General features: G+C 64.6%; 52 protein-coding genes (1 of these 52 cut by a window edge). 26 read left to right on the top strand and 26 right to left on the bottom strand.

Features of this window, described 5'->3' with window-relative positions:
* The 8 genes from ACE3Q6_RS13870 to ACE3Q6_RS13835 form a co-directional block, all read right to left on the bottom strand.
* Nucleotides 1–571, bottom strand: the 5' portion of a protein-coding gene (locus tag ACE3Q6_RS13870; protein ID WP_374433396.1) for a PD-(D/E)XK motif protein. 416 nt of this gene lie to the left of the window's left edge; only the first 571 of its 987 coding nucleotides appear in the window; its start codon is at nt 569–571; its stop codon lies beyond the left edge, outside the window.
* A 19-nt stretch (nt 572–590) separates the two neighbouring features.
* Complete coding sequence (locus ACE3Q6_RS13865; RefSeq protein WP_374433354.1) at nt 591–3,191, bottom strand: Z1 domain-containing protein; 2,601 nt, start codon at nt 3,189–3,191, stop codon at nt 591–593.
* Nucleotides 3,192–3,337: 146 nt separating this feature from the next.
* Complete coding sequence (locus ACE3Q6_RS13860; protein ID WP_374433352.1) at nt 3,338–3,718, bottom strand: hypothetical protein; 381 nt, start codon at nt 3,716–3,718, stop codon at nt 3,338–3,340.
* Nucleotides 3,715–5,034, bottom strand: a complete 1,320-nt coding sequence (locus tag ACE3Q6_RS13855; RefSeq protein ID WP_374433349.1) for a recombinase family protein — start codon at nt 5,032–5,034, stop codon at nt 3,715–3,717. The genes ACE3Q6_RS13860 and ACE3Q6_RS13855 overlap by 4 nt, the downstream gene beginning before the upstream one ends.
* The gene (locus ACE3Q6_RS13850) at nt 5,031–5,486 is read right to left on the bottom strand and encodes a DUF2924 domain-containing protein (protein WP_374433346.1); all 456 of its coding nucleotides are present in this window, start codon (nt 5,484–5,486) and stop codon (nt 5,031–5,033) included. The genes ACE3Q6_RS13855 and ACE3Q6_RS13850 overlap by 4 nt, the downstream gene beginning before the upstream one ends.
* Before the next feature lie 187 nt (nt 5,487–5,673).
* The gene (locus ACE3Q6_RS13845) at nt 5,674–8,238 is read right to left on the bottom strand and encodes a phage/plasmid primase, P4 family (RefSeq protein WP_374433344.1); all 2,565 of its coding nucleotides are present in this window, start codon (nt 8,236–8,238) and stop codon (nt 5,674–5,676) included.
* Nucleotides 8,239–8,467: 229 nt separating this feature from the next.
* Nucleotides 8,468–10,330 (bottom strand): hypothetical protein, encoded by a 1,863-nt coding sequence (locus ACE3Q6_RS13840; protein WP_374433342.1) that lies wholly within the window; start codon nt 10,328–10,330, stop codon nt 8,468–8,470.
* Complete coding sequence (locus tag ACE3Q6_RS13835) at nt 10,323–11,105, bottom strand: hypothetical protein (RefSeq protein WP_374433339.1); 783 nt, start codon at nt 11,103–11,105, stop codon at nt 10,323–10,325. Before ACE3Q6_RS13835 ends, ACE3Q6_RS13840 begins: the two co-directional genes overlap by 8 nt.
* 482 nt (nt 11,106–11,587) lie before the next feature.
* On the opposite strand from ACE3Q6_RS13835, the gene ACE3Q6_RS13830 reads away from it, so the two are divergent.
* Genes ACE3Q6_RS13830 through ACE3Q6_RS13815 form a run of 4 tightly spaced genes read left to right on the top strand, consistent with a single transcriptional unit; the run spans nt 11,588 to nt 14,067 of the window.
* Entirely contained in the window at nt 11,588–12,832 is a 1,245-nt protein-coding gene (locus tag ACE3Q6_RS13830; protein ID WP_374433337.1) for a site-specific DNA-methyltransferase, read from the top strand.
* Nucleotides 12,829–13,278: a hypothetical protein gene (locus ACE3Q6_RS13825; RefSeq protein ID WP_374433335.1), complete on the top strand. Its 450-nt coding sequence runs from the start codon at nt 12,829–12,831 to the stop codon at nt 13,276–13,278. The genes ACE3Q6_RS13830 and ACE3Q6_RS13825 overlap by 4 nt, the downstream gene beginning before the upstream one ends.
* On the top strand, nt 13,256–13,483 hold the full coding sequence (locus ACE3Q6_RS13820) for a hypothetical protein (protein ID WP_374433333.1): 228 nt from the start codon (nt 13,256–13,258) through the stop codon (nt 13,481–13,483). The genes ACE3Q6_RS13825 and ACE3Q6_RS13820 overlap by 23 nt, the downstream gene beginning before the upstream one ends.
* Nucleotides 13,480–14,067, top strand: a complete 588-nt coding sequence (locus ACE3Q6_RS13815) for a phage terminase small subunit P27 family (protein ID WP_374433330.1) — start codon at nt 13,480–13,482, stop codon at nt 14,065–14,067. The genes ACE3Q6_RS13820 and ACE3Q6_RS13815 overlap by 4 nt, the downstream gene beginning before the upstream one ends.
* A 57-nt stretch (nt 14,068–14,124) precedes the next feature.
* On the opposite strand, the gene ACE3Q6_RS13810 is transcribed toward ACE3Q6_RS13815, so the two are convergent.
* Together ACE3Q6_RS13810 and ACE3Q6_RS13805 are read right to left on the bottom strand one after the other, a co-directional pair.
* The gene (locus ACE3Q6_RS13810; RefSeq protein ID WP_374433328.1) at nt 14,125–14,433 is read right to left on the bottom strand and encodes a DUF3489 domain-containing protein; all 309 of its coding nucleotides are present in this window, start codon (nt 14,431–14,433) and stop codon (nt 14,125–14,127) included.
* A gap of 109 nt (nt 14,434–14,542) precedes the next feature.
* Nucleotides 14,543–14,758 carry a hypothetical protein gene (locus ACE3Q6_RS13805; protein ID WP_374433326.1) on the bottom strand — a complete coding sequence of 72 codons (216 nt, stop codon included), beginning with the start codon at nt 14,756–14,758 and terminating at the stop codon, nt 14,543–14,545.
* A gap of 192 nt (nt 14,759–14,950) precedes the next feature.
* Here ACE3Q6_RS13805 and ACE3Q6_RS13800 point away from each other — a divergent pair, with 192 nt between their 5' ends.
* Nucleotides 14,951–15,652, top strand: coding sequence for a recombinase family protein (locus ACE3Q6_RS13800; protein ID WP_374433324.1), 702 nt, complete (start codon nt 14,951–14,953; stop codon nt 15,650–15,652).
* Nucleotides 15,653–15,662: 10 nt separating this feature from the next.
* On the opposite strand, the gene ACE3Q6_RS13795 is transcribed toward ACE3Q6_RS13800, so the two are convergent.
* Complete coding sequence (locus ACE3Q6_RS13795) at nt 15,663–17,009, bottom strand: sensor histidine kinase (protein WP_374433322.1); 1,347 nt, start codon at nt 17,007–17,009, stop codon at nt 15,663–15,665.
* Nucleotides 17,010–17,247: 238 nt separating this feature from the next.
* On the opposite strand from ACE3Q6_RS13795, the gene ACE3Q6_RS13790 reads away from it, so the two are divergent.
* Entirely contained in the window at nt 17,248–18,351 is a 1,104-nt protein-coding gene (locus ACE3Q6_RS13790) for a hypothetical protein (protein ID WP_374433319.1), read from the top strand.
* On the opposite strand, the gene ACE3Q6_RS13785 is transcribed toward ACE3Q6_RS13790, so the two are convergent.
* Both ACE3Q6_RS13785 and ACE3Q6_RS13780 read right to left on the bottom strand, forming a co-directional pair.
* Complete coding sequence (locus tag ACE3Q6_RS13785; protein ID WP_374433317.1) at nt 18,332–20,248, bottom strand: glycosyltransferase; 1,917 nt, start codon at nt 20,246–20,248, stop codon at nt 18,332–18,334. The genes ACE3Q6_RS13790 and ACE3Q6_RS13785 overlap by 20 nt on opposite strands.
* A gap of 71 nt (nt 20,249–20,319) precedes the next feature.
* Nucleotides 20,320–21,489, bottom strand: a complete 1,170-nt coding sequence (locus ACE3Q6_RS13780) for an HlyD family efflux transporter periplasmic adaptor subunit (RefSeq protein ID WP_374433315.1) — start codon at nt 21,487–21,489, stop codon at nt 20,320–20,322.
* Nucleotides 21,490–22,224: 735 nt separating this feature from the next.
* Here ACE3Q6_RS13780 and ACE3Q6_RS13775 point away from each other — a divergent pair.
* A complete protein-coding gene (locus ACE3Q6_RS13775; protein ID WP_374433394.1) occupies nt 22,225–22,821 on the top strand; it encodes a BLUF domain-containing protein in 597 nt (198 codons plus the stop codon).
* Nucleotides 22,822–23,257: 436 nt separating this feature from the next.
* Nucleotides 23,258–23,665, top strand: coding sequence for a hypothetical protein (locus ACE3Q6_RS13770; protein WP_374433313.1), 408 nt, complete (start codon nt 23,258–23,260; stop codon nt 23,663–23,665).
* Between the two features lie 2,193 nt (nt 23,666–25,858).
* Here ACE3Q6_RS13770 and ACE3Q6_RS13765 read toward each other — a convergent pair.
* From ACE3Q6_RS13765 to ACE3Q6_RS13750, 4 genes are read right to left on the bottom strand one after another with little or no spacing between them, the layout of a single operon-like run.
* The gene (locus ACE3Q6_RS13765; RefSeq protein ID WP_374433311.1) at nt 25,859–27,310 is read right to left on the bottom strand and encodes a glycerol kinase; all 1,452 of its coding nucleotides are present in this window, start codon (nt 27,308–27,310) and stop codon (nt 25,859–25,861) included.
* A 3-nt stretch (nt 27,311–27,313) separates the two neighbouring features.
* Nucleotides 27,314–28,270 (bottom strand): transketolase family protein, encoded by a 957-nt coding sequence (locus ACE3Q6_RS13760; RefSeq protein ID WP_374433308.1) that lies wholly within the window; start codon nt 28,268–28,270, stop codon nt 27,314–27,316.
* On the bottom strand, nt 28,270–29,085 hold the full coding sequence (locus tag ACE3Q6_RS13755; RefSeq protein WP_374433306.1) for a transketolase: 816 nt from the start codon (nt 29,083–29,085) through the stop codon (nt 28,270–28,272). The genes ACE3Q6_RS13760 and ACE3Q6_RS13755 overlap by 1 nt, the downstream gene beginning before the upstream one ends.
* A 1-nt stretch (nt 29,086) precedes the next feature.
* Nucleotides 29,087–30,553, bottom strand: coding sequence for an L-fucose/L-arabinose isomerase family protein (locus ACE3Q6_RS13750; RefSeq protein WP_374433304.1), 1,467 nt, complete (start codon nt 30,551–30,553; stop codon nt 29,087–29,089).
* A gap of 267 nt (nt 30,554–30,820) precedes the next feature.
* Between ACE3Q6_RS13750 and ACE3Q6_RS13745 the strand changes: the two genes are divergently transcribed.
* From ACE3Q6_RS13745 to ACE3Q6_RS13725, 5 genes are all read left to right on the top strand, one after another.
* Complete coding sequence (locus tag ACE3Q6_RS13745) at nt 30,821–31,768, top strand: D-ribose ABC transporter substrate-binding protein (RefSeq protein ID WP_374433302.1); 948 nt, start codon at nt 30,821–30,823, stop codon at nt 31,766–31,768.
* Between the two features lie 66 nt (nt 31,769–31,834).
* A complete protein-coding gene (locus ACE3Q6_RS13740) occupies nt 31,835–32,479 on the top strand; it encodes a DUF2291 family protein (RefSeq protein ID WP_374433300.1) in 645 nt (214 codons plus the stop codon).
* Complete coding sequence (locus tag ACE3Q6_RS13735) at nt 32,476–33,999, top strand: sugar ABC transporter ATP-binding protein (protein ID WP_374433298.1); 1,524 nt, start codon at nt 32,476–32,478, stop codon at nt 33,997–33,999. The genes ACE3Q6_RS13740 and ACE3Q6_RS13735 overlap by 4 nt, the downstream gene beginning before the upstream one ends.
* Nucleotides 33,996–35,045 carry an ABC transporter permease gene (locus ACE3Q6_RS13730; protein WP_374433295.1) on the top strand — a complete coding sequence of 350 codons (1,050 nt, stop codon included), beginning with the start codon at nt 33,996–33,998 and terminating at the stop codon, nt 35,043–35,045. Before ACE3Q6_RS13735 ends, ACE3Q6_RS13730 begins: the two co-directional genes overlap by 4 nt.
* 66 nt (nt 35,046–35,111) lie before the next feature.
* On the top strand, nt 35,112–35,921 hold the full coding sequence (locus ACE3Q6_RS13725) for a DeoR/GlpR family DNA-binding transcription regulator (RefSeq protein ID WP_374433292.1): 810 nt from the start codon (nt 35,112–35,114) through the stop codon (nt 35,919–35,921).
* 24 nt (nt 35,922–35,945) lie between these two features.
* On the opposite strand, the gene ACE3Q6_RS13720 is transcribed toward ACE3Q6_RS13725, so the two are convergent.
* From ACE3Q6_RS13720 to msuE, 5 genes are all read right to left on the bottom strand, one after another.
* Nucleotides 35,946–36,716, bottom strand: coding sequence for an ABC transporter ATP-binding protein (locus tag ACE3Q6_RS13720; protein ID WP_374433290.1), 771 nt, complete (start codon nt 36,714–36,716; stop codon nt 35,946–35,948).
* A gap of 7 nt (nt 36,717–36,723) precedes the next feature.
* Nucleotides 36,724–37,695 (bottom strand): ABC transporter substrate-binding protein, encoded by a 972-nt coding sequence (locus ACE3Q6_RS13715; RefSeq protein WP_374433288.1) that lies wholly within the window; start codon nt 37,693–37,695, stop codon nt 36,724–36,726.
* Between the two features lie 28 nt (nt 37,696–37,723).
* The gene (locus ACE3Q6_RS13710) at nt 37,724–38,563 is read right to left on the bottom strand and encodes an ABC transporter permease (protein ID WP_374433285.1); all 840 of its coding nucleotides are present in this window, start codon (nt 38,561–38,563) and stop codon (nt 37,724–37,726) included.
* Between the two features lie 3 nt (nt 38,564–38,566).
* Nucleotides 38,567–39,928 carry an LLM class flavin-dependent oxidoreductase gene (locus ACE3Q6_RS13705; RefSeq protein ID WP_374433282.1) on the bottom strand — a complete coding sequence of 454 codons (1,362 nt, stop codon included), beginning with the start codon at nt 39,926–39,928 and terminating at the stop codon, nt 38,567–38,569.
* An 80-nt stretch (nt 39,929–40,008) separates the two neighbouring features.
* On the bottom strand, nt 40,009–40,572 hold the full coding sequence (gene msuE / locus ACE3Q6_RS13700) for an FMN reductase (protein WP_374433279.1): 564 nt from the start codon (nt 40,570–40,572) through the stop codon (nt 40,009–40,011).
* A gap of 249 nt (nt 40,573–40,821) precedes the next feature.
* Between msuE and ACE3Q6_RS13695 the strand changes: the two genes are divergently transcribed.
* From ACE3Q6_RS13695 to ACE3Q6_RS13655, 9 genes are all read left to right on the top strand, one after another.
* Entirely contained in the window at nt 40,822–41,064 is a 243-nt protein-coding gene (locus ACE3Q6_RS13695; protein ID WP_374433275.1) for a DUF2934 domain-containing protein, read from the top strand.
* A gap of 110 nt (nt 41,065–41,174) precedes the next feature.
* Entirely contained in the window at nt 41,175–41,699 is a 525-nt protein-coding gene (locus ACE3Q6_RS13690; RefSeq protein ID WP_374433273.1) for a DUF4142 domain-containing protein, read from the top strand.
* Nucleotides 41,700–41,753: 54 nt separating this feature from the next.
* On the top strand, nt 41,754–42,029 hold the full coding sequence (locus ACE3Q6_RS13685) for a hypothetical protein (protein WP_374433271.1): 276 nt from the start codon (nt 41,754–41,756) through the stop codon (nt 42,027–42,029).
* Between the two features lie 147 nt (nt 42,030–42,176).
* Nucleotides 42,177–43,265, top strand: coding sequence for a LacI family DNA-binding transcriptional regulator (locus ACE3Q6_RS13680; RefSeq protein ID WP_374433269.1), 1,089 nt, complete (start codon nt 42,177–42,179; stop codon nt 43,263–43,265).
* Nucleotides 43,262–44,512: an extracellular solute-binding protein gene (locus tag ACE3Q6_RS13675; protein ID WP_374433266.1), complete on the top strand. Its 1,251-nt coding sequence runs from the start codon at nt 43,262–43,264 to the stop codon at nt 44,510–44,512. The genes ACE3Q6_RS13680 and ACE3Q6_RS13675 overlap by 4 nt, the downstream gene beginning before the upstream one ends.
* A 102-nt stretch (nt 44,513–44,614) precedes the next feature.
* Nucleotides 44,615–45,688, top strand: a complete 1,074-nt coding sequence (locus ACE3Q6_RS13670) for a carbohydrate ABC transporter permease (RefSeq protein WP_374433264.1) — start codon at nt 44,615–44,617, stop codon at nt 45,686–45,688.
* Nucleotides 45,688–46,566 (top strand): carbohydrate ABC transporter permease, encoded by an 879-nt coding sequence (locus ACE3Q6_RS13665; RefSeq protein WP_374433261.1) that lies wholly within the window; start codon nt 45,688–45,690, stop codon nt 46,564–46,566. Before ACE3Q6_RS13670 ends, ACE3Q6_RS13665 begins: the two co-directional genes overlap by 1 nt.
* A gap of 11 nt (nt 46,567–46,577) precedes the next feature.
* Nucleotides 46,578–47,573 carry a levansucrase gene (locus tag ACE3Q6_RS13660; protein WP_374433259.1) on the top strand — a complete coding sequence of 332 codons (996 nt, stop codon included), beginning with the start codon at nt 46,578–46,580 and terminating at the stop codon, nt 47,571–47,573.
* Between the two features lie 3 nt (nt 47,574–47,576).
* Nucleotides 47,577–48,668, top strand: coding sequence for an ABC transporter ATP-binding protein (locus tag ACE3Q6_RS13655; RefSeq protein WP_374433257.1), 1,092 nt, complete (start codon nt 47,577–47,579; stop codon nt 48,666–48,668).
* Between the two features lie 67 nt (nt 48,669–48,735).
* Here the strand turns inward: ACE3Q6_RS13655 and ACE3Q6_RS13650 are convergent, their stop codons facing one another.
* From ACE3Q6_RS13650 to cobU, 4 genes are all read right to left on the bottom strand, one after another.
* The gene (locus ACE3Q6_RS13650) at nt 48,736–50,253 is read right to left on the bottom strand and encodes a YifB family Mg chelatase-like AAA ATPase (protein ID WP_374433255.1); all 1,518 of its coding nucleotides are present in this window, start codon (nt 50,251–50,253) and stop codon (nt 48,736–48,738) included.
* A gap of 206 nt (nt 50,254–50,459) precedes the next feature.
* On the bottom strand, nt 50,460–51,332 hold the full coding sequence (locus ACE3Q6_RS13645; protein WP_374433253.1) for a glutathione S-transferase: 873 nt from the start codon (nt 51,330–51,332) through the stop codon (nt 50,460–50,462).
* A 72-nt stretch (nt 51,333–51,404) separates the two neighbouring features.
* Complete coding sequence (locus tag ACE3Q6_RS13640) at nt 51,405–51,968, bottom strand: histidine phosphatase family protein (protein ID WP_374433251.1); 564 nt, start codon at nt 51,966–51,968, stop codon at nt 51,405–51,407.
* Nucleotides 51,969–52,014: 46 nt separating this feature from the next.
* Complete coding sequence (cobU, locus tag ACE3Q6_RS13635) at nt 52,015–52,545, bottom strand: bifunctional adenosylcobinamide kinase/adenosylcobinamide-phosphate guanylyltransferase (protein ID WP_374433249.1); 531 nt, start codon at nt 52,543–52,545, stop codon at nt 52,015–52,017.
* Nucleotides 52,546–52,611: 66 nt separating this feature from the next.
* Between cobU and ACE3Q6_RS13630 the strand changes: the two genes are divergently transcribed.
* The 4 genes from ACE3Q6_RS13630 to ACE3Q6_RS13615 form a co-directional block, all read left to right on the top strand.
* On the top strand, nt 52,612–53,490 hold the full coding sequence (locus ACE3Q6_RS13630) for an RNA polymerase factor sigma-32 (RefSeq protein WP_374433247.1): 879 nt from the start codon (nt 52,612–52,614) through the stop codon (nt 53,488–53,490).
* Between the two features lie 239 nt (nt 53,491–53,729).
* Complete coding sequence (gene coaBC / locus ACE3Q6_RS13625; RefSeq protein WP_374433244.1) at nt 53,730–54,923, top strand: bifunctional phosphopantothenoylcysteine decarboxylase/phosphopantothenate--cysteine ligase CoaBC; 1,194 nt, start codon at nt 53,730–53,732, stop codon at nt 54,921–54,923.
* A gap of 56 nt (nt 54,924–54,979) precedes the next feature.
* On the top strand, nt 54,980–55,450 hold the full coding sequence (gene dut, locus ACE3Q6_RS13620; RefSeq protein WP_374433243.1) for a dUTP diphosphatase: 471 nt from the start codon (nt 54,980–54,982) through the stop codon (nt 55,448–55,450).
* Nucleotides 55,447–55,876 (top strand): ThiF family adenylyltransferase (locus ACE3Q6_RS13615; protein WP_374433241.1); only part of this gene is annotated, 430 nt, incomplete at its 3' end. The genes dut and ACE3Q6_RS13615, both read left to right, overlap by 4 nt.

Here is a 55,876-nt window from a genome sequence, read left to right as displayed (position 1 = left end):
CACCTACGCCAAGTGATGCCTTGACCTCAAGCGAGATGTCCCGAGTTCGGAAGTCGTGACGGTCACCTGCCGGACCCCGCCAGCTGCGCCACGCCGATGGCGATATTTCTAGGAGCCGGTTCAACACCACCAGCTCTGCAACTAGGCCGACAACGCGCGACCTGTCCACGTCCTTCTCCGCTGATGGCACCAACAGGGCACGGAAGTCGCCGATTGCGCCCGCGACTGCCTCGACTCCGTCCTTGCGATCCGCGAGTCGGCGGACAATATCATCCACAACCTCACCGAACACGGACTCGAGATCCGGCGACTTGCAGACGACATCGAGAAAACGAATTGCGCGCTGTTGATGCATGAGGGTTGTAACGCCGATCTGCAGGGATCCGCCTATCTCCAAGACACCAACCTTCTCGCCTGCCGCAAGAGGCACCAGCAATCGCGCCTCTCCGCCAGCGCCGACGGCCAGTCGGACTGAGCCTGACTGCGTTACAGCGGCGAGTGGCATCGAAGGGATTCCGAGACCGTCCCCGTCGATGCGTCCCGTACGAAGGATGTTCCAGCGCCCTTGCACCGGAATCTCGTGGACCGGTCTAGACACCTGCCGCCTCCGCCTGTGCGGATTCCTCCTCCTCGATCGCAGCAAGCTCTTCTGCCGACAGCAGCTGAAGATCGACCGACACGAAATTCCCGCCCTCCGTGACCGATCCGGGGAAGATGATGCCGATACCGAGCACGTCATGCACGGCATCAAGCGGCACTCTTGCCTTGCTCCCAGTTTCCGCCTGCGAGTCCTTCGCGATCGGGTAGAGAAGGAGCAACGGAATCTGTCCGACGGCCTCGAGCCTTGCCTCCTTCAGTTCATCCCAGCTACCGTTGCCTCTGACTTCGTCGCCGCAGTCGAACAGCACGTCGCGCCTGGACATCAGGGCCTTGATGTCGGCCATCCCCATCGCGTCCTTCAGCCTCGCGCGATTGACCGTATTGACCACGCCGATCGTGCCGAGGGGAGTATCCGACTTGTGCCCGCGGCTCGATTCAACGATGCCGACGTTCCAGGTAGAAAGGCGCTGGTCTGTCCCGTCGATAAACGGCAGCAGCATCGCCGGCAACAGATCGGAATGTGAGGACTCGACGACATAGGACTCGAGGAACCGGCGGATGGACGATTTCGGGACGTTTCGCCAAAGCTTGCGTTCTTCGGCGTCCGGATCACGCAGGCCTAGAGCCTCTATTCGGCTGACGAGTTCGCTGCCAGCGCCCCAGTTCTTCTCAAGAATGCCTGTGTCTTTGTGGGCGAAGCGGAAGGTCTGGCGATGTGTTCCCCAGTAGCTGACCGCACAGCGCCGGGCCGCCCGCATCTTGTTCGCCGCCGTGATCGCCATACCCGGAATTGCCCTGATCCGAACTGCAAGGTCCATCGGCGTCAGGTCACGCAATCGATACTGCTCGATATCATCCCTGATTTCTTGCTCGACTGCAGCGAGCGCCCTGAACCGCAGCTTCAGGTCGCGCGGCATCCAGATTCTCGGAAGATCCTCGTAGCCGTGGCGGTATCCGAACCAGCGCCCCATCTGTAGAAGGGTGTCATACTGGTTTGCGGTTCGCAGAAAATAACTGACCATGAGGCCTTCAAGGGTCAGGCCGCGTGCAAGGATGGAGCCGCCGACCACGATGTAGGTCTTGGGCTTGCCGGAGTAGTCGATTCTGTCGTCGCTCGCGCCGTTCTCGACCGGGAACTCGATACATTCGAGTACCTGTGGCAGGTAGTGAAAAATTTCTTCGATGGTTACCGGCGCTGCGTCCGTTAGATCGTCCGGCAACTTACCCTGTTCCCCGAGCCACGCCCGCTCGAGCCGCGATCCGATTTCGGATGCAGGATCGACAAGATCCTTCCGATGCACATCGACCCATCCCTGGATGAGCGCAGCCACCCGCTCGTGCGCGCGAACGTAGGCTGACGTGTGTACCAGCATCGTCATGTGCTGGCCCGCATGTCCGCGGACCCGCCGTGCGGCACAGCAGGCGAGGAAGTAGAGGATTGCAGCCTCGAGGCTCGGCGTCATCGCAGGCTGGAAAGCATCGCGTTCCCGCCTGCTTCGCGGCTGCAGCCCTGCCTCGTCCTCCTCGGGCACGTCACGGATCATGTCGAGCCCTTCCTCGTCGGGCTGTATGTCCTCTGGATCGACTGGCGTCTTCCCGAAGAGACGCTCGGTGCCGAAATACTTGTCCGACTTCGGGAGGGCCGTAATGAAATCGCGCGGATAGAGGTCGTCAAGGTCTTGTCCATCGACCCGGTAGGGGTTGATCAGCACGTTTGCGAACGGCGTGGCGGTGTAGCCCACATAAGTGGCAGCAGGCAAAAGGGTGAGAAGCTCCCTGATGCGCTGGTTGATCGCAGTCATGTCGAGTTCGCCCCGGGCCGAGTTCACGCTCGCCTGGTCGCATTCGTCGTCGATGACGAGGACCCGGAGTTGCTGCAGGACAGCCGGAAACGTCTCCCTGATCGCCTTCCGCAGTTCACCAAGGGGTGAGACGTTCTTCTTGATGACGCCAAGCTGGGCCTTGTCGGAATGGGAGAGAAACCCGCCCTGAGCCGGAGCCCGGAAATCCCTATCCACCTCGTTCGAAGTGAGAACTTGCCAATTCAGGGGATTGCGCCGCACAAGGTCTGAATACAGCCTGAGCTGGGTTTGATGGCGCAGCTTGTTGGTCAGTCCGGCAAGAACGATCACGGTGTCGTAGCCTGTATCAAGGGCCTTTGCGATGACTGCCGTCATGTTGGCCGTCTTGCCCGACTGCACATGGCCGACGACCAGTCCTCGGCAGGAGAACTGGCTCCTCGCAGGATCCCGCGGGTTCTCGAGGAGGGAGACGACCTCGTTAGAGGCGTCATCGATGCCGTGCACGTCTTCTTCGTGCCACTTCTTGTCATTGAGAAGGAAGCCCTTCACTGCAGGCCAGTGGAGATCCGTTGACCTCGGGCCAAAATACCATTTGGGCCGCTTCCTGATCACCGAATGGCTGTGAAGTATTTCTATCTGCTCGAACTCGCGCGCAACGATGCCTGCGGCCTCGTTGATTTCAGCGGCGCGCTGGAGGGCAAGACCCGGAAGTAGACTATCCAAGTGGGCTCGGACGGCCGCAACCGCGTGTTCGAAACTGCCGTGCTGAGGAAGTGCCTGACGGATCAACTGGATTAAACTGTCAACCTGCGGTCTCGGCACAATGCCCTCCCAATCACCACGCGAGCAATCTCTCGAAAAACTGGTTCAAGCCCAAGCAATCACGTGATGATTTTGGGATCAAGAGGAGGATTGGAATGCAAGTTCCGAAAAGGTCAGAAAATCTGACGCTGTAGGTCCCACTCCTCCGGGAACCCTTCCATCAGCCGCCCCAGCGTCACGGCGGGCACCTGTCTGCTGTCGAGGATAGCCTCGACGATGACCGGGGCGATCAGCGTCAAGCGCAGAACGCGGGTGAGGTAGGAAGGTGCGATCCCCTCCTCCGCGGCGAGTTCAGCGATGGTGGAGAAGCGGCCGGAGTCGATGATCTTTTTCCAGCGGAACGCCCGCGCCAGTGCCTTGACCAGCGTGTTGTCTGTTCGCCGTTGCTGAGCGGCGCCCTCCGGCAATTGCATCTCCTTCCGCCCACCACGCTTCACGACACGGAACGGGACATGCAGCTCCACCGTCTCCGGGACTGGCTTGGAGCGCGTCACGCGGCTTCTCCAACGCGCTTGGCCTGCAGCTCACCGACGAGACCACCGAGGCCATCCACGCGCAGCTTGATGCTTAGCCCGTCGGTGCCGATGTCGACCCGTTCAACTAGCAGCGTCACGATGCGCACCTGCTCGGCGGGGAAGAGTTCGTCCCACAGTGGATCCAGCTGCTGCAGGGCGGTGCGGGCGTCGGCCTCGGTGATGCCGGCATCCTTTAGTTGCGCTGCCCGCCACGTCCCCGCGATGATCTCGGGCTGACGGAACACCGCACGCAGCTGGTCGATGACCGCCGCCTCGATCTCGCCCGCTGGCACACGGCCGACCGGACACGCCCCGGCGCCGTGCTTCAGCACCGACTGGCTGACATAGTAGCGGTACAACCGTCCGCCCTTGCGGGTGTGCGTTGGCGAGAACGCCGCACCATCGGGGCCAAAGACGAGGCCCTTGAGAAGTGCAGGCGTCTGTGCCCTCGTGCGAGTTCCCCTTGCACGAGGGCTCTCCTTCAGGATCAGGTGCACCTTGTCCCAGAGTGCGCGGTCGATGATCGCGTCGTGCTCACCTGGGTAGCACTCGCCCTTGTGGACCGCCTCACCGATGTAGGCGCGGTTCGACAGCATCCGGTAGAGATACTTCTTGTCGATCCGGTTACCGCGGGAAGTGCGGATGCCACGCTGGCCGACTTCGCGGGCCAGCACCGTGCAGGAGCCAATCTCGATGAAGCGGGTGAAGATCCAGCGCACATGCTCGGCGGCACCCTCATCGACCACCAGCTTCCGGTTCTCGACGCGATAGCCATAGGGCGGCACCCCGCCCATCCACATGCCCTTGCGCCGAGAGGCGGCGACCTTGTCGCGGATGCGCTCGGCCGTCACCTCCCGCTCGAACTGGGCGAAGGACAGCAGGATGTTCAGCGTCAGTCGTCCCATGGAAGTGGTCGTGTTGAACGACTGCGTGACCGAAACGAAGGTCACGCCGTTCCGGTCGAACACCTCGACCAGCTTGGCAAAGTCCGCCAACGAGCGGCTGAGGCGGTCGATCTTGTAGACCACCACCACATCGACCAGCCCATCCTCGATCTCGGCTATCAACCGCTTCAGGCCCGGGCGTTCCAGCGTGCCGCCCGACACACCGCCATCATCGTATTGATCCCGAACGAGCACCCAGCCTTCCGAGCGCTGGCTGGCGATGTAGGCCTCGCAGGCTTCCCTCTGCGCATGGAGCGAGTTGAACTCCTGATCCAGCCCTTCCTCCGAGGACTTTCGGGTGTAAACGGCGCAGCGGAGCTTGCGGACGAGAGGCTTGCTCTGCGCGTTCATGACCGCCCCCGATGGTTCTTCAGCCCGAAGAAGGTCCAGCCGTTCCAGCGGGTGCCGGTGATCGCGCGCGCGATGGCGGACAGCGACTTGTAGGGTCGCCCCTGCCATTCGAAGCCGTCCTTCGCCACCGTGACCACCTGCTCGACGCCCTGCCACTCGCGCAGGAGCCGCGTGCCAGTGATCGGGCGATCGCGATCAAGCCGGATGCTGCGCTTCTTCTTGTCGCCGCCGTCGAGTTCTTCGCCCAACTGCTCGAGCCGCCGGATGGTCTCAGGCTTCAACCCGCCGTAGGTCAGTTCCTGGATCCGGTAGGCGAGCCGAGACTCCAGGTAGCGCCGGTTGAAGGGCGGTGGCTCCCTGTCGAAGAGGTCGCGCCACTGCTGCTTCAGGTCAACCGTCGGGGCGATCTTTAGGGCGGCGAGGCGCGCCGGGATGGGATCGTGATTGGTCATGCGGGTCTCCGTTCATCACAGGTTGCATGACCGCTCTGGGCGGGCGGGAAGTGTAGCGAACTTTCTCCGGTGCGGTCGGATAGTTCGCTTGACTGGCGGGCGAGGAGCCGGACCAGGCCAAGGGCCAGGATACGGCAGAGTTCGGCACGGCGTTCCTGCGGCGACATCAGGCGCGCGGGATAGGGGTTCATGGCGAGACCTCCCCCGTCTGCGGCCCACGGACAAGGGCGAGACCAGCCCAACCGCGGCCACGATTGACCCGCGTATCCTGGAACCCCCGAGCCCGCAGCGCCTCGCCCAGGGACTTGGATGTCCCGTAGCAGAACCCCTGCTGGTCCGCCCACAACTTCCAGGATTGGAAGAGGTTTGCGGACAGCTCCCGGAATTGCGGTCCAACGGAGCAGCATTCGGCGATCCACTGCCCGACGAGGTCTTCTGCTGCGAAGTAGTCCTCTGCTGCCTCTAACACGCACACGGGAGGAGCGAGGCCCGTCGTCAACCAGGCCGCACAACCCTCGACCATCCAACTTAGGATGCCATCGGCCTCCGCCTGCAAGGCCTCTGCCAGCTTCGAGTCACGCAGTTCCGGCGGGATCGTCACGGTGAAGGGGACAAGGTGCAGTCGGCGGCGCATCGCCTCGCCGACGTTGGAGACGGTGGGCCGATGGTTCCCGGCAACGAGCAGCTTAAACTGCGGCCGGAACTCGAAGTGATCCTGGTGCATGAAGTTCGCGCGGATGCTCTCGCCACCGGTGACTGTCTTGATGCGCGCCTCGGCCCAGGCCTGTCCGCCTTCGGTCTCAGGAACCAGAACGAGCCTCGCTGCGCGCAACCCCGCAAGTTCTGTCAGGTGGCGGCTGGACCGAGAGGCCGCGAAGGTGTCAAGTGTCGCTGTGGCCGCATAGCTTCCGAGCACGTGCGCTAGTGTGCCTAGGAACACGGACTTGCCGTTGGCCCCTTCGCCATGCAGGAACACGAACACCTGCTCTGATGTCCGCCCCGTGAGGCAATAGCCGGCGAGGCGTTGGAGGTAGCCAACGAGCTCCCTGTCGCCGCCGGTCACCTCGTCGAGGAAGGCAAGCCAGCGCGGGCAGCCCGATCCGACCGATGCCGAGGTGATCTGCGTCATCATCAGCGACGGGTCGTGCGGCCGCTCCTCCCCGGTCTCGAGGTCGAGAATGCCGCTACGGGTGTTGAGGAGCATCGGATGCGCATCCCAGGCGATGTGCGTGGTCGCGACCCTGGGATCAGAGGCGGCAAGTTTCAGGGAGGCCGTCAGCGTTTTCTCGCTGGCAATCCTGCGCGCCTCGTGGGGCTTCGCCTCACCGGCCACGGCCCGGCAGATCAGCCGCATGCGCTGACGCACGAGCTGGGTGTCATCGCGGCGCCAGACCCCGCCGTCCCAGTGGAACCAGGCTCGCCAGACTGGAACGTGCCGCCAGACTTCCCCCTCGGCCATGACGAAGGTGTCTGCGAGGGCGTCGTCGCTCTGTTCGGGGACGACAGACGGTTCGCCATCAGGCGGCTCCCCAGCCGTCGATGACACTCGCGCCGGGAGCGGACCCTTCTCCACGATGTCCTTTCGGAGTAGCGCCTCGAACTCACGCCGCAGAGCTTCTTCGTCCCAGGGCGGCTGGATCATCGCGGTATTGTAGTTGGAGAGACCTTCGAACGCGCCTTCGAGCGAGACATGTCCCTGCCTCGCCAGCCAGATCCAGTGGCCCGCCGTTTTGGAGATCGCTTCGAACCGCGTGATGCCGTCCTTGCCCTCTGAACGCGTTGGTCGCGTCATGAGGTCGGACGCCGAGGGGCCGACCGATGCACTGCGCCCGGTGTCGATCCGAAGCGGCAGGCACGACATCGCAGGCATCGCGGCGATGGCGTCGGCCAGGTCTGTCAGCTCGTATTCGGCGGCAGAATGCGCTTTCAGGCGGACCGAGGACCGAATGCCGGCCTTGCCATGGATCGTGCCTGCCACGCGAACGGGTTGGTGGAGGCTGCCGAAGGACATATCCCCGCCAGTCTTTGATGCGATCTCCGCGCGGAGTGCCGCCACGTAACTAAGCTGCTCTGTCTCGGCGGCCTCGCTCAGTCGCCAATAGAGATGAAGCTTGTCGTGACCCTCGTCGGTGATGCCGCCGGAGACGACCTCCATGGACGGTGTACCAAGATGCCGGACCAGATGATCCCTCTTGGCAGCTATGTCCCCTTCGTCGAGATCGACGAGCAGGACGCCGGTCTGGACGATATCCTCGGCTCGTGCCGATCCCGCCTTTGCCACTGTGCCGGGCACGACGTAGACGGCCCGCTGCGCCTCGGCCGCCCCGGGCGCGGTGGTGACAAGCCGTTCGACGACGTCCGCAACCGGAACGAAGGGTGTGCTGGGATTCTGGGATGGCGTGCCCTTCTCGGCCAAGAACCGGATCGGGACAAGACCATCGAGATAGCCGAAGACGACACCGCACCAGATGCGGATGGCATCGGGGTCGATTGCAGGCATGTCGGGTTTGTGCGCGCGGGTGTTCATCAGCGTGCCCCCCCCGTCGCGCCGCATCCGGCTCTCGAAATCGAGGATGTCGCCGATACGATAGAAGGGTGTCCCGCCGATGCGGATCCAGGCTGGACCGCAGCGATTCCTGCGCCAGCGTTGAAGCGTGCGGGGGGACTTGTTCCAGCGGCTCGAAAGCCACCTTTCGCAAACAAGGCCGAAGGGGTTTTCGGGGTCGTGGTCGTCCTTCAGATTGTGTGACATTGCATCTGCCCCATGACTGCTCGTGTTTCGGATCAGTGGGGAAAAAATACAATTTGTCAGATGGTTAGGCACGTGTCGTGGCGTGACGCAAGGTGTCGTGATGCGTGACAAACTGGTGTCCGGAACAATTGGAATAGCGTGTTGTCAAGCGCCGATGCGTGACGTAGCCGCCCCAATGCGTGACATGTGGAATCTGCAATGGGTTCCAGACAGGCCAAGACGTCGGGAATCAGTCCCGTCGATCGGTGAGCTTGATCAGCGGATCGAGCCGATAACCTTGGCGTTGCTTGCTTTGCACGAGCAGCGGCGCAGGCGGCGCGAAGCCAAACAAGGCCAGATAGCTTGCAGCAAGCTCGGCTCGGCAGCGTTCGACATTCTTCCTGACGGTTTCCTTTGTCCAATTCAGTGCCCGAAGATCGTTGACATAGCGATGGCCCTCTGGCCGCAAACCATGGCTACGGTCCTCATCGAAGGTCGGCTTCAGCGCATGAGGAACTCTGGCCGACTGACCGACAAGGTGCATGAGACCCCTCACGGAGACCACGTGCCGGTCACCCTCCGTGTAGAACGCGACTACAAGTGGATCGTCGGGGTTGATTTGCAGATCCTCTTCCGGGATGTCCTTCGGCATGGAACTCGGGCGTTCATCGATCCGTGGATCGCGCGGTATGGTCCGTTCATTCGCCAGAGCGCTCGATCCCAGATGCAACATGAGGAGCGAAGACGCCGGGAGCCTGAGCTCCGCGAGGGCGAGTGCGTTGTTCTCGACCGCCTCCTTCAACACCCTCAGGACGGACTCGGAATGGCGTTGGTGAAGCGACAAGATCCTTTCGAGGCCCAACGCGCTTGGCAGCTCGGGATGGCCCTGCAGGATGCGCGAAAGCTCCAGCCCGAATTTCGCGAAGAACGAACTCTTGTCCAAGCTTTGCAAGTGCAGGGCATGGCGCGTCCACTCGACTGCCATCTTGACCGTGCCGTCGTCGGTGCGCTCGCCAAGTAGCACGTCGGTCTTGTATTGGTCGGGTGGGTCGTCAGCGCCCAGACCTGCCGCCAAAATTCCGAAGCGCCTATCGAGGCATTGAGAGCATTTGCCGCAGTGGGGGTGGAGCTTGGTCTGGTCCCTGACGCTCGTGCAACTAACGGCCGAACTGATCTGCGACTTCCCACCGAACTGCGCTATCCGTTGAATCACTTCCGTCTTCGTAAGCCACTCGTAAGGGTTGGAAAGCTTTGCCGCGCCAGGCAGGACCAGTTCGAACAGTCGGTTCAGCTTAGCCAGGACGAGTGGATGCGTCGTGCGCGTGGCCATCGTTCCGATGATCTGCGGCGAGATGGGTAAATTGTGACTGACGATGCCGTTCTCGTAGAAATTTACACGGGAGGCGCCAAAGGACCGCGCGACGGCCAGTCCAAGGGCGGCAAACAGGAACGAGCGCGACCGTTGCGTTGTTTCCGAGGCCTCTGGCCCATCTCGCCGCGCAATGACCTTGATGTGCTGAAAGCGCTTTGCGTGCTGCTTTCTGAGGTATGCCGCCAAATGGTCCTGCCGCGGCACCACTTTCTGAGCCGATCGGTGCGAGACGAGCAGGACGTTGTGTCCGCTTGTCGAGAGCGCCTCGAGGGCGCCTGCGAAGGAGTCGAGCCCGCCGGAGAAGAGGATCACCTCTTCGGCCCGGAACGCCGCACCCTTCGGATCCAGATCCAACAGTCCCTGCGCTGGACCGTGCCCGTTTGTCTTGTCGAACCGAAACTCGTACCTGTCTTCGGTCAGAAACCCCATGGCGTCTTCAAGAGCGCTAACGACTTCGCTCCGGGACCATAGGTCGGGTGAGAAGACTTGGACCGTGATCCTGAAATTGCGGCGCCAACTGACACCCATTTGCGGGCGCGTCCCGCCACCGCGACGGACAGTGCTATCGGCGAAGAAGACCGCGGAGGCGATGTGCAGCAGATCTTCAACAACCGGATCGAGCGGGGCGAGGGCCGACGCTGTTATTCGTTCCGTGGCCAGCCGAAAATTCGGGTTTGGCCCATCGATGCGAAGGTTGATCAGATTTCCCTGATCGGGTTCCTCGATGAGGGCATCAGACATCGTCCACCCATCGCACTCGCAGCCCTTCGGTGATCTTCCTGAGGGCAACCGCGCCGAAGATCTGCGCTTCATGAGCGCCAAATCGCCCCGCCTCGTGCAATGTCTTACCGTACCAGCCACCCGCGAATTCCTGGATGATACGGGTCGCCTCCGAGGTGTACTGCCGCAGGGCAACGTCGAACTCGGTCCTCCGCGAAACAGACTCGAACCTGCGGTCGGGGCCTACCTGTAGAGAGAGCGTCCGATCCAGCCAGTAGGACAGTGATGCCGCCACCAGATTCCCAAAGTACGCCCTGGAGAACGCGGCGATGCCCTTCGAATAGGACAGCCGCCGTATAACTGCTTGGACGTCCTCGGGCGTCGCTTCGAACAGGCCTGGAAGATCGGCAGAAATGCTTTCGTTTAGCGTTTGTGCGAAGCTGCGCGCAGCCAACTCGCCAAGATCGGTTGATCGGATGCTCTCGCGGGCGACTTCATCGAGACGCGCCATGCTAGCTGCGACGATCTCGAACAAACCGGGCGAAGCGCCGACCTGTAGATCCAAGTTGCGCAGCCCATCCCCGAAATCTGAAGCCCGCGCAGCCAGTGGAATGGACAAGAGAAGGCGAACCGCCTCGACAAAGACCGGATCGTTTGCTGCGGACAGAAGATCGTTCTCGGCCGCTCGCGCACTTGCCGCCACAATCTGGCGGTCAGGCGATCCTTCAATGATGGCGCCAACGACCTCGCGCCACTTCTTCGTTTTCGGCAGGACGCCGAGGTGGATGTGACCCATGGGCGTTCGACCTCCCTTTCGAAGACCCGCGCTTACTTCAACTATTGCGTGTGCAACCTGTCAACGGCGACGAGGACCGGACCGTAGTGCTTCGTGACGGATGTGACAGATGTGACAGATGAATCCGATTTTTCTCTCACGCACACGCGCGAAGGGATTAATGGATCTCTTCCGTCACATCTGTCACATCCCTCACGGAGCCCGTCGGTTAGTCGAGCGTGTCGGTACCTGACAGTTCCCGACGTGCGGTCGGCGCCTCGTTCCCGGTCCGGCATGCAGAGTTCAGATTGACGCCTAGTCGATGTTGGCGGGCGCGTCTGATTGGGATATCACCTGTCTTCGTTTCACCATCGACGTGCGCTGTCGTTCCTTGTCGCAGAATGTCGAATAGTGTCATTTTGCCAATGGCTTAGCCTACATGGTATTATGCCCGCATCAGCCCAGAGACACCGCTTGTTGCGGACCGGGGGGTGGAGGCGCAGATGGACGGCACGCTGGCAATCGACTACCGCCCGATCGGCGATCTGATCCCCTATGCGAGGAATGCCCGGACGCATTCGGAAGCGCAGGTTGCGCTGATCGCAGGATCGATCCGGGAGTACGGCTTCACCAACCCTGTCCTGGTGGACGGCGAGAACGGCATCATCGCCGGGCATGGCCGGGTGATGGCAGCCCGGAAACTGGGGCTCTCGCAGGTGCCGGTGATTGAACTCGCGCATCTCACCGAAGCGCAGAAGCGGGCCTACATCCTCGCGGACAACAAGCTCGCCGAGCAGGCGGGGTGGGACAAGGCGCTCCTTGCACTGGAGTTGGGCGATCTGCAGGACATGGCGGTCGACCTGACCAGCCTCGGTTTCGATGCCGCCGAACTGGATGCGCTCCTGCGCTCCGGCGAGGCGGATGAGCGTGAAGACGACATTCCGCCGGTACCGGTTGTGCCGGTATCTCAGCCCGGCGACGTCTGGGTTCTGGGCAGCCACCGGCTGATCTGTGGTGATGCGACGAACGCAGCGACGGTGGCAAAGGTGCTGCACGGGGTGCGACCGCATCTCCTCGTGAGCGATCCGCCCTATGGCGTGGAGTATGACCCGGCCTGGCGCAATCAGGTGGGTGCCGCCAAGACCCGGCGCGTGGGCAAGGTCCTGAACGACCACCGCGCGGACTGGCGGGAAGCCTGGGCGCTCTTTCCTGGCGACGTGGCCTATGTCTGGCACGGGGCGCTGCATGCGACCACGGTGGCCGAGAGCCTCTTCGCCTGCGGCTTCGCGATCCGGAGCCAGATCATCTGGGCCAAGGAGCGGCTGGTGCTCTCCCGGGGAGACTACCATTGGCAGCATGAGCCCTGCTGGTATGCCGTTCGCGAGAAGGCCACCGGGCACTGGTCGGGCGATCGCAAGCAGACGACGCTCTGGAGCATCCCGAGCCGCGACCAGGACGCCGCCACGGTTCACGGCACGCAGAAGCCCGTGGAGTGCATGCGGAGACCGATGCTGAACAACTCCAGCCCCGGTCAAGCCGTCTACGAGCCCTTCTCGGGATCAGGTTCCTCGATCATCGCGGCAGAGACATGCGGGCGGCACTGCCATGCGGTGGAACTGGACCCGGCCTACGTGGACGTGGCCGTGGGGCGCTGGCAGGCGTTCACGGGACGTGAGGCGGTATTGGAGGCAACCGGCGAAACGTTTGCAACGGTAAGGGCCGCTCGAGTTCCGGAGGCAGCGGCATGACCGGCCGACCGCTCACCACCCTCACCGAAGCGCAGCGGGCGGAAGTCGAGACGCTGGCAGCCGTTTTGAACGCCGAGCAGATCGCTGACTTCCTCGGCATTGGCCGCACGACCTTCTTCGCCATCCTTAACCGCGACGAGGACCTATCGGAACGCTACAAAAGGGGGAAGGCGCGTGCGATCGGGGCCGTTGCCCAGAGCCTCGTCACGAAGGCTCGCGCTGGAAACGTCACGGCGATGATCTTCTTCCTGAAGACACAGGGCGGCTGGCGCGAAAGCGTCGATCTCGCCGTGAAGCAGGACCCCATCGACGAGATCGACCTCAGCCAGTTGAGCGACGAGGAACTGAACGCCCTCGCGGAATACGGGAAGATGCTGGAAAACGCGAAGAAGTCCATTCTCGACGCCAGGAAGGAGAAGGCCAATGGCCGGTGGTCAGTCGCGTAGCGCGTCCTTCTTAGAGACACTGACCAGCACGCTCCTCGGCTTCGTGCTTTCGGTGGCGGTGCAACGCGCCCTCTTTCCCGCGATGGGCCACGACTTCGGCTATGCTGAGAACCTGGTCGTGGCTTCGGTGTTCACCGCCGTCTCGATCCTGCGCGGCTACACCGTGCGGAGGGTGTTCAATGCGCTCAGGGATCAACTGCCGTGAGCGGACCACCGAAAAAGCCGACGGCCTGGCGCCGGGCGGAAGGCAACCGCGGCAAGCGCGCCTGGAACCATGCCGAGCCGAAGCCGCCCGAGGGCACGCCCGACTGTCCGGATCATCTGAGCGAGGAGGCCAAGGCAGAGTGGCACCGGCTGGTCGATACGCTGGTCGACATGGGGGTGATCACTATCGTCGATCGCGCGGTGCTTGCGGCCTATTGCCAGGCCTATGGGCGCTGGGTTGAAGCCGAGCAGAAGCTTCAGGAGACACCGGTGCTCTTCAAGACGCCGTCCGGCTATGTGCAGCAGTCGCCCTGGCTGAACATCGCCAACCGGCAGATGGAGCTGATGGGTCGCTACATGGCCGAGATCGGGCTGACGCCGGCCTCGCGCTCGCGGATCGCCATTGCGAACGCAAACCGTCATTTGGAACCGGTCGACAAGGTCCAGTTCGTGATCGTCTACGAAGACGCGAATGGCGAGCGAAAGGAAAGGTCATTGAACGACCCGGCACCCGTAGATGCCTTGGAGCATCCCTCGCGTTCACAGGGGAACGTGCGTCGCTACGAGATCGACGGAAACTTGTAAAAGGAGGAGCCGCTTCCGAAAGAGCGGCACCGTCGTGTTTCTCATAATGACCCGGGATCAAGTCTGCGGCAGAGCGATCCGGTAGACGCGCCCGCGGCCCTCGACCTTCTCCGAGGTCAAGGTGCGGCCGAGCTTCTTCGTGATGGATCCGGCAAGCGCGCCGCGCACGGTGTGCTGCTGCCAGTTCGTCGCTGCCATGATCTCGGCGATGGTCGCGCCGTTCTCGCCTTCAAGCAGTTCGACCACCTGCGCGAGCTTGCTGCCGGGTCGCGGCATGCGCGCTGCGGTCTCGGGGGTGTCAGCGGCTTGGCGAGCCTCGACGGGATCAGTTGCGGTATCTTCCTTGGTCTTCGCGTTGCGTGCCATTGTGGCCTCCTTGTCCGGGCCAGCGGCATGCCAGCCCTTCTACGAGGCCAAGGCCCGCGTCGGCCAGCCTGTGGAGCTGTGCAGGCCCGCGACGGGGCGGCGGGTGAGGTCATCCCTTGCCGGTGGCGAAGTTCGCGATCTCTTGCAGGCGCTCCCGGATGTGGTTCGCGCTTCCGACGTCGCCCCAGGTGATGTCGTCCGGGCTGGCATGGAAGTGGTCCGCGCTCAAGGCAGCCAACTCGGCGAGGAGCCGGTCGATCTCGGCCTTCGCAGCCAGGAAGGCGTCCAGGGCCTTTTCATTCGTCGCTGCGGTATCGCGGGCCATTGTCCGATCCTCCGGGCTGGTGAGTTGCCGTGCGATCAGCTTCGCTCTACTCCCGGCACCTATCAACTCGATAGATCATTGTTCCCGCTACTATTTTTTACCTGTCACGCCACTTCTCCACTACGTCTTCCACGCCTCTCGGTGTACACACCTGCGCAACGAACGTTAGGCAGTTGTGAACAGGGAGCGGAGATGGCGGCAGGACAGCGGCTGGTGGCCTACGAGCGGGTCTCGACGGCGCGACAAGGGGCGAGCGGACTGGGACTGGAGGCCCAGCGGAAGGTGATCGAGGACTTTGCGGCATCCCGCGGCGCAGAGGTCCTGGCGCGGTTCACCGAGGTCGAGAGCGGGCGCAAAGCGGATCGGCCAGAGCTTGCGAAGGCGCTGCATCTGGCGAAGGTCACTGGCGCGACGCTGGTGATCGCGAAACTGGACAGGCTGTCACGCAACGCAGCGTTCCTCCTCGCCCTGCGGGACAGTGGGGTTCGCTTTGTCGCCGTGGACATGCCGGAGGCGAACGCCCTCACCGTCGGGATCATGGCCCTTGTCGCCCAGGCCGAACGTGAATCGATCTCTAGGCGGACGAAGGAGGCGCTGGCGGTGGCCAAGGCCCGTGGTGTGAAACTCGGAAATCCCAACGGCGCAGCCAGCCTCCGGCGTGCCGGGAAGGGCGGTGTGGCGCTGCGCGCGACGGTGTCGGCGAATGCGGCAGCGTTCGCTGCGGACTTGGCACCGGTTCTTACCGAAATCCGGGCTGCGGGGCACACTTCTCTTCGTGCAATGGCGACCGAGTTGACAGCGAGAGGCATCAGGACCCGGCATGCACGTTCTTGGGGGCCGGGCGGGGTCAAGAACCTGGTCGCACGCTTGGAGAGGATGAGTATGTTGGGGTGAAGTGTCTCGCTCAGTGTTCCGCAGTGACATCAAGTCGACACAAGACGCCTGACTCCCGGTACTCAATAGAGGCAGTGTCCGGTGGGTGGAACAACAGCTTCGTTATCAACGTGCTGCCGAAGCCGGCAAAGCGTGGTCCACTTAGCCGCCTCCCCAATGTCTCACTCCATTGGATTTGCGCCCGGTCTCCGCTCGTTTGCCATTTCACCTCGATCGCGCCTCTCGGATCGCTCAGCGCTCCGTACTTCAGCGCGTTCGTCAGCAACTCATGGAATGCTAGTGCGCACGCTCCCGCGGAACCTGCCGGGAGGCGTATCGAGGGTCCTTCAATCTGGAAACGACCCTTTGCCTCTTCGAAGGGCTCTGCAATCTTTGTTAGAAGATCCATCAAATCCGCGGACGCCAAGTTACCGCCGAGCGTCGTGCGGATTCCCTCACCCATAGCCCTAAGACGGTCCTGAAGCTTCCTGCTCTCGGCCGGGTCAGTGATTGTCTTGCGAGAAATGGCGGAGATCACCGTGATCAAGTTTAGCAATCGGTGATGAAGTTCTCTATTAACGAGATTGAGACGCTCCTCGCGGCTACGCGCTTCTGTTACGTCGGCGAGAACTCCGATAACGCGAGGGTTGGGACCTGCCGCACCGGGCGCAATCTGAGCGCGGATGAGAAGGTGCTTTTCCGACCCGTCGGGCATGATGAAACGCGCCGTGGTCTGAATTCGATCACCACCTGCAGCGCGGATTGCATCACCTTCGGCGGTGATCCGGTCCCGCTCGCCTGGCGCATACCGGGAGCGCGCGTCTTCGAGTGTCGGCAACGCGTTAGCAGGAAACCCCAAGAGCCGGTTCAGCTCGGGCGACGGTGTCAAGGTGCCGGACGCCAGATCCACCTCCCACACTGCCAGTCCAGCAGCGTCCATCGCCAGGCGGAGGCGGGCCTCACTCTGCTGCAGTCGCTCCTCGGCTTCGGACTCGTCCGTTATGTCCTGAACCGTTCCGAGATAGTGTACGGCGCGACCGGACGGACCCCTGCGATAGAAGCGCGCTTGGCCAGTGGCACGAATGCGGCGTACCGCGCCGTCCGACGCCCGGGTGATGCGACAGAGATAAATGGCGCGCTCGCGGCGTACCGGGTCCAGTGCGGCAGAAGATAGAGCGGAAACGTGATCGCGCTCTTCGACGTGAACCAATTCTCTTGCAAGCTCCCGCGGGACCGGCCCTTCAGCGGGCAGCCCACAGATTTTCCGCGCAACTTGATCATAGTGGAGTTGGTCTTGCGCCATATCCCATTGCCACGTGCCTATGTCGGCTGCCTCGCATGCCAAGCGCAGTGACCTGTTCGGAGGAATGAGTTTCATGACAATCTCTGTAGGAATGGGACAAGTTTGTCGGCAGCGGACGGTCTAAGAATCCGTGCCTTGGCACATACGCGCGAAGTTTGAGGCGAACACGTAAGCGTTCTTCCACAACGACTCACAAGAGGCGGAGCGCCTCAAATGACCCAACCCAAAATATGCTCTCGGCATCTCAGTCGAGTCTAGAACTTTGCAGGCTCTTCGCCTTAGCATTCAACCTGAACTTTTAGACGAGGCGAGCATGGCGACCAAACCGCAGGTGACATTACCTGGTGCAATCCTTGCGTTCGTGGTTCTCAGTGCTGTGGCCGGCGCCACATTCCTATTCTTCGTGCTTCGGGACGCAGCGGAGCAACTTACCGACAACGCTATGGCTGAAGCCGTAGAGGTCCGATCTGCCGCCCTCCTGACGGCTCTCGGTCGAGAGCTTGCGGACGAATGGAGCCGCTTGGAGGCGCTGGCAGGCAAGCTTTCCGATAGTTCACCTGACGAACTGCGACCGGTCATGGACCAGATGATTGCCGAGGGTCAGAAGATTTCCTGGGTGGGATTTGCATCGCTTGACGGGACGGTGCAAGCGGCGGCAGGTGGTCTTTTGGAGGGCGCCGACGTCTCGAGCAGACCTTGGTTCCGCGAAGGTCTGAATGCCGATTTTGCTGGGGATGTGCATGAGGCCGTGCTCCTTGCGAAGCTGCTCGGGAGCGAGGATGGCGACCCGCCACGGTTCCTTGATTATGCGTTACCTGTTCGCGACGAGACCGGCCGTCAAGTAGGCGTTCTTGGTTTGCACATCAATTTCGATTGGGCTGCGAACCTCGTGGATGAGATGGCCAGCGCCTTGCAGATCGACGCTGTGTTGGTGTCACAAGATGGAACCGCAATCGTGTCAACGTTGGAGAACAATCCGGCCCAACCGACATCGGCCCCGTTCCGTCTGGCTTCACTCGGCACATCGGGAAGTGTCCGGGCAGAATGGGCGGACGGGGGTTCATACTTCTCATTCGTTCGTCCCGTCGAGTTCGACGACAGAACACCGAACTTCGGGTGGCGCCTCATCGCACGTGTAGACAACTCCGAGTTTGCGGACATCGACAACGATCTACCGTCTCGCCTGCTGCCTTTTGTCTTGGGAATGCTTGTAGTCCTCACATTTGCAACCTTGCTGTTTGTCCGGATTTTTGCTCGGCCCTTCGGGCTCGCAGCCAGGAATGCAGTTGCTGTTTCCCGGGGTGAAGACGTCTTCCCATTTGAGTCAAACCGAACCCGAGAGCTTTCAGAGCTTTCGGAATCCGTATCCCGGTTACAGGCCACCGTAAGGAGACAACTCAGCGCCGATCGTCGTTGAACGAGAGCCTACGTGAAAGACCCTCGAAAAGGGCGGCCAGTCGCACGTTCAGCACACCGGGCGCTTCGCCATCGGTGTAAAACCGCTCCAGGAGTGCGGTGTGCTGCTCCTCGGTTGGATGAAGAGAGAGACGTGCGCCGTCGGACGTCGTGGCAAGCGCCAGGAATTCGACGTCGCCGACCTCCCTTATACGCAGGTACCCCTTAGTCCCGACTGGAAGGTCGGCTCCCCGAACGCGCACCCGATCCTGTGCAAGGCCAACCAACCACACTTCCTGATCTGGCAGGTCGTTGGTCAGGACAACGGCCCTCTCTGGGCTGTCTGCGACGTGACGCTCGCGCCGCGGAAGTTCAATGCAAACCAGGATCGTGAAACACAGGACGACGACGTTGTAGAGCGTCCAAAAAAGCACAATCGCCTTACCGTCACCCGCGTCGTAGAAGGCAAACCGATCAGAGAAGATGCCCAGAACCAGACCGATGAGTGTCAACGCCAGAACGACCGCAAAGGGTGCAAGCAGCGCCCACTGAACCGTCACTTGAGACCGGTCGCCCCCTTTTGCTGTGACCTTGAAAGGATGGCCCTTAGGTCGCGACAGGCCAACAAAGGCTGCGCGACTGATCGGTATTGCCCCAAGCATCTGACTGACATCGGTGAGCACGGGCATCACGACACCGAGCGTAACGAAGTTGAGTGCTATCAGCACCCAGACATAGTAGGTTCCGAAGTACCGGATGACGTCGGGCACAGTAGCGTCGACGACTGTGATGCTCGCATACCAGTAGAAGAGCGGGTAGATCAACGCGGCCAACCTGAATGGGAAAGTCGTCGTCCAGTACAGGACGCTGTCGATAACGCTCCACCTGTCGCGCAGGCGAAGCCCGTTGGACGAGAACGGTCCCACCTTGCTCCGGGCAATCTGCATCATGCCAAGGCACCAGCGGGCCCGCTGGGTGACGTATTCCTTGAGCCCCTCTGGTGCCAATCCCTCGGTAAGGGGTTCATTCAGATAGGCAGTGTCCCAACCCGCATTCTGCAGGACGAGCGTCACCATGAAATCCTCGGTCACGCTGTCGGTGGAGAACCATCCGATTTCCTTGAGGGCCGAGAACCGCGCGACCGAAGAGGTTCCGCAGCAGAAGGCGATACCCCAGGCATCACGGGCCGCCTGCATGTGATCGAAGAAGAAGCGCTGCTCGTCGGGATAGGAACGACTGAGCCCTAAATTGTGCTGGATCGGATCCGAGTTGAAAAAATGCTGTGGCGTCTGAACTAGCCCAACTTTCGGGTCCGCAAAGAGGGCCAGCGTCCGACTTATGAAACCGCGGTGAGGAACGAAGTCCGCGTCAAGAACCGCAACAAAGTCAGGCGGAGGAAGCGGAGAGGAATCCAAGAGTTTGAGGGCATGGTTCATGTTCCCGGCTTTTGCGCCCGCGTTGTCGGGACGCGTCACGTACCGCACACCCATGCGCTCACAGTAATCCCTGAGCCACGCGCGACGCCCATCATCCAGGATGAAGACCTCCTTATGCGGGTGTCTAAGCGCAAGCGCCCCGACGATCGTTCTCTCCAGAACCTCCAGCTCCTCATTGTAGGTCGCAATCAGGATGGCGACCTTGGGCGGCGGTCCCGGTTCCCACCAACTGAGATTTGCGGTTGCCTCAGCGCTCCTGTCCCGAGTTCGGCTCAGCATCACGAAGGCACTGAGTGACCCAACCAGCGCGGCGGCCTCGAAGAAGAGCAACGACCAGCTTGCCAAGAAGTCGAACGTCCATCCGGGGGGTGCCACGGTGTCCGTTATCCGCCAGAACATGTACCTTCCAGCCAGCACAAAGGCGATTCCGAACAGCACGGCTCGGTGGAATGTCTTCTTGCGATCGAAGACGGTGGTGGCCACCCACGCCGCCGCCGAAACCGCGCCTAATTCGACAAGGGCAGATTGGGCCTCTGACAGGAGGGGAAGCGCGATCACCGGTCGAACATTCCCCGCAACCAATCGAGCGGTCGGGCATCGAAGAAGACACGTCCCGTGCGGCCGATTGCGCAAGCAAAGTCTGGATCATCCGCCAGACCGGGCACGTCCACTGCGACGTCGAAGCGTTCAAGATGCCGGGTGCTCGGAGCCACTGCCAGGTTGCGATACACAGTCTCCGCACCCGAGCCTGCGAGACGGACTATCGTTCCCTCAAATGTGCTGCCATGGCCCTGCGGCCTGAACGTGGCAGGATCGCCCACGGCCAGCCCGTTGTAGATGTTCTCGGTGACGGAAAGGGTGACGATGGTGCTGTCGCAGTTCACGAGCTTCAGCAACTCGTCGCCCCGCTGAACATTTTCTCCGCTTTCCGTCCGCAGTTCCCACAGAATGCCATTAATGGATGACCGAAGCGGCGAAGCAGTCAGTCGGTTGACACGAAGTCGCTCCGCATCGAGACGCGCGGTGACCGCGGCCAGTCGATCGTCAGCTTCTTTTTGGGCGCTTTGGTGTTCGGCGAGACGCGCTTCCAGATCGGCGCGCCACTGCTCGGACCAGGGTGCGTCGTTGTATCCATCGCCAAGATGCACGCCAGACTGCAGGGCAGCCAACTCGACCTCTAGCGCAGAGACCTTCTCTTTCGCATATTCCAGAGCAATTCCAGGAAGAAGCGGATCGCCACTATTCTCGGTCTGACCTTGAGACAGGGTTGCCGGGACGTCCCCCGCCTCTCCCGCGGGATCCGCTTCGAGCAGTTCCAATCTCGCACGAGCACGTTCGAGTCGGGTTGCCAACTCCTGCTCACGCGAACTCTGGTAGGCAAGTGTCCTCGCTTCCAAGGCAGTAATTTGATCCTGCAGCCAGGCAACTAAGGAAGTCTCTCTGGCACTTGCTGCAGCTTCCAGCCTTACCTCCATTTCCAGGTCGGCAAGCCTCACTGTATCCGCCCGCGCATCCTCAATCGACCCCAAGTCGTCGCCAATGCGGACTCGTGCGCCGAGCGAGAGAGGAGCCAGAGTGACGTCGCCCGCCACAGGCGCGCGGACTGAAGACAGCCGTGCGTTGATGACTGCGTCGGCGCTCACGCCTGCCAACTGCTCACCGATTAGTATCCAAACCGCAACCACCAAAACCGCAACACCCACAAGAATCCGAGTGAAACGCATGAAGACGGGCCCCGCTTAAGATCTCTTGCAGCACAACTGAAAGGATTAGACCAGTCAACCCTTAGGGAGCGGGGCATGTGCCTGGATTCACCCCTCACTGTGCCGATATCGTTGGTTCGTCCGCCGCAACCCGATGAAAATCTCACGATCCAACTAGCTCCAGTCTGCCCCGGATGCTCCAGCTCCCGCCACGTCGCTGACAACGCGCTACACTTTGGACCAGCAGGATTGACAAAAAGAACGACCGTCGGCTCATGCCAACTATGCTTTAGTATAGTTCGTGCCTATCTTTCGGGTAGTGCTCCAGATCTCCTCTTGATTTTTCACCCCAAGGAATATTTTTTGACGTCGCCGCTCGTCTTTGGTTGTGCGTCTGGGGGCGGCCGCCGTCGTCTTGATAGCCGCGGGCTAGCCCTGCCTGAAGGCTCTTAGTCCGGGTCGGCTTCGACTTGTTAAACCTCACTTCGGGAACTCCGGAGTGGGGTAATTCTGGTCATCGTCGTGCCGAAAATTGACGCGAACATTAACCGAAGATGAACGCTAACCTACGATAAACAAATAATAAATCGAAGTTTGCCCAAATTTCTTCATCTTCTGGTTGCAGCGTCTCGCCACTAGCAAAAAAAGCAGGTGGGAGCGATGGACACTCGATGGACTGGACGTGATTTGGTGAGGGGTAGCCAGGTTTCGTGGGACGAGGTGCCGCCGGCAGATCTGCGGCTCCGGTTGAACGATGTGCTTCAGTACGACGGCTGCACGTCGGATGACGTCTGGGAGGCGATCCGCGATTGGCTGGAGGCGCGCGGAATCACCCGTTCGAAGGCCCGGCCGTTGTCGCTGGTTCCGCATATCCACCCGTCGTTGAGAGAGCATGCTATCGCGCCGGTTCTTCAGGCCCAAAGCGCAATGCAGCTCACCCGGCTGGTGTACACCTCAAAGCGCGCGACCTCGGACCAGGCGAGCCTCGACTGCATTCTTGCGTCGTCCCGGCAGAACAACGCGCGCGATCTGCTCACGGGCGTCCTGGTGGCCGACGAGGACAACTTCTTCCAGCTACTCGAAGGATCCCGGGAGGCAATCGCAAAATGCTTTGCACGCATCATGGACGACTCGCGCCACCACGATGTTCAGGTCATTTCCTGTGGCGACGTGTCTCGACGCCTCTTCCAGGATTGCAACATGCGCTTGGTGGATGTGCACATGATCAAGCACGAAATCCTGTCTGCCCATTCCGTCGAAGGCAGGTTCCAACCCCGCATCATGTCGGAGTTTGCCGTCGAGGAGTTCTGCAGGGCCCTATCCCTCAGCTGCTCTGAGGTGGGAGCAGGTTAGAAAGGCGCCAACGGCTGAAGACCGCAGGTTGCCAGTCGCCCCAAAGGTGATAGACCTGCGTCGCGGTCGCCTCCGACGCGCACGAGGGGAAAGAATACAATGCCGGTGTACAGGCTCGGGCCCTCCAAGAGCGGCGGGTTTCGCAGCATTCACGCAACTGACCTAACGCCACCATCTAGAATATGGTCCTTCATCGCCTATGTCGTGCTCGTGAGTTCTGGCATCGGTGGCTGTTCGGTCATCTGCTTGCTGATGGATGCTCGCGATCGAGAATCCAGCGGCCTGACGGAACCGAGGGGCTCGCTCTCGATTTTGGAGTAGCCGCTGATCTACTGCACCGTCCTCTCTCCAACAGGCGGTGACTCTTGATTGATTGGTCTGAGTTGCAGAATCTCAGCCTCCGGCAGACTGTGCAGCTAACCGGCTGGAGCCTACCATGAAGACACTGCTGCCCTCGCTTCGCATCATCAACTCCTACTCCTTTGGTGAAGAGAAAGACGGTGAGTGGCTCCTGATCGAATGCGAGGACACGGCCGGTCAGCACTTCACCCTCCGCATCCCGCACCAGATCGAGTTGGGCTTCTTCGCGCGCTTCCAGGCAGCCTCCATGCTCGCGGCCGAAAAGCGGAGGTCGACCCCAGACCCGGAGCTTGCAGGCGCGATGTTCGCCGAGCGGATCACTGTTGCGTGGATGGAGGAGAGCAAACTCAGGCTGGTCGTCAAGCTCGCCATGGGGATGGAACTGGAGATGCACTTGTCTGCCAACGCCGTGGATCATCTCAGGCAGGCGCTGGATGAGCTGGAAGCATCAGAGCAGATGGGCGGACCGGGGCTGACCCACTAGGGGCGGGATCCACGCCCGACGATGTATCGTTGAAGGGTGTGGGAACATCCTCGCTAGGAAACGGTTTTGCGCCCAGTGGCCGTCCCCATGCGGCCACGGTGCGTACCTGGCGGTCGAGTCTTGCAAGCAATCACCGCTACTGTGGGTACGGCCCGGAGATTCCCCTCACCGGGCCGTGCTCCCCGCGACGCCCATCTTGCGTCGGAACATCAGGCGCTGTTGCGGGTTTTCGGTCAGAGGTAGTTCTATGGGAAGTCGACTACCTTTCGGGCCCGGCAGATAGTCCTCATTCCGTCTCGGGCCGGGCCCGCTGTCAGATATCTTCGCAGAGCAGCTTACGGAACCGGCAGCGGCTTGGTTGGTTGGGGCCGCCCCACCGTACGACGATAGCATGATCTGGATTTGAGGAGCGCTGTTGCTCGTGCCACGAAAGTGCCTCGTGCTGTCCATTCTTGGGCCACGACGCGGATGGATAAGAAGGGTGAGCAGGACATCAAGAGCCCTCGTCCTGACACCGCGACCCTGCTGCTTAGGTTAATTCCCCTTTACCAGGCAGCAGGGCCGAGCGGTGGCGTGGGCCAAGAGCGCCGCTGGGTCTTTGCTCAAAGATATACCTGAATCTGAAGGGCCGCCTGAGTCCCGGAAGTCGTCAAGGTGCGCGGCTGTTCGAAGACAGCATGTTGCCTTTCGCCCCTAGGCTGTTAGACTTGAGAAGCGGTCGCCTGTTACGTGCAGCGCATATGGGGGCACATGCCTGCTTTGAGACTGGGTCCATCCGAAAGCGGCAGTTACTGCTCCCTCCTTCCGCAAGATACTAAACCCCCCACCAAAGGCGGCGGGTTGTTAACATACATCTTTGTTTTCACTCTCGGTCTGTTCGGTGGCGGCTTGGCTTGTACACTGCTCGAAGATCGGACCGCGAGGTCGTCGGGAGACAAGGCTTCCACTGGTCAACCGTCGCTTTAGCAACGACGGGCCTATTGATGTCCTCGGTACGACACAAGTTGTCCATTCTTCTGCCACAGGATGCATCCATAATGTAGATGCGTCCGGTGAGATCAATTGGCCTCATTCTGGCGTCACGGCCCTGCTGCATTGCCAATCCCTTCACCATGCAGCAGGGCCGCTCCCTCCACACACGGTTGGCCATCTGCGGACGCGGCTTCACCCGCCCAGCTTAAGCTGCGACCGTGGTGTCTGAAACTGGGACGCTCGGAAACTCCTCTTCCGACGCAGGAGCGGGCTTTGCCACCTCCGACGCACGGCACCGAATCGTGCAAACCAAACCGTCAGGCCGGAAATCAAGGTCCGCTCTGCCGCCCAACTGAGCCGCGAGCACCCTGGTGACCACAGTGGAGCCGAACCCTGCCTTCGGGTTGGCCTGGGCGATGCCGACAGCGTCAGGAGACGCCTTGTTCTCTTGAGTGGCCCGATCCGGTAGCTCGTGGCACATCAAGGGCAAACCGGAGGACCGCGCGTACGGAGGTGTCCGACATTTTTTGCAGCTCTTCCGACCGCCGGCTGTGCTCAAAAAGATCCAATAGGCCAGGTTAAGCAATGAAGGAGGCGCAGTCGGCCGCGGTAACCGAAGTGGGGTCAGCCAGCCGGTTTTCTCGCACCGCGAAGCGGATTTCCATTAGTCGGGGGTTTCCGCGTGAATGGCGCGCCGCAGGTTCACCATGGGTGCTTTTCGGGTTGAGTGCCAGGCGGACAGGGCAATGTGTGGTTCGCCCCGCTTTATCAGAGGAACTTCGCTTGAGGCAGGCCTGCCTGTCAACTTGCATTCCCGAATGACGAAACGCTCCCCAATCTCAGGACGAGCCCGGGAAACATCCGCTGAGCGATGATGCTCTACATCCAGTTTCCGCTATCGCCGAGAAAGTGGAGAACCTGCTCCACGAGCGCGTACATCGAGGCGAGGCTTGGTGTTATCATTTCATTTCAATAAGTTAGATACTGGAGAAGGTTGGATATCAGGCCCATCCCCTCCGCCACCCAATCCCATCAGCCGCGTCGGACCCATCGTTTCGGACCAGATCCAGCTTGCGCGGTTCTGTCTGCCCGTGATGGCAGGGCCAGAGGAAGGCGGTCCTTAGGCTGGTCTATCCCGTCGGGGGTCGGGTTGGCTTCAAGGTGCAGCGGCGAAATGCAATCGCAGGTGCGACGCTCCAGGTCAGCCGAAAGTCTGCCGCTTCAGCTCGGCTCCACGGCCTGACGTACCGCCCGCGACCAGGCGGCGCGCAGGGACTGGCGTCGGGCGGGGGGGATGCGGGGCTCGAAGCGTTCGGTCCCGGCCTGCGGGAACGGGGGGAACCCGCTGGCGGCAAGCGCCATCGCTGCGACACCGATGGCGCCCACCTCTTCGACGGAAGAGGCCTCGACCGGCCGGCCGATCAGGTCGGTCTGCAGCTGCATGAGGAACGCGTTGCCCGACGCCCCGCCATCCGCCTTCAGCGCCGCGAGGCCATGGCCGATGTCGGCCTCCATCGCCTCCAACACGTCGGCGATCTGGTGGGCGATGGCCTCGAAGGTCGCGCGGGCAAGGTGGGCGGGGGTGGTGGCGTGGGTCATCCCGGTGATCGTCCCGCGCGCCGCGTCGTTCCAGTGCGGCGCGCCGAGGCCCGCGAGGGCGGCGACGAAGCTGACGCCGCCCGCGTCGGGGACGGTCTGGGCAAGGTCGGAAAGGGCGGCCGCGTCCTTCAGACCAAGAAGCCGCGCCATGAAGGTGGCGGCCTGGGCCGAGACGGTGATGTTGCCCTCCAGCGCATGGGCGGTGCCGGTCCGGTCGGTCCAGGCAATGGTGCCCGAAAGCCCGTGGCGCGAGGCGGTGCGGGCCGGCGTCAGCGTCATCAGGCTGGAACCGGTGCCGTAGGTGGCCTTGACCGCGCCGGGCGTGAGGATGCCATGGCCGTAAAGGGCGGCATGGCTGTCCCCCAGCATCGCGCGGATCGGGATGCCCGCAGGCAGGGCGGTTGCCCCGGCAGTGGTCGTGCCGAACAGGCTGTCCGAGGGCATGGGGGTCGGCAGGCAGTCCACCGGCGCTCCGAAGATCGCGCCCAGTTCGGGCGAGAAGCCGAGGCTCCGGGTATCGAAAAGCTGCGTCCGGCTGGCGTTGGAATGGTCCAGCGCGAAGGCCGTGCCGCCGGTGAGGTTCCACAGAAGCCAGCTGTCCACGGTGCCCGCACGCAGGCGGCCCCGGGCGTAAAGGTCTTTCGCGGCGGGCACGTTGCGCAGGACCCAGGCGAGCTTCGAGGCCGGGAAGAGCGGGTTGATGCCAAGACCGGTGGAGTTGATGACCTGCGGATCGTGGCCTGCGGCAATAAGGGCGGCGCAGTCCTCGGCGGTGCGGCGGCACTGCCAGATCGGCGCGGGGCAGACGGGTTCGTGGGTCTTGCTGTCCCACAGGACCAGGGTCTCGCGCTGGTTGGCGATGGCGATGGCGTCCGGGGGGCCGGCCTCGGCGGTGATGGCCGCGATGACCTGTTGCACCGAGGCCCAGATGGCGGAGGCCGACTGTTCGGCCCAGCCGGGATGGGGATAGCTGGTGGTCAGCGGTGCCGAGGCGCGGGCCAGGACCTGGCCCTGCGCGTCGATCAAGAGGGCCTTCGTGTTGGTCGTGCCCTGGTCGATGGCAAGGACGCGCACGGCTCAGCCCTTGCGCAAAAGCGCGCGGCGGGCGGCGGCGGCGATGCCTTCGGGGGAAAGCCCGTATTCCTGGAAGAGCCAGTCGGTCGAGCCGGTGGGCAGGAAGCCGGGGAAGCCCACGCGCTCGACGGGCACCGGCTGGTGGGCCGAGGTGAACTCGGCCACAGCGCCGCCGAGACCGCCACGCACGCTGCCCTCCTCGACCGTCACGATGGCTCCGGTCAGGGCGGCGTCGTGCAGGGCGGATTCGTCCAGCGGGTTGATGGTCGAGAAGTTGAGGACGCGGGCAGAGATGCCTTCGGCCTTCAGCACGTCGGCGGCCGCGGCGGCAAGATGCACCGTGGTGCCGCAGGCGATGATGGTGAGGTCTTCGCCCTGGCGGACCGTTTCCGCATGGCCGGGGCGGAACGTGCGGTCCGGGATGTCGAGGTCGGGGACCGGCATCCGGCTAAGGCGCAGGTAGACGGGTCCTTCGTGGCCTGCGGCCCATTTCACCGCTTCGGCCGTCTCCCAGGCGTCGGCGGGGACGATGACGGTCAGGTTGGTCAGCGGGCGCAGCCAGGCGAAGTCCTCGATCGAATGGTGGGTGGCCCCAAGCTCTCCATAGGCAACGCCCGAGGATTGGCCGACGAGCTTCACGTTGAAGTTCGCATAGGCGATGTCGGCTTTCACTTGTTCCAGCGCGCGGCCGGTGATGAAGCAGCTGGCCGCCGAGACGAAGGGGATGCGCCCGCCGTTGGCCAGCCCCGCGCCGACGCCGACCATGACCTGTTCGGCGATGCCGACGTTGATCAGGCGGTCGGGGAATTTCTTCTGGAAGCTGTTCAGCTTGGACGAGCCGACCGAGTCATTGACCACGGCGACGATGCGCGGGTCAGCCTCGGCCAGGTCTTCCAGCGTCTTGACCCAGGCGTTGCGGCAATCCTGGAACCCGGCTGCGGTGGGGGCGGCATGTGCCATCAGACCAGTTCCTTCATCGCTTGATCGTACTGAACATCGTTCGGCACGCCGTGGTGCCACGAGGCGACATTCTCCATGAAGCTGACGCCCTTGCCCTTGATCGTGTTGGCGATCACGCAGCGCGGTTTCCTGCCCGGCGCGGCCGACAGCAGGGCCAGAAGGGCGGCGTGGTCGTGGCCGTCGACCTCGAACACGTCCCAGCCGAAGGCGCGGTATTTCTCGTCCAGCGGATCAAGGCCGGAGGTCTCTTCCGTCCCCGCGCCCTGTTGCAGGCGGTTGCGGTCGATGATGAGGGTGAGGTTCGCCAGTTTCCTGTGGCCCGCGACCATCGCGGCCTCCCAGTTGGACCCCTCCTGCTGCTCGCCGTCGCCGGTCAGGACGAAGGTGCGGTAGCTGGCGCCGGTCAGCTGGCCCGCGATGGCGATGCCGGTGGCGACGGGGAAGCCGTGGCCAAGGGGGCCGGTGTTGGTTTCCACGCCGGGGAGATAGTTACGGTTCGGGTGGCCGTTGAGGAGCGACTTCGGCTGCATGTAGGTGGAAAGCCAGTCCTCGGGGAAATACCCGGCCGCGCAGAGGGCCGAGTAAAGCGCCCCCGTCGCGTGGCCCTTGGACATGACGAAGCGGTCGCGGTCGGGCCAGTTTGGACGTTTGGGGTCGTAATTCATCACGCCGAAGTAGAGCGTGGCGAGGATGTCCATCGCCGAGAAGTCACCCCCGGGATGGCCCAGCTGCGCGCGGTGGACCATGGTGAAGGCCGTCCGCCGCATCCAGAGCGCCTTTTCCCGGATCAGCGGGACCTTGTCGTTCGTCAGCATCTCAGAACCTGTTCGGGAAGGTCAGTTGCGGCTCGGGCTCGCCGCCGTGGTGGTAGATCGGCCAGCCGAGGTAGCGGGTCACCGCCTCGTTCACCACATCGGCGTGGTGGCCGCGGACCATGGCGACGTGGTGTTCGAAGCCGTTCTGGGTGACGAACTTCAGGAGTTTCCGCAGCCCGGCGACACGGGTGGTGGCGATGCCGCCGTCCATGGCGAAGGGGTGGTCAGTGAACTCCCCCTCGCCAAGGTAGCACTTCACCATGCCGCGGCGGTCGTCGGTGGACAGGCGGAAGTAGGTCATGGGCCCCGGTTTGACCTTCCCCTTGACCGCGCCAAAGCACTTGGACCGGCCGATGGTCTCGCCCAGCACGTCCAGCTCGCCCACCTCGGGCGTGTCGCCGATGAAGGACTTGGGGTAGTTGCCGCAATGGGTGCAGACGCAGAGGTCTTCCTCGTAGGCGTAGTTGTTGTTCCAGTCGAGGATCGCGGGCGGCGCGCCGGAGGCCAGGGCCAGGGCATACATCGACAGCGCGCCCATGATGTCGACCTCGCAGGCCGAGGGCATCAGGTCCTCGCCCATCATCGACATGGTCAGGCAGGTGGCGCAGCCGAAGTTGTCCTGCAGGGACCGCCAGCACTGGATGGCCGAGGCGTCGCAACCGTTCTCGGCGATCCAGCGGTTGACGGCGAGCGTCCAGCGGGCCTGTTTCTCGATCTGCGCGGGCTGGATGTGGGCCGGAATCTTGCCGTAGCCCTTGACCTTCTCCAACGTGGTCAGCAGCGCCGGGTCGTCGGACTTGATGGCGGATGCCGCGCCCATCATCTCGGACAGGTCGACCGTGACGACAGTGACGCCTGCGGCCTGGAGGAGTTTCTCCGAATAGCGCATGGTCTGGAACGCGCCCGTGCGCGCGCCGATGGAGCCGAGGCGGGCGCCCCGCAGGCCCTTCACGGTGCGGCAGACGCGGGCGAAGCGGTCAAGGTCGCGGGCGAATTCCTCCCCCCAGGTGTCGCAGGTGTGGCTGGTCGTCTCGGTGAAGGGGACGCCGTATTGCCAGAAGTTGTTGGTGACAGAGATCTTGCCGCAGAAGGCGTCGCGGCGTTCGGAGACAGAGACCTTGGCGACCTCGTCGTTTGACGCCTGGAGCAAGATCGGGACGTTCAGCTTGGCACGGTTGACCAGTTCCGCCACCGCGATTTCATCGCCGAAGTTCGGCAGGCAGATGACCAGGCCGTCGATCCGGTCGGCATTCGCCTTGAAATGGGCGGCGTAGAGGTCGGCATCGGCGATCGACTGGACGGCCCCGTTGGCCGTCGCCTCGAACGGCAGGATCACCGCGTCGATGTTCAGCTTTGCAAGCTGCGCCAGCACGTCGTCGCGCGCGGCCTTGCAGGGGGCCGGGCTGAAGAAGGCGCGGCTGCCGATGACGACGCCCAGGCTGATCTTGCGGCGGAAGATGGTGGACATGGTTCCCCTCCCCGGACTGCATCCGTCCCTCCGGACGCAGACGGTTTTCGAATGCTTTCGATTTCTGCGCTTCTATCGCGAGTCGTCCCGAAGTGCAAGCGGAGATGCCGCTGGGCACCGGTTGCGGTGATGTTCCTGCAGGAAAGGTGATGCTGCAAGCGCAAAGATCGAGAACAATAGAAAGCGTTTGACAATGATATGCGAGAAACAGATGCATAGATCGCAGCGAATCGAATCAACTCGATATCGTTTGAATGGGAGGACATCATGATTCTGAACCGCCGCCTCTTCGTGGGCAGCCTGGCCGCTGCCGTCTCGGGCATCCTGCCGACGCTTTCCTTCGCGCAAGCCAAGGGCACCATCGCCATCATCACCCCCAGCCACGACAACCCGTTCTTCAAGGCCGAAGCCGACGGTGCGGCCGCCAAGGCCAAGGAGCTCGGCTACGAGGTCATGGTGCTGGTCCATGACGACGACGCCAACAAGCAGAACGAACTGTTCGACAGCGCCATCGCTGCGGGCGTGAAGGCGATCATCCTGGACAACGCAGGCGCCGACGCCTCGGTCGCCGCCGTCCAGAAGGCCAAGGACGCAGGGATTCCCTCGTTCCTGATCGACCGCGAGATCACCGCGACCGGCGTTGCCGTCAGCCAGATCGTCTCGAACAACTACCAGGGCGCGCAGCTGGGCGCGGAAGAATTCGTCAAGCTGATGGGCGAAGCGGGCGACTATGCCGAGCTCGTCGGCAAGGAATCCGACACCAATGCGGGCATCCGGTCGAAGGGCTATGCCGACGTCATCTCGCAGTATCCGGACCTGAAGTCGGTCGCACGCCAGACCGCCAACTGGTCGCAGACCGAGGCCTATACGGTCATGGAATCGATGCTGCAGGCCAATCCGTCGATCAAGGGCGTGATCTCGGGCAACGACACGATGGCGATGGGCGCCTGGGCTGCACTGGAAGCCGCGGGCCGGACCGACGTGATCGTCGTGGGCTTCGACGGGTCGAACGACGTGCGCGACAGCATCCTGAAGGGCGGGATCAAGGCAACCGTGCTGCAACCGGCCTATGCCCAGGCGCAGATGGCGGTCGAACAGGCCGACAAGTTCATCGCCACCGGGTCGACCGGGGTCGAGGAGAAGCAGCTGATGGACTGCGTCCTGATCAACAAGGACAATGCCGCCAAGCTGGAAACCTTCGCCCTGACCGCCTGACCCAGGCTGGCCTGCGACCCGGCGCGCGCGCTTTCCGCGCGCCGGGATTTCCTTTGGAAGACCGCCATGAAACCCGTTTTCATCGTGCTAGGCCTCGTGGCCGCGCTTGCCCTGCCGGGCTGCAAGATCGTCAAGAACGCGCCCGAGGGCGAAGCCGCTGCCGTCATCCCCGAGGGTGAAGCGGGCGACGACGCCCGGATCGCGGCGCTTCTGGACAAGACCTACGAGGCCGAGCTTCTGCCCCTGATCGCCAAGGCCCTGCCGGTGGCCGATCTGCGCACAGCCGTGGCCGGAGGGCTGGAGGCCGCGGGTGCGGCGCATGGCAACAAGGGCTCGGGCGAGGGCGCGGCCTGGAACTTCGCGGTTAAGGGCGAGGGGAAGGTGGTCGAGGCCAACCTCACCTCACGGGCGCGGAAGGCGATGGTGGATGTGGACGGCGACGGCGCGGCGGACCTGACGCTGCAGCTGGGACCCGTGATCAAGGGCACGTCCCTGCGCGACGTGGCGCCGTTCTACAAGTTCGGCGATTTCCGCGACCAGATCGAATTTGCCAAACTGGCCCGCTCGCTGAACGACCGGGCCTCGGTCGGGCTGCAGGTGCCGGAGGGCGAGCTGGTCGGCAAGACGGTCAGCTTTACCGGCACAGTGGACCTCAAGGCCGCGACGGACCCCTGGCTCGTGACCGCCGTCACCCTGTCGGTCGCGCCATGACGGGCGAGATCGGGCTGTCGATCCGGGGGGGCGTCAAGGTCTATCCCGGCACGCGCGCCTTGAAGGGCGTCGATTTCGACCTGCGGATGGGGGCGGTCAACGTCCTGGTGGGTGAGAACGGCGCGGGGAAATCCACGCTGATGAAAGTCATCGCCGGCGTCGAAAGCCTGACCGAGGGCCGGATCGAGATGGGGGGCCGCGAGGTCCAGTTCCGCACCAAGGCCGACGCGGTGAAGGCGGGCATCGGGATTGTCTTCCAGGAGCTGAACCTCTTTCCCAACCTCACAGTGGCCGAGAACATCTTCATTGGCCACGAACCCGTGCGGGCGGGAGTGGACATCGACACCGCCGCCCAGGCCGAGGCCACCAAGGCGTTGATGCGGCGGCTGGAGCAGGACATCGCGCCGGACACGCCGCTGGATCACCTCCGGGTCGGCCAGCAGCAGATCGTCGAGATCGCGAAGGCTTTGTCCCAGGACGCGCGCATCCTCATCCTGGACGAGCCGACCAGCGCGCTCTCCGCCGCCGAGGTCGAGGTCCTGTTCCGCGTCATCGCCGAGCTGAAGTCGCAGGGCGTGGGGATCGTCTACATCAGCCACCGGCTGGACGAGCTGATCCGCGTCGGCGACTGGATCACCGTGTTGCGGGATGGCGAGATCACCGGCTCGCGCTCGATGGCGGGGGTGGACATCCCCTGGATCGTCAAGGCGATGATTGGCGAGAAGACCAAGGAATTCCCCCGGACCCAGGCCCCGAGCTTCGGTGCCGAGGTCTTCCGGGCCGAAGACATCACGCTTCCCCGGGCCGGGGGCGGCTATGCGGTGGACCACGTCAGCCTGTCGGTCCGGCAGGGCGAGATCGTGGGGCTTTACGGCCTTATGGGCGCGGGCCGGACCGAGTTCCTGGAATGCATCATGGCGCAGCATCCCGCCTCGGGCGGGAGGATGTTCGTCGACGGCCAGCCACTGGTCGAACGCGACGTGGCAGGCCGCATCGCGCGCGGCATCGCGTTGATCCCCGAGGACCGCAAGCGCGACGGCCTCGTGCAGATCATGGCGATCCGCGAGAACCTGACGCTCTCCTCGCTGGGCCTTTTCACCCGGCTGATGCACCTCGACCTGAAGGCCGAGGCCGCAAAGGCGGTGGAGTTCGTGAAGCGCCTTACGATCAAGATCGCAAGCCCCGAGAACCCGGTTTCAAGCCTGTCGGGCGGGAACCAGCAGAAGGTGGTCATCGGCAAGGCGCTGATGACCTCGCCCAAGATCCTCCTGATGGACGAACCCTCCCGCGGGATCGACATCGGCGCAAAGGCCGAGGTGTTCCGCACCATGCGCGACCTCGCCGCGCAGGGCCTGGGGATTCTCTTCGTGACCTCCGACCTCGACGAGGTGCTGGCGCTGTCGGACCGCATCCTCGTCATGGCGAACGGGCGGATTTCCGGAGAGTTCCCGGCGGGAACCGAGGCCGCCACCGTGATCGCCGCCGCGACGCCCAGCTACAAGAAGGACCAAGCCGCATGACCGCCACCCTTGCCGCGCCGCAGACGAACTGGCTGCTTCTTGTCCTGCGCCTGCGGACCTTCGTCGCGCTGATCCTGGTTCTGGCCTATTTCAGCGTCATGGCCCCGAACTTCCTGACCGCCGCCAACGCGGTGATCGTGTCGAAGCACGTCGCCCTGAACGCGCTGCTGGCGATCGGGATGACATTTGTCATCATCACCGGGGGGATCGACCTGTCGGTCGGCTCCATCGTCGGGCTCTGCGCGATGGTCGCGGGCTGGCTGGTCCTGAACGGGGTCGACACCGGGCTTGGCTACACTATTTGGTTCAACACCATCGAGATCGTGGGCATCACGCTCGCGGTCGGCATCGGGGTCGGCCTGGTCAACGGCCTCCTCATCACGCGTCTCAACGTTGCGCCCTTCATCGCCACGCTTGGCACGCTTTACATCGCGCGCGGGGCGGCGCTGCTGTCCTCGGGCGGGCGGACCTTCCCAAATCTTGGCGGGTCCGAGGAGATGGGCACGGCCAGCTTCCCGCTGATCGGAACCGGAACGCTTTTCGGCCTGCCGGTCATGGTCTGGCTGATGATCGGCGTGGCGCTTGGGGCGCATTACATTTCGCGCCGCACCCCCTTGGGCCGCCACATCTACGCCGTCGGCGGCAACGAAAGGGGTGCAGCGCTTTCGGGGGTCAAGGTCGACCGGGTCAAGCTTTTCGTCTACGCCTTCTCGGGCTTCTGCGCCGCGCTGGTGGGCGTCATCATCGCGAGCCAGCTGCAGGCCGCCCACCCCGCGACGGGTGAGACATTCGAGCTGAACGCCATTGCGGCGGCGGTTCTGGGTGGCACATCGATGTCCGGGGGCAGGGGGCGCATCTTCGGCACCATCATCGGGGCCTTCGTGATCGGCATCCTGTCGGACGGCCTCATCATGATGGGCGTGTCCAGCTTCTGGCAGACGGTGATCAAGGGCGTCGTCATCGTGCTGGCGGTGGTCATCGACCAGGCGCAAAGCCGGTTGCAGGCGCGCGTGGCCCTGGCCCAGGAGGCGTCCGCCAATCGCTGAGCGCGGTTGGTTTTCCGGTTTCGCTCGATTACGCTGCACCTTGGCACTGTCACTTTGGGGACCCCTTTGCAGAAACCGAAGCCCGAGGCTTTGCGCCAGGAGCCCGTCTCGGGCCTGCTTTCCGAGCCGCGCCGGCGGCGGATCCTGGACTGGATCCAGGAGGAAGGCAGCGCCCGCGTGCGCGACCTTGCGGTGGCCTTCCAGGTTTCCGAGGCCACGATCCGGCAGGACCTGGAACGGCTGGAGCAGGATGGCCAGATCACCCGCGAACATGGCGGGGCCTTCCTGAACACGGTGCCCGCGCAGGTGGGCACGATGACGCTGCACCACCAGGAGAACATGGAGGAAAAGCGCCGGATCGGGGCGCTCGCAGCAGAGCTCGTCAAGGACGGCGAGACGATCATCCTGGACGCGGGCACTACCACGACGGAAATCGCGCAGCGGTTGGTCAGCCGAAAGAACCTGACGGTGATCACCAACGCACTGAACATCGCGATCATCCTGGGCGCGGTGCCGGGGAACGCGGTGCACATGCCGGGGGGCCAGTTCAAGGCGCCGACGCTCAGCCTCTCGGGCGACAAGTCGGTGGAATACTTCCGCAACATCTTTGCGGGAAAGCTGTTCCTGGCGACGGCCGGGGTCGCGCTGGACGCGGGGCTGACCTACCCGTCCTTCGCGGACCTGCAGCTGAAAGAGGCGATGATCCGCGCGGCCAGCCGGGTCTACCTGGTGGCGGATTCCTCGAAGATCAACAAGTCGAGCTTCACGCGGCTCGGCTCGCTTGAGATGATCCATTCCTTCATCACCGACGACGGCATCTCGGAGCCCGACGCCAACGCCTTCCGCGCCCGCGGGATCGAAGTGCTGATCGCCTGACCCCGCGCGCCGGAAGGCGCCCCGTCAGTGCAGTCCGAACTCCTCCATCAGGCGTTTGCGCATCTTCACGAAGGGCCCTTCGCTGCGCCCCCTGGGCCGTGGCAGGTCGACGTCGATGATCCGGGGGGCAGAGCCCTTTTCCCGCGGCAGGACCAGCACCCGGTCGGCCAGGTAGATCGCCTCTTCCAGGTCATGGGTGACCAGCACCATGGTCACCTTTTCCTCGCGCCAGATGCGGGCCAGTTCCTCCTGCATCGTGAGCTTCGTCATGGCGTCCAGCGCACCAAGCGGTTCGTCCAGAAGCAGGATTTCGGGCTGCACGGTCAGCGCCCGGGCGATGCCGACGCGCTGCGCCATGCCGCCCGAGAGCTGGCGGGGATAGGCGGTCTCGAACTCGGACAGGCCGACGAGGCGGATGTAGTGCCGCGCGCGGGCGGCGGCTTCGGCGGCGGTATGTCCGCGGACCTCAAGTCCGAACCCCACGTTCTCCAGCACGGTCAACCAGGGCAGAAGCCGCGGCTCCTGGAAGATGATGGCGCGTTCGGTGCCGACGCCCTGCACCGGATGGCCGTCGATGAGGACGGTTCCCTGGTCGGGTTGTTCCAGACCGGCAAGCACACGCAGAAGCGTGGTCTTCCCGCAGCCCGAGGGGCCGACGATGGCGACCGCCTCGCCGCCCTGGATGTCGAGGTGGAGGTTCCGAAGGACCGGCAGGCGCTGGCCGTTCAGGGTGAAGGATTTGGAGAGGTCACGCACCGTGACCTCTCCGCGGAGGGTTGCCTCGATCACGCTCATCGCGGCCTCAGTTGGTGACCGGGGCGTCGCCCGTCACGTAAAGGATGTCCCTGGCGACGAGCTTGCCCTTTTCAACCGCACCCTGGCGTTCCAGGACGTCGATCCAGAACTGGATGTCGCGCTCCACCGGCAGGCCGCCCTCGCGCACGCCGTAGCCCGCGAAGAACTGGGCCACCTCGGCATTCTCGCCGCGTTCTGCCAGGACACGGGCGAAGATCGCCTTCGTCTCCTCAGGGTTCTCGCGGGCGTAGTCCAGCGCCTTGACCGAGCCTTCGACGAAGGCCTTGGCTTCCTCGGGGTGCGCCTCGATCCAGTCGCGGCGGAGGACGATGAACCCGCCCGCGATGTCGCCCAGGACGTCGGTGTCGTCGAAGACCGCGCGCAGGCCCCCGTTCTGCAGCGCCGCGCCGGTGAAGGTGGTCTGCCAGTAGCCGAAGGCCGAGACGTCGACCTGGCCCGACCTAAGGACCTGCTCCAGCTGCGGGCCTGGCACGACGATCAGGTTCGCGCTGTCCTCGGGCAGGCCCTTCTGGTGCAGCGCCTCACGCACCACATAGTCGAGGTGCGCGCCAAGCGTGTTCACGGCGATGGTCTTGCCGGGGAGGTCCTCGATGGATTTGATGGGCGAGTCCTCCAGGACGTAGAAGACCGACTGCGCCTCGTCGTTGATCCCGTTCGAGGGGAAGGCCGCGACGAAGTCGTTCCCCGCGGCGATGGAATTGAGGACGGCAGCCGTCGCGGCCGAGCCGATCTCGACGCTGCCCCCGGCCAGGGCGACCAGCGAGGCGGGGCCGCCCTGGGCGTAGCCCACGTTTTCCAGCGTGATGCCTTTGCCGTCGAAGTAACCGAGTTCCGCGGCAAGTTCGTAGGCGGAAAGGCCGCCCTGTCCCGCGAGGTAGCGCAGGGTCACGTCAGCGAAGGCGGGGGTCAGGGTCAGGCCAAGGGCCGTGGACAGGGCGAAGGTGCGGAAGAGTTTCATATTCGTTTCCTTTGGGTTGAGGGAGGGATCAGTGGGTCAGGTCGGCCCAGCGGCAGAGCCGGCGCTGCAGCGTGACGAGAAGGGCGTTGGCCGTGAGGCCAAGCGTGGCGAGGAGGAGGATCGCCGCGAACATCTGCGGGATCTGGAAGTTGTACTGGGCGTTCATCACCTGGAACCCCAGGCCCTTGTTCGCCCCGATCATCTCGGCCGCGATGAGGAGGAGAAGCGCCGTGGTGGCCGACAGCCGCAACCCGACGAAGATCGAAGGGACCGAGGCAGGCAGGACCACGCGGCGGAAGATCGTGGCGCGGCTGGCCCCGAAGGTCGCGGCCATCTCGATCAGCTTGCGGTCCACTTCCTTCACCCCGCCGATGGTGGCCAGCAGGATCGGGAAAAGCGTGGCCCAGAAGATCACGAAGACCTTCGACGCCTCACCCAGGCCCAGAAGCAGGATGAACACCGGGTAAAGCGCCAGCGCCGAGGTCTGGCGGAAGAACTGCAGGATCGGGTCCAGCGCCTGCTCGACGGCGCGGATCTGGCCCATGAAAAGGCCCAAGGGGATTGCGAGGCCCACGGCGGCGGCGAAGGCGATGCCGGACCGTTGCAGGCTGATCGCGATGTCGTCCAGCAGTGCGCCGCTGGTCAGGCCCTGCCACAGCGCCGACAGGATCGCGTCCAGCGGCGGGAAGACGGTGGGGTTGATCCAGCCCTGGGTCGAGCCGATCTGCCAGACGGCGAGGAAACCGACCAGCAACCCATAGCGGCGCAGCGCAGCCTGCGCGGTTCGGACCCCCCGGCGCAGCGCCACCGCGCCGGGGGGGACTTCGACAGAGACCGAAGGGGAGGAGTCGAGGCTCTGGAAGGTCATGGCTTACTCCGCCGCATGGGCCGGGCGCAGCGCCCAGCGGTTTTCGGGGAAGGGGAGGCCCAGGTTTTCCCGCAGGGTCCGGCCCTCGTAGGCGGTGCGGAACAGGCCCCGGCGCTGGAGTTCCGGGATCACCAGGTCGACGAAGTCGGACAGGCCCGTGGGCAGCCAAGGCGGCAGGATGTTGAAGCCGTCGGCGCCTTCGTTCCGGAACCAGTCCTCCAGGATGTCGGCGATCTGGGTCGCGGTGCCGACCACGGTGAAGTGGCCGCGGGCAGAGGCGACGTGCTGGTAAAGCTGGCGGATGGTGAAGCCGTTCTCGTCCGCGATCTGGCGGATCAGGGCCTGGCGGGACTTCATCCCTTCGGTCGGGCCGACGGGCGGCAGCGGACCGTCAAGGTCCACGCCCGTCAAATCCAGCGTGCCCCCGGTCAGGCCCTTGATCAGGGCGATGCCGTCTTCCTCCAGGATCAGGCTGGTCAGGCGGTCATACTTCTCGCGCGCCTCCTCTTCTGTCCGGCCCACGAAGGGCGAGACGCCGGGCATGACGAGGATGTGGTCCGGGTTCCGCCCCAGCCCCCGCGCGCGGGCCTTGATGTCGCGGTAGAACTCCTGCGCGGTATCAAGGCGCTGGTGGGCGGTGAAGATCACCTCTGCCGTTGCCGCCGCCAGACCCCGCCCGTCCTCCGACTGCCCGGCCTGGACGATGACCGGATGGCCCTGCGGTGAGCGGCTGACGTTCAGGGGACCGCGCACCTTGAAGTGCTCGCCCCTGTGGTCGGTGTAATGCACCTTCGTGGGGTCGAAGAACCGCCCCGTCTCCTTGTCGCGCAGGAAGGCATCGTCCTCGAAACTGTCCCACAGCTTCCTGACCACCTCGACATGTTCCGCCGCCCGGCGGTAGCGGAAGGCGTGCGGGTGCTGCTGGTCGAGGTTGAAGTTCTGGGCGGCGGATTCGGTGGCGGTCGTCACCACGTTCCACCCGGCGCGTCCGTCCGAGATCAGGTCCAGCGAGGCGAACTTGCGGGCGAGGTTGTAGGGCTCCTCATAGGTCGTCGAAGCCGTGGCGATGAAGCCGAGGTGCTTGGTCAAGGGTGCAAGGGCCGAGAACAGCGTCACGGGTTCGAACCCCGCGACCTTGGCGTTCCCGCCCTCGATCCCGCCGCCGAAGGCGATGGCCAGGCCGTCGGCCAGGAAATAGGCGTCGAAGAGGCCGCGTTCCGCCTCTTGGGCGAGCTTGACGTGGAAGTCGAAGCTCGTCGCCCCGTCGGCGGGGCTGTCTGGATGGCGCCAGGCGGCGATGTGCTGGCCGCCTCCGGGAAGGAAGGCGCCGAGGCGGATCTTGCGGGGGTAGGATGGGCGGGTCATCGGAAATGTCCTTTCAGCGGGCATGGAGAGGCCGGTCGCCGCCCCGGTGGGGAGACGTCGAACGGCGGACGGGGAGAGGGTCAGGCGCCCAGGAGGAAGACCTCGGGCATGACGCGGCGGTCGAAGAAGGGGGCAAGCTGGCCCACCGCCCGACCCAGCCGATCCAGAAGCGCGGGCGAGGTGGGCTGGCCGTTGGTGAAGTCGCGGTCGGCGGCATAAAGGCCGGTCGGCAGCGTCCGCGCCTCGAAGAAGCCGAAGAGCGGACGCAGCTGGTGCTCGATCACCAGCGCATGCCGGTCTCCCCCGCCCGTCGCGGTCAGGATGACCGGCTTGTCCGCCAGCGCCAGAGGATCAATCAGGTCGATCAGGTGCTTGAAGAGGCCCGTGTAACTCCCCTTGTAGACCGGGCTGCCCACCACCAGCGCATCCGCCGCCAGGACCACCTCCAACGCCGCACGGGCGGAAGGATCCAGGTCGCCGGCACGTCGTGCCGAGGCCAGGGAGGGGGCGAAATCTGCAAGGTCATAGATCGTCCCGGTCGCATCGAACTGGCTTGCAGCCGTCGCGACGACCGTCTGGACCAGGGTCCGGGTCTTGGACGGACGATCCAGGTTTCCGGACAGTCCGATGATGGTGCGGGTCATGAGCGCCTCATCTCGATTCGTTTGGTCGTGATTTAGCATGCCCCCGGATCCGCCCTCTGGCCATTCCCTAGTCACCAGGGAAAACAGAACGGAGCCCGCGCCTGCTAGGCTTTGGAGAGACAATGGTTCTCCCCCGGAAGTCCAACCCCCGACGCAGGTCCGAAGGGCAGGAACGCGGCGCAGCTGTCGTCCCCGGGATGCAACCTTTCCGCCCCTCGCGGGTTGATCGGCCAAAGGTCGGGCAGGCAGATGAGCGATTTCGATCAGCAGATCCGGGAACGGGCCTATCAGCTTTGGGAAGAGGCCGGGCGGCCCGATGGGAGGGCCCAGGAATTCTGGTTCCACGCCCAGGCCGACATCCATACCCGCCGCGCGGCAGAGGCCCGGACGGCCGGACGGACGGAGATGCGCGAACCGCCGGACGACTGGGACATCGTGGACGAACGGTCAGACGAAAGCTTCCCGGCCAGCGATCCCCCCGGCAGCTTCTAGCCCGTCGCCGTCCGCGCGCGCCGCACCCGATGCCCCAGCGGGTCTACCCCGTCCGAGGAACATTCCGCAGACCGTAGGGTTGTCGGCAGGTCACAGAAGGAAGACCTGTCATGAAATACGCTGCTCCCCTGCTTTGCCTTGTCCTCGGCCTGGCCGCACCCCCGTTCGCGCTCGCCGAGACGGCCGCCCCGTCAAAGGCGGAAGACGTGGCCAAGGCCGCCACCGATCCCGCCGCCTTCGCCCGCGTCGCCGCTTCGTCCAACATGCTGGAAATCGAAAGCAGCACCCTTGCGATGGAACGCAGCCAGAATGCCGATGTCCAGGCCTTTGCGCAGAAGATGATCGACGACCACACCGCTGCCGGCGAGAAGATGAAGGCCATCGCCGAGGACGCCGAGACCGAGGTTCCGGCCGCGATGAACGACGCCGACATGAAAGCGCTGCAGGCCCTGCAGGATGCCCAGAACTTCGATCAGGCCTACCTTGAGCTGCAGGTGAAGGCCCATGAAGAGGCTGTTGCCCTCTTCGACACTTTCGCGGCCGAAGGGGAAGGCCCGCTGCGCGACTTCGCCGAAGAGACGCTGCCCACGCTGAAGGACCACCAGGGCCATGTCCGCAGCCTGACCGGCGCCTGACCCGTGGCTCTTCAAGGATCTGGTCGGCGCGATGCGCCGGCCAACCCCGACAGGTTGCGCCAACGCATCGACCGTGGCGAAGGCGCGGACAAGATCGACTACCCCGACCCCGCCGCCGCACCGCTTGGCACGGATGACGAAGCCGCAGGCCACCCCATTACCCGCGAACAGCTGGACATGGCGCTGCAGGCGGAAACCCGTTCCGGCGGCGGGCAGGCCCCCCTGCAATCCGGTCGGCAGGGGAACGCGGCCTCCAACACGCGCTTCGTCCTTCTCCTCATGGCGCTGGGCGCCGTCCTCATCGCCGTCACGGCCTGGGCCACGGGCTGAAGCCTGGATCTTCCCCCTTAATAGCTGACGCCTCCGCTGGTGTTGGAGCCGTTCCATTTGCGCGCTTGACAGACTCGGGCTGCTTATGACACCGATGTCATGACACCGATGTCACTGGCTCGGTGGGTGGCAGCTCGGGGAGGGGGCATGTCGACGATCTATGACGTTGCACGCCGCGCTGGCGTTTCGCCGAAGACGGTCAGCCGGGTGTTGAACTCGGACGGTCCCGTGGGCGAAAAGACCCGCGAGGCGGTCGAGGCCGCAATGCGTGACCTGGGCTATGTCCGGTCCAACGCCGCCCGGATGATGCGGGCGCAGAAGTCCGGGATCGTCGGCCTGATCACCGGCGCGATTTCCACCAAGAACCAGCCCTCGACCCAGCAGGGCCTGCCCGACCTCTACATCGTGCAGGGCATCCAGCGGGCACTCGAATCCTCGGGCATGACGGTGATGATCGCCGATACGGCGGGCCGCAACGACCGCGTGCCGCATCTGATCGACACCTTCCTGTCGCACCGGGTGGAAGGGCTGATCTACGTCGCCGAGTACCATCAGGAAGTGAACCTGCCGCGCCTGCCGGACGACACCCCGCTTGTGCTGGCCAACTGCTTCGATTCCCGTGGCACGCCCTCGGTCGTGCCGGACGACCGCCGCCTTCAGCGCGACCTGGTGCGGCGGCTCATCGCGGCGGGGCACCGTCGGATCGCCTATCTCTCGCTCCGCCCCGACATGGTGGCGGGCCGCCTGCGTCCGCTTGGCTACCGCGAGGCGCTGGACGAGGCGGGCATCCCCTTCGACCCGGCGCTTCTCCAGCATGTCGACTTCGACCAGTCCGAAATTGGCCCGCAGCTTCTGTGGGACACCATCGACCGGATGCTGCATCTGCCCGAACCGCCCACGGTCCTGTGCTGCGGCAACGACCAGATGGCGATGATGGTGTACGGCATCCTGCGCAGCATGGGGCTGCGGATGCCGGACGAGATCGGCGTGGCGGGCTTCGACAACTACCGCGCCATCGCCGAGACGCTCTACCCGCCGCTCACCACGGTGGACCTGCCCTACAACGCGCTCGGCGCCCGCGCGGGCGAGCGTCTGATGCAACTCATTTCCGGCCAGGGCCGGGATGACCACAGCCCGGTCCTGGTGGCCGGTCCTGTCCACTGGCGCGCCTCGGTGACCGAGCTGCGCCCCGAAAACGTGATCAGTTTCAAAACCCTCAGGGAGGAAAAGCAATGAAGATGTTCACCATCGCGGCCTCGGCCGCGATCATGGCCTGGGCCTCGGCAGCCCAGGCGCAGCAGACGCTGACCATGTGGTATCATGGCGCCGGCAACGAAGTGGAACAGAAGCTCATCAACGAGCTGATCACCGACTTCAACGCCAGCCAGACCGACTGGAAGGTCGAACTGCAAAGCTTCCCGCAGGCGGCCTACAACGACTCGGTCGTCGCCGGAGCGCTGGCCGGCAACCTGCCCGACATCCTGGACGTCGACGGGCCGAACATGCCGAACTGGGCCTGGGCCGGTTACATGCAGCCGCTGAAGATCGACGAATCGAAGATCGCGAACTTCCTGCCCGGCACCAAGGGCGTCTGGAACGGCCAGCTCTACTCCATCGGCCTCTGGGATGCCGCCGTCGCGCTGGTGACCCGTCAGTCCACCCTGGACGAACTGGGCCTGCGCACCCCCACGATCGACCAGCCATGGACCAAGGACGAATTCATGGCGGCGCTCGACGCGGCCAAGGCGGCCGGCAAGTGGGAATATCCGCTGGACCTCGGCATGGCCTGGACCGGCGAATGGTACCCCTACGCCTTCTCGCCCTTCCTGCAGTCCTTCGGCGGCGACATCGTCGACCGCACGACCTACAAGACCGCGGAAGGCGCGCTGAACGGTGAGGCCGCGATTGCTTTCGGTGAATGGTGGCAGGGCCTCTTCACCAACGGCTACGCCCAGGCGACGCAGGACCCGGCGGACCGGGACGGCGGCTTTGCGGCGGGCAAGTATGCCTTCTCGTGGAACGGCAACTGGGCGGCGCTTGGTGCGCTCTCGGCCTTCCCGGACACCGTCTTCCTGCCGCCGCCGGACTTCGGCGCGGGCCCGAAGATCGGTGGCGCGTCCTGGCAGTTCGGCGTCTCGGCCACCTCGAAGCACCCGGAAGGGGCGGCGGCCTTCATCGAGTTCGCACTGCAGGACAAGTACCTGGCCGCTTTCTCGAACGGCATCGGCCTGATCCCGGCCACGCCCACCGCGTCCGAGATGGTTGACAACTACAAGGCCGGCGGCCCGCTCGCCGTGTTCGGCGAGTACTCGTCGAAACTCGCGCTCGTCCGTCCGGTGACCCCGGGCTATGTGGTGCAGGCCAAGGTCTTCGAAAAGGCGCTGGCTGACATCGCCAACGGCGCGGACGTGGCGGCGACGCTGGACGCGGCGGTCGACGAGATCAACGCCGACATCGAAAAGAACGGCGGCTACGGCCACTAAGGCTGTATGGCCCCGGGGTCTGACCTCGGGGTCGTGCTCTCCCCAGAGCCTTATGCTGGCGGTTCGCGCCGCCAGCCCCTTTCCCCCTGAAGCGAGGCGATCATGGCGTCGAAGTTCACCGTGTCCAACCGGACGGGCTGGCTGATGGCGGGACCCGCGGTCCTGCTGATCGCCGGTTTCGTGATCCTGCCCTTCTTCCTGGCCTTCTACTTCTCCTTCACCAACCAGCGCCTCGTCAGCCCCAACGCGACCGAGTTCGTGGGGATGGCCAACTACCGCCAACTCCTCGGCGTCGCCACCGTGACGCTGGAACCCGTCCGCGACGACGCGGGCGCCATCGTGATGAAGGACGGCGCGCCGGAATACCCCTCGCTCCGCGCGCTCACCCGCAACAACCCCGACCGCCCCGACCTCGCGGGCATGCGGGAGTGGTTCAGCTTCTCCCTCGACGGTGAGAGCCGGACCTATGTCCTCGCCCGCGACGTGGTCTTCATGAAGGCCATCGTCAACACCTTCATCTTCGTCCTGATCGTCGCCCCCGTGCAGGCGGGCCTCGCGCTTGGCCTCGCCCTCCTCATCAACCAGCGCCTGAGGGGCATCAACATCTTCCGCGCGATCTACTTCATGCCGGTCGTGGTCTCGATCGTCGTCGTCTCGCTGCTCTGGCGGCTGATCTATGACGGCCAGTCCGGCCTGCTGAACAACCTGCTCGGCGCCATCAGCTTCGGCCTGATTCCGCCCGTGGACTGGCTTGGCAACCCCTCCACCGCCTTGGGGTCGATCATCGCCATGTCGATCTGGCAGGCGGTGGGCTTCCACATGGTCATATGGCTCTCGGGCCTTCAGACCATCAGCCCCACCCTCTACGAGGCCGCCGCCATCGAGGGAGCCTCCAAATGGCAGGTCTTCCGCTACATCACCTGGCCGGGCCTCCGGAACACCGCCGTCCTGATCCTGATCGTCATCACTATGCAGGCCTTCGGCCTCTTCGCCCAGATCGACGTGATGACCAACGGCGGACCTTTGGACAGCACCCAGACCATCGTCTTCCAGGCCATCGAACGCGGCTACGGCAAGCAGGACATCTCGGGCGGCTCGGCGATCTCGGTCATCCTCTTCATCATCGTCCTGTCGATTTCGCTCATCCAACGCTGGCTCACGCGGGAGAAGACCTGATGGCCCAGATTTCCGCCGACAACCGCGGCCTCAGACTGGCGACCCGCTACGCCGTCCTGATCCTGATCGCAATCATCTTCATCTTCCCGCTGGTCTTCATGCTGATGTCCAGCTTCAAGCCCGACCAGCAGCTTCTGCAGGATGCAAGCACCCTGCGTGCCTTCCTGCCGGTGGGCGACATCAGCCTGCAGAACTATTTCGACGCCTTCCAGCGCGCGCCCGTGGCGACCTTCGTCTTCAACTCCGTCCTCGTGACCGGGGTCACCGTGGCGCTGTCGCTTCTCTTCTGCTCGGCCGCCGGCTTCGCCTTCGTCTTCGTGCAATGGAAGGGCCGCAACACGCTTCTCGCCCTTCTCCTCGCCACGCTGATCCTGCCGTTCGAGACCATCGCGATCCCGCTTCTGATGATGGTCGCGCACCTGCCCTGGGTGGGCCTCGATGGCCTCAGCTGGGGCTGGCTCAACAGCTACCACGTCCAGATTGTCCCCTTCATCGCCGACGGCCTGACGGTCTTCCTGTTCGTCCAGTACTTTAAGGACCTGCCCGGCGAACTGATCGAGGCCGCACGGGTCGAGGGTGCCTCCTGGTGGCAGATCTACCGCAAGATCGTGGTGCCGCTCTCGGGTCCGATCTTCGCCACCGCGGCGATCCTCAAATTCCTGGTGATGTACAACCAGTATCTCTGGCCGCTCATGGTCACGCAGGAGGAAGGCTACCGCCCCGTCATGGTCGGCCTGCAATACTTCTTCCAGCTCAACGTCGCCTGGGGAGAGGTCATGGCCTACCTGAGCCTGATCACCATCCCCGTCCTCGCCTTCTACCTTTACCTGCAGAAAGCCTTCATCGCGTCGATCGCCTCGACCGGCGTGAAGGGTTAACGGAGACCGATATGTCGTTCAAACACAAAGACCTCTGGTTTTGGGACAGCTGGTATGTCCAGGATGGCGACATCTGGCACGGGTATTTCCTGCAGGCCCCGAAATCGCTGATCGACCCCGACGCGCGGCATCTGAACGCGACCCAGCGCCATGCGGTCTCAAAAGACCTGACCAACTGGACCGACATGGGGACGACTTTTGAGCCCCAGCGCAACGGCGCGGCCTGGGACGACAGCACGACCTGGACCGGCTCGGTCGTCCGGGGAGACGACGGGCTGTGGCACCTGTTCTACACCGGCACGCAGAAGTCCGAGCAGTCGCTTTACCAGCGGATCGGCCACGCCACCTCGAAGGACCTGCACAACTGGACCCGCGTCGGGGACGGGCTGGCCTTGGACCTCACCGGGCCGAACGCCGACACCTATGAGAAGGACCACGCCATCGGCCACTGGCACGACCGGGCGATGCGCGACCCCTGGGTGATGAAGGACCCCGACGGCAACGGCTGGCTGATGTATTTCACCGCCCGCGTGCCGGGCGTGCCGGAGCCGAACGCCGGCGGGGCCATCGGCTTTGCCACGTCCCCCGACCTGATGACCTGGACGCTGCAACCCCCGGTCTTCCATGGCGGCTTCGGCCAGCTGGAGGTTCCGCAGGTCTTCCAGGTGGGCGCGCACTGGTATTGCCTCTTCTGCACCTCCTCGATGCACTGGTCCGAGCAATACCGCCGCGACAACCCGGAGGCACCCGTCACCGGCACCCACTACCTGATCGCCGACCACCCCCGCGGCCCCTGGCGCATCGCGCCCGGTCCCTTCCTCGACGGGGCCGAGCCCTGCCGCCGCTACGCCGCCCGCATCGTCGACGGACCCCAGGGTCTGGTGATCCTGGGCTTCGCCGACAGCGGCAAGGCGACTTTCGGCGGCTATGTCATGGACCCCGAGCCGGTCGTCATCGACCGCGACGGACTTCTGCACGTTCAACCCCTCGCACAGGCGGCGGAGTAGCCTATGGCCCGGATTTCCCTACAAAACGTCAAGAAAAGCTATGGCACGACCCATGTCATCAAGGGCGTGGACATCGAGATCGACGACGGCGAGTTCTGCGTCTTCGTCGGCCCCTCGGGCTGCGGGAAATCCACCCTTCTGCGGATGATCGCGGGGCTGGAGGACATCTCTTCGGGCGACCTTCGCATCGGCGAGACCCTCGTCAACGACCTGCCGCCCGCGCAACGGGGCGTGGCGATGGTGTTCCAGTCCTACGCGATCTTCCCGCACATGACGGTGCGCGAAAACGTGGCCTTCGGGCTGACCATCGCCGGGGCCTCCAAGGAGGAAAAAGACGCCAAGGTCGCTGAAGCCGCCCGCATCCTGCAGATGGAGCATCTGCTCGACCGCCGTCCCAGCCAGCTTTCCGGCGGCCAGCGCCAGCGCGTCGCCATCGGGCGGGCCATCGTCCGGAAGCCGCAGGTGTTCCTGTTCGACGAGCCTTTGTCGAACCTCGACGCCGCCCTGCGCATGGACATGCGGATGGAGATCGGCAAGCTCCACCAGCAGCTGGGCGCGACGATGATCTACGTCACCCACGACCAGGTCGAGGCGATGACGCTCGCGGACAAGATCGTGGTCCTGAAGGACGGCCAGGTCATGCAGATCGGCGCGCCGATGGACCTCTATCACGACCCGGCGAACCTCTTCGTCGCGGGCTTCCTGGGCGCGCCCTCGATGAACTTCATCAAGGTGCAGGTGCAGGGGGTGAACGGCGGCAAGGTTCTGGTCTCGAACGCCGCGCTCGACCCGGTGGAGGTGTCGGGCAAGCGCGCCTTGTTCAAGGTCGGCGACGAGGCGATCCTCGGTCTACGTCCACAGTATCTTGCGGTGGCGCAGGGTGCGGGGCGGTTGCACGGCAAGGTCGCGCTGACGGAACGGCTGGGGGCAGAGACGGTGGTCGAGGTGACGCTCAAGGACGGGAACCCGCTGATCGCGGCGCTGTCGCATGACGCGGTGTTCGACATCGGCGCGCAGATGAACCTCGATTTCGACCCGGACAAGGCCCATCTCTTCCCCAATGAACCCGGCGCGGCAAGTGTTAACAAACACTGAACGAAAAACGCCAACTATCTGATTCTGAAGGGATCTCGACGTTTGTCCACCGTGGACACTTTGCCCGTCACAGGCCCCCGACGGCCGTGGCGAGGCGAAAGCTGATCGCCTCGGCGATGTGGGGCCGGCGGACGTCCGGGCTGCCCTCGAGGTCCGCGATGGTCCGGGCCACCCGCAGCACCCGGTGGTAGCCCCGGGCCGACAGCCCCATCCGTTCGGCCACCCGCCCGATCAGCGCCTTCCCCTCGCTGTCCGGCGCCGCATGCTCCTCCAGCGCCGCCCCTTCCAGGTCCGCATTGACCCGCAGCTCAGGGGCCTCGGCGAAGCGGGCCGTCTGCCGCTGCCGGGCGGCCGCGACCCGGGCGGCGATGGTGGCCGAGCTTTCCCCGGACGCGGGCAGGTCGAGGTCCGCGAAGGCGACCGGGGGCACCTCCACCCGCAGGTCGAAGCGGTCCATCAGCGGCCCCGAGATCCGGCCCAGGTAGTCCTCTCCGCAGATGGGCGCCCGCCCGCAGGCGCGCGAGGGGTCCGACAGGTAGCCGCACTTGCAGGGGTTCGCCGCCGCGATCAGCAGGAACCGGCAGGGGTAGCGGATGTGGGCATTCGCCCGGGCGACCATCACGCTCCCGGTCTCGATGGGTTGCCGCAGCGTGTCGAGGACGGTGCGGGGAAACTCGGGAAACTCGTCCAGGAACAGGACCCCGTTGTGGGCAAGCGAGATCTCTCCCGGCTTCGCGCCCTTGCCCCCGCCGACGATGGCCGCCATCGAGGCGGTGTGGTGGGGTTCCCGGAACGGCCGGTCGCGCGAAATCCCGCCTTCGGTCAGAAGTCCGGCCAGCGAGTGGATCATCGAGGTCTCCAGAGCCTCGGCTGCAGAGAGGGGCGGCAGGATGCCCGGAAGACGGGCGGCAAGCATCGACTTGCCCGACCCCGGCGTCCCGACCATGAAAAGGTGGTGCCGCCCCGCCGCCGCGATCTCCAGCGCCCGCTTGGCGCGTTCCTGGCCCTTCACCTCGCGGAAATCGCGCAGGATCCGGCCACCCGTGACCTCTCCGGCTTCGGCGGGGACAAGCGGCGCGCGGCCGGTGTAGTGGTGCAGGACCTCGTCCAGCGATGCAGGGGCAAGCACCCGCGACGCGCCAACCCAGGCGGCCTCGGCACCGCAGGCCTTGGGGCAAAGCAGGGTCCGATCCTCGACCGCGGCGGCCATCGCGGCGGGCAGAGCGCCCGCCACGGGGACCAGTCGCCCGTCAAGCGACAGCTCGCCCAGGGCCACCGTGCCCTCGACGTCCTCGCGCGGGATGATCTCCAGTGCCGCCAGCAGGGCCACGGCGATGGGCAGGTCGAAGTGCGAGCCTTCCTTGGGCAGGTCCGCCGGCGAAAGGTTGACCGTGATCCGCTTGGCCGGCAGCGCGATCGACAGTGCCTGCAGAGCGGCACGGACGCGCTCCTTCGCTTCCGACACCGCCTTGTCGGGAAGACCGACGAGCGTGAAGGAGGGAGAGCCGGGAGAGACCGCGCATTGCACCTCGACCAGGCGGGCATCGACCCCTTCGAAGGCGACGGTATAGGCCCGGGCGGTCATGCCGCCGTCCCGCGAGTGGGGGCGGCTGCGAAATCGAGCGCCTTGCGGCGCGCGCCTTTTGTCTCGCCTCTGCGCGTGAAGGACGCGCAACCGGCTCGGGTTGCCTCCGGCGGGGATATTTGCAGACAGAAAATGTGCTGCGGTCTCATGGCCCGTTTCATGCGCCCCACCCGATTCACCTTGGTTAACGGGTAGGGGGAAATGGTTTACGACTGGTAAAGCGCCATGAACTTCGGCCAGGCTTCGGCGTCCGCCACGGTCTTGTCGCGGCAGAACGCGTTGCAGAAGCCGAAGCGGCGTCCGTAAAGCTCGAGCGCGTGGGTGACGGGCTTGCCGGAGTAGGGGCAGGCGCTGTTCACCGTGTCGGTTCCGTCGACGGCCCTTGCGGGCAGGGGCACCGGACCGGGCCAGTCCCGCCGGGAATAGTCGCGGCGGTAGAACTCCTGGTCCGCGCCGTCGATCAGGCCCATCGCGCGCCAGCGGCGGAAGCTGGGGTGGGCGAGGTGGGCGTTGACGTAGAGCATGGCGTCGGCTTCGACGGGCAGGTTGTAGGTCGCGATCCGGGTGGCCACGGGGGCGAAGAAGGCATCGGCCGCGGAGTAGGCGCCGCAGAGCCAGGGGGTCGTCGACCCGGTGGTTTGCCGCGCCCAGGACCAGAGCGTCTCCAGCCGGCGGAGGTCGGCAAGGACTTCGGCGGGCGGCTGGCAGTCGGTGTAGCTGACCCGCAGGTTCATCGGGCAATAGCTGCGCAGCGCAGTGAAGCCCGCGTGCATTTCCGCGGCCAGGACACGGGCCGTGGCGCGCGCATGGGGGGCGGCGGGCCAGATCCCGGCCTCGGGGTGCCGGGTCGCCAGTTCCTCGGCGATGGCGATGGTTTCCGGGACCACGGAGCCGTCCGGGGTGCGCATCGTCGGAGCGGTGCGGGCGGGGAAGAAATCCCTCAGCACGGTGGCGAGTTCGTCGGTGTAAAGCCGCGCCGAGATCGTCCGCACTGGAATGCCGAAGGCATCGAACAGAAGCCAGCCGCGCAGGCTCCAGCTGGAATAGGCGCGGTCGCCGATCACGAGGTCATAGGTCATGGGAGGCATCCTTTCGCGCCCATTAAGCCGCTCTCGGCGGGGAAGGAAAACGACGAATTGTGGCGGCGGCCATCACGCGCGGTGATTGACCGAATGGATCGCGGGTGGGTCGAGCGTCAGGCAGGTCACCGACAGGTTGTCGATCTTGTGCGCAAAGACCTGTGCTGTAGTCATGGCTCCGGCGCGTTGCAGGGCGGCAAGGATGGGGCCGAAATGGGCGACGACGATGATGTCTGGAGCTTGTCCCTGCAACCGGTCGAGCGCGGCCGAGGTCCGGGTCGCCAAGTCGTTCCAGCTCTCGCCGCCGGGAGGGCGCGTGTCCCCCGGGGTTTCCCAGAAGGCGCGGATCTGGGCGGGGCTTTCGGCGTCGATCTGGGCGAATGTGCGGGTTTCCCAAGCCCCGAAGTGGATCTCGCGAAGCCCCGGGTCGTGGGGAAGACGCGGCCGTCCCGCCAGCGCGTCGGCAGTGGCAATGGCGCGGGACAGGTCCGACGAAATGACCGGCGCATCGACGGGCAGGTGCGCGTTCAGCCGGGCCAGCGCCGCAAGATCGGACAGGTCGGCGGGCAGGTCGGTCCAGCCGATCATCGCCTTGGCGTGGGTGGGACCGTGACGGACAAGCCAGAAGCGGGTCATCGGAAGCTCGGCAAATGGAGGGGACGGGGGCAGGGGGCGGGACCGGTCAGGGCAGGGCGCCCTTCAGCACCAGGGGCAGTCCGGCGATGACGGTGACGACCAGGTCCGCCTCGGCGGCGAGCCGCTGGTTCAGGCGGCCCTGCGCATCGCGGAACCGGCGGGCGAGCGCATTCTCCGGAACAATTCCCCAGCCGGTCTCGTTGGTTACGATGACGACCGGGGCAGGGCAGGCAGCGAGTGCCGCGATCAGACCGGCGGTTTCGGCGGTCAGGTCATGTTCGGCCAGGAGATGGTTGGTCAGCCAGAGCGTGGCGCAATCGACCAGCACCGCCTCGCCGGGGCGGGCCGAGCGGAGCGCCCCGGCAAGATCGAGCGGCGCCTCGATTGTGGTCCAGGCCGGTCCCCGGTCGTCGCGGTGGCGGGCGATGCGGTCGCGCATCTCGTCATCCCAGGCTTCGGCAGTGGCGATGTAGCGGCGGGGGGCGCGGCTTGCCGTCACCAGACCCTCGGCGAAGGTCGATTTCCCCGACCGGGCGCCGCCGATGACAAGTGTGAGGTGGGGAAGTGATCCGGTCACGGGGTTGCCTCGTAGAAGGGACAAGAACAGGCGGGAAAGCCGCGGCAGGACAATCTGGAGGTGGTCATGGCACTAGACGGATATACCGATCTCGGCGTGTCGCGCCAAGCGATGAAGGCCGAGCTGCTGGACGCGGAAACCGAGCTGCGTCTGGCCCGTGCCTGGCGCGATCATCGCGACGAACGCGCGCTGCACCGACTGATCACCGCCTATATGCGGCTGGCGATCTCGATGGCCTCGAAGTTCCGTCGCTACGGCGCGCCGATGAACGACCTGATCCAGGAGGCCTCGCTGGGCCTGATGAAGGCGGCCGACAAGTTCGACCCCGAGCGGGGCGTGCGCTTTTCGACCTATGCGGTCTGGTGGATCAAGGCGTCGATCCAGGACTACGTGATGCGCAACTGGTCCATGGTGCGGACCGGGTCGACCTCCAGCCAGAAGGCGCTTTTCTTCAACCTGCGCCGCGTGCAGGCCAAGCTGGAGCGCGAGGCCTCCCAGCGCGGCGAGGTGCTGGACCAGCATCAGCTGCGCCAGATGGTGGCCGCCGAAGTGGGCGTGCCGGTGGCCGATGTCGAGATGATGGAAGGGCGCCTCTCCGGCAGCGACTATTCGCTCAACGCGACCCAGTCCTCGGACGAGGATGGGCGCGAGTGGATCGAGGCGCTGGAAGACGACGGCGTCCAGGCGGCCGAGGCCGTGGAAGGTGCCCACGACGGCGCGCGGCTGCGCGGCTGGCTGGTCAAGGCGATGCAGGGCCTGAACGCGCGCGAGCGCTACATCGTCGCCGAGCGCAAGCTGAAGGACGAGGGCCGGACGCTGGAGTCGCTGGGCGAGGAGCTGGGCCTGTCGAAGGAGCGGGTGCGCCAGCTGGAAGCGGCGGCCTTCGCCAAGATGCGCCGCAGCCTGGAAATCCAGTCGCGCGAAGTGCGTCACTTCCTGGTCTGAGCGCCGAGGGCATCGGGCGGTTTTCAGATTGAGCGCCTTGCGGCGCGAGCCTTTTAGGTCGCCTGCGCGCCGTCGCGCTTGGCTCCGCCTTCGGCGGGGATATCTGCCGAAGGGAAAGTGACGGGCGGTGCCTTGGGCGGTGGTGACCTGGGGAGCGGAACCGTGACAGGACCTCCGGATGCCTTGAGTTTGCGCGGGGCGACCCCTACACCTTGAGGCAGGTTATGGGAGTCCTGCCGATGCTGGCTGGCAAGCGGATACTTCTGATCATCGGCGGCGGGATCGCGGCCTACAAGGCGCTGGAGCTGATCCGGCTGATCCAGAAGGCGGGGGGCTCGGTGACCCCGGTGTTGACGCGGGCGGGGGCGGAGTTCGTGACGCCCCTGTCGGTGGGCGCCCTGGCGAAGTCGAAGGTGCATGAGACGCAGTTCGACCTGACCTCCGAAGCCGAGATGGGACATATCGAGCTGTCGCGGTCGGCGGACCTCTTGGTGGTGGCCCCGGCGACGGCGGACCTTTTGGCGAAGATGGCCACGGGGCGCGCGGATGACCTTGCCTCGACGCTGCTTCTCGCGACGGACAAGCGGGTGCTGGTGGCGCCGGCGATGAACGTGCGGATGTGGGAGCACCCGGCAACAGCGCGCAACCTGGCGACCTTGCGGTCGGACGGGGTGCTTGTGGTCGGCCCGGACGAGGGCGAGATGGCCTGTGGCGAGTATGGACCGGGCCGGATGGCCGAGCCGCCGGCCATCGTCGAGGCGATCAAGGCGGCGCTGGGTGGTGGTCCCCTGGCGGGTAGGCATGTGGTGGTGACTTCGGGACCCACGCATGAACCGATCGATCCGGTCCGGTATATCGCAAACCGCTCGTCGGGGGCGCAGGGGACGGCTTTGGCCGCGGCGCTGCGCGATCTGGGCGCGCGGGTGACCTTCGTGACCGGGCCGGCCGCGGTCCCGCCTCCGGCCGGAGTGGCCGTAGTCCGGGTCGAGACGGCGCGCGAGATGGCGGCGGCGGTCGAGGCGGCTTTGCCTGCCGACGCCGCGGTGATGGCGGCGGCGGTGGCGGATTGGCGGGTGGCCAACGCGAGCGTGCAGAAGATGAAGAAGGACGGATCGGGGAAGGCCCCGGCGCTGGAGTTCGCCGAGAACCCGGACATTCTGGCCGCCGTCTCGAAAGGGGCGCAGCGGCCCCGCCTCGTGGTAGGCTTTGCGGCCGAGACGACGGATGTGGTGGCCCATGCCACTGCCAAGCGGGCGCGCAAGGGCTGCGACTGGATCGTGGCCAACGACGTGTCCCCCGCGACGGGGATCATGGGGGGCGCGGAGAATGCGGTCACGCTGATCTCTGACGCGGGTGCCGAGGCCTGGCCGCGGATGGGCAAGGACGAAGTCGCGCGGCGGCTGGCGGCGCGCATTGCCGAGGCGTTGCGCTAAGTTCCAATGTCGGAGCCTCCGGCGGGGATATTTGGAGACATGAAATGGGGGATGGGTTGCGCCCTGTCGTGAGCATTCTTTGGGAAGACTGGGCGGACCGCAGCCTGCCCTTGCCCGCCTACCAGACCGCGGGGGCGGCGGGGGCGGACCTCTGCGCGAACTTCCCTCCAGAAACGCGCGAGGGGGGGCTGACGCTGGCGCCGATGCAGCGGGCGATTTGCCCGACGGGAATCCGGGTCGCGATCCCTGAGGGGTTTGAGATGCAGGTGCGGCCTCGGTCGGGGCTGGCCACGAAGCATGGGATCACGGTGCCGAACACGCCCGGGACCATCGACAGCGATTACCGCGGGCCACTGGGGGTTGCGCTGATCAACCTCGGGACCGAGCCCTATCTGATCCGGCACGGAGATCGGGTGGCGCAGGTCGTGGTCGCGCCGGTGGTGCAGGTGGGCTTTGCCGTGGTCGAGGCGCTGGACGAGACGGCGCGCGGGACGGGCGGGTTCGGGTCGACCGGGTTCCGGTCATGATCGGCCTGATGGGCTTTTTCGGCCTATGGGCCATGGGTCGCTGGCGCGGCTGGGGCGCGCGCTGGCTGTGGCTTGCGGCAGGGTGGTGGGCGATCCTGATGGTTGCGCACCTTCCGATCCAGGTGGAGAACCCTTTCGCCCGCGCCGTGGGCGGCGATTTCCGGGGCTGGTCGGTGTTCGGCCTCTTGGCGGCCGTCGTGCTGGGCTACCGCGAGGCGCTGCGGGCCGTGCGGCGGCGGAAGGTCGAGGACGTGAAGGCTGCACCTCCGACGGGAACTTTCCGCGAGGCGGAGCTGGACCGCTATGCCCGCCACATCATCCTGCGCGAGATCGGGGGGCCGGGGCAGAAGCGGCTGAAGGGGGCGAAGGTGCTCGTCGTCGGGGCGGGGGGGCTGGGCTCTCCGGTCCTGCTGTATCTGGCGGCGG

Origin of the sequence: Tabrizicola sp. (assembly GCF_041913445.1) — a bacterium.
GTDB lineage: Bacteria > Pseudomonadota > Alphaproteobacteria > Rhodobacterales > Rhodobacteraceae > Tabrizicola.
The sequence above is the reverse complement of the archived record's forward strand: the minus strand, read 5'-3'. Positions and strand labels throughout refer to the sequence as shown.

What these genes read in the sequence shown, in the direction of transcription:
- ACE3Q6_RS13855 (WP_374433349.1), bottom strand. Translation starts at nt 5,034, where the DNA reads ATGAACGCGCAGAGCAAGCCTCTCGTCCGCAAGCTCCGCTGCGCCGTT.
- ACE3Q6_RS13850 (WP_374433346.1), bottom strand. Translation starts at nt 5,486, where the DNA reads ATGACCAATCACGATCCCATCCCGGCGCGCCTCGCCGCCCTAAAGATC.
- ACE3Q6_RS13845 (WP_374433344.1), bottom strand. Translation starts at nt 8,238, where the DNA reads ATGTCACACAATCTGAAGGACGACCACGACCCCGAAAACCCCTTCGGC.
- ACE3Q6_RS13840 (WP_374433342.1), bottom strand. Translation starts at nt 10,330, where the DNA reads ATGTCTGATGCCCTCATCGAGGAACCCGATCAGGGAAATCTGATCAAC.
- ACE3Q6_RS13835 (WP_374433339.1), bottom strand. Translation starts at nt 11,105, where the DNA reads ATGGGTCACATCCACCTCGGCGTCCTGCCGAAAACGAAGAAGTGGCGC.
- ACE3Q6_RS13830 (WP_374433337.1), top strand. Translation starts at nt 11,588, where the DNA reads ATGGACGGCACGCTGGCAATCGACTACCGCCCGATCGGCGATCTGATC.
- ACE3Q6_RS13825 (WP_374433335.1), top strand. Translation starts at nt 12,829, where the DNA reads ATGACCGGCCGACCGCTCACCACCCTCACCGAAGCGCAGCGGGCGGAA.
- ACE3Q6_RS13820 (WP_374433333.1), top strand. Translation starts at nt 13,256, where the DNA reads ATGGCCGGTGGTCAGTCGCGTAGCGCGTCCTTCTTAGAGACACTGACC.
- ACE3Q6_RS13810 (WP_374433328.1), bottom strand. Translation starts at nt 14,433, where the DNA reads ATGGCACGCAACGCGAAGACCAAGGAAGATACCGCAACTGATCCCGTC.
- ACE3Q6_RS13805 (WP_374433326.1), bottom strand. Translation starts at nt 14,758, where the DNA reads ATGGCCCGCGATACCGCAGCGACGAATGAAAAGGCCCTGGACGCCTTC.
- ACE3Q6_RS13800 (WP_374433324.1), top strand. Translation starts at nt 14,951, where the DNA reads ATGGCGGCAGGACAGCGGCTGGTGGCCTACGAGCGGGTCTCGACGGCG.
- ACE3Q6_RS13795 (WP_374433322.1), bottom strand. Translation starts at nt 17,009, where the DNA reads ATGAAACTCATTCCTCCGAACAGGTCACTGCGCTTGGCATGCGAGGCA.
- ACE3Q6_RS13790 (WP_374433319.1), top strand. Translation starts at nt 17,248, where the DNA reads ATGGCGACCAAACCGCAGGTGACATTACCTGGTGCAATCCTTGCGTTC.
- ACE3Q6_RS13780 (WP_374433315.1), bottom strand. Translation starts at nt 21,489, where the DNA reads ATGCGTTTCACTCGGATTCTTGTGGGTGTTGCGGTTTTGGTGGTTGCG.
- ACE3Q6_RS13770 (WP_374433313.1), top strand. Translation starts at nt 23,258, where the DNA reads ATGAAGACACTGCTGCCCTCGCTTCGCATCATCAACTCCTACTCCTTT.
- ACE3Q6_RS13760 (WP_374433308.1), bottom strand. Translation starts at nt 28,270, where the DNA reads ATGGCACATGCCGCCCCCACCGCAGCCGGGTTCCAGGATTGCCGCAAC.
- ACE3Q6_RS13755 (WP_374433306.1), bottom strand. Translation starts at nt 29,085, where the DNA reads ATGCTGACGAACGACAAGGTCCCGCTGATCCGGGAAAAGGCGCTCTGG.
- ACE3Q6_RS13750 (WP_374433304.1), bottom strand. Translation starts at nt 30,553, where the DNA reads ATGTCCACCATCTTCCGCCGCAAGATCAGCCTGGGCGTCGTCATCGGC.
- ACE3Q6_RS13745 (WP_374433302.1), top strand. Translation starts at nt 30,821, where the DNA reads ATGATTCTGAACCGCCGCCTCTTCGTGGGCAGCCTGGCCGCTGCCGTC.
- ACE3Q6_RS13740 (WP_374433300.1), top strand. Translation starts at nt 31,835, where the DNA reads ATGAAACCCGTTTTCATCGTGCTAGGCCTCGTGGCCGCGCTTGCCCTG.
- ACE3Q6_RS13735 (WP_374433298.1), top strand. Translation starts at nt 32,476, where the DNA reads ATGACGGGCGAGATCGGGCTGTCGATCCGGGGGGGCGTCAAGGTCTAT.
- ACE3Q6_RS13730 (WP_374433295.1), top strand. Translation starts at nt 33,996, where the DNA reads ATGACCGCCACCCTTGCCGCGCCGCAGACGAACTGGCTGCTTCTTGTC.
- ACE3Q6_RS13720 (WP_374433290.1), bottom strand. Translation starts at nt 36,716, where the DNA reads ATGAGCGTGATCGAGGCAACCCTCCGCGGAGAGGTCACGGTGCGTGAC.
- ACE3Q6_RS13715 (WP_374433288.1), bottom strand. Translation starts at nt 37,695, where the DNA reads ATGAAACTCTTCCGCACCTTCGCCCTGTCCACGGCCCTTGGCCTGACC.
- ACE3Q6_RS13710 (WP_374433285.1), bottom strand. Translation starts at nt 38,563, where the DNA reads ATGACCTTCCAGAGCCTCGACTCCTCCCCTTCGGTCTCTGTCGAAGTC.
- ACE3Q6_RS13705 (WP_374433282.1), bottom strand. Translation starts at nt 39,928, where the DNA reads ATGACCCGCCCATCCTACCCCCGCAAGATCCGCCTCGGCGCCTTCCTT.
- msuE (WP_374433279.1), bottom strand. Translation starts at nt 40,572, where the DNA reads ATGACCCGCACCATCATCGGACTGTCCGGAAACCTGGATCGTCCGTCC.
- ACE3Q6_RS13695 (WP_374433275.1), top strand. Translation starts at nt 40,822, where the DNA reads ATGAGCGATTTCGATCAGCAGATCCGGGAACGGGCCTATCAGCTTTGG.
- ACE3Q6_RS13690 (WP_374433273.1), top strand. Translation starts at nt 41,175, where the DNA reads ATGAAATACGCTGCTCCCCTGCTTTGCCTTGTCCTCGGCCTGGCCGCA.
- ACE3Q6_RS13680 (WP_374433269.1), top strand. Translation starts at nt 42,177, where the DNA reads ATGTCGACGATCTATGACGTTGCACGCCGCGCTGGCGTTTCGCCGAAG.
- ACE3Q6_RS13675 (WP_374433266.1), top strand. Translation starts at nt 43,262, where the DNA reads ATGAAGATGTTCACCATCGCGGCCTCGGCCGCGATCATGGCCTGGGCC.
- ACE3Q6_RS13670 (WP_374433264.1), top strand. Translation starts at nt 44,615, where the DNA reads ATGGCGTCGAAGTTCACCGTGTCCAACCGGACGGGCTGGCTGATGGCG.
- ACE3Q6_RS13665 (WP_374433261.1), top strand. Translation starts at nt 45,688, where the DNA reads ATGGCCCAGATTTCCGCCGACAACCGCGGCCTCAGACTGGCGACCCGC.
- ACE3Q6_RS13660 (WP_374433259.1), top strand. Translation starts at nt 46,578, where the DNA reads ATGTCGTTCAAACACAAAGACCTCTGGTTTTGGGACAGCTGGTATGTC.
- ACE3Q6_RS13655 (WP_374433257.1), top strand. Translation starts at nt 47,577, where the DNA reads ATGGCCCGGATTTCCCTACAAAACGTCAAGAAAAGCTATGGCACGACC.
- ACE3Q6_RS13650 (WP_374433255.1), bottom strand. Translation starts at nt 50,253, where the DNA reads ATGACCGCCCGGGCCTATACCGTCGCCTTCGAAGGGGTCGATGCCCGC.
- ACE3Q6_RS13645 (WP_374433253.1), bottom strand. Translation starts at nt 51,332, where the DNA reads ATGACCTATGACCTCGTGATCGGCGACCGCGCCTATTCCAGCTGGAGC.
- ACE3Q6_RS13640 (WP_374433251.1), bottom strand. Translation starts at nt 51,968, where the DNA reads ATGACCCGCTTCTGGCTTGTCCGTCACGGTCCCACCCACGCCAAGGCG.
- ACE3Q6_RS13630 (WP_374433247.1), top strand. Translation starts at nt 52,612, where the DNA reads ATGGCACTAGACGGATATACCGATCTCGGCGTGTCGCGCCAAGCGATG.
- coaBC (WP_374433244.1), top strand. Translation starts at nt 53,730, where the DNA reads ATGCTGGCTGGCAAGCGGATACTTCTGATCATCGGCGGCGGGATCGCG.